The following is a 46298-nucleotide window of genomic DNA, read 5'->3' on the forward strand; positions in this document are numbered from 1 at the left end:
GGTCGCAGATGCTGCAGGTCGCGCCGCTGCTGTTCGCCGCCACCGCGGTGTCGACGCTGGTGCGGCTGGCCGCCGGCGACGGCTTCGCCGGCTGGAGCCTGTTCGCCGCGCCGCTGATCGAGACGGCGCTGTGGCCGCTGGCGAGCTGGGTGCTGCTGGCCCCGCAGCGCCGACCGCCCGATCCGGACGAAAATCGGCCCCTGTGACCGACGCGCCGTCGCCGCATGGCTGAGCTGAAGAACGTCGAGCTCGAGCTCGACCGCTTCCGCCACCGCGTGTTCGCCGCGGTCGCCTTCGTGCTGCTGGGCTTCTCGCTGCTCGTCGCACGCATGGTCCACCTGCAGGTGATCCGGCACGACGAGCTGTCCACGCGCGCCGAGAGCAACCGCATCGCGGTGCTGCCGGTGGTGCCCGACCGCGGGCTGATCGTCGACCGCCACGGCGTGGTGCTGGCGAGCAACTACTCGGCCTACACGCTGGAGATCACGCCGTCGAAGGTCGACGACGTCGACGCGACGATCGACGCGCTGGCCGAGCTGGTCGAGATCCGCACCAGCGACCGGCGGCGCTTCAAGCGCCTGCGCGAGGAGGGCAAGAGCTTCGACTCGATCCCGATCCGCACCAAGCTCAGCGACGAGGAGGTCGCGCGTTTCGTCGCGCAGCGCTGGCGCTTCCCCGGCGTCGAGGTCAACGCGCGGCTGTTCCGCCACTACCCGCTCGGCGAGGTGGGTTCGCACCTGATCGGCTACATCGGCCGCATCAACGCCGCCGAGAAGAAGGCGATGGAGGACTGGGACGACGAGGTGCAGGCCAACTACCGCGGCACCGAGCACATCGGCAAGCTCGGCCTCGAGCAGAGCTACGAGGCGGTGCTGCACGGCGTCACCGGCTTCGCCGAGGTCGAGACCACCGCCGGCGGGCGCGCGGTGCGCCAGTTGCGCGCGACGCCGGCGACGCCGGGCCACACGCTGGCGCTGTCGGTGGACATCAAGCTGCAGGCGCTGGTCGAGCAGCTGTACGGCGACCGGCGCGGCGCGCTGGTCGCGCTCGACCCGCGCAACGGCGAGGTGCTGGCCTTCGTCAGCAAGCCCACGTTCGACCCGAACCTGTTCGTCGACGGCATCGACCACGACTCGTGGCGCGAGCTCAACGAGAGCATCGACAAGCCGCTGCTCAACCGCGCGCTGCGCGGCACCTACCCGCCGGGCTCGACGTTCAAGCCGTTCATGGCGATGGCCGCGCTGAACAGCGGCAAGCGCAGCGCCGACGTGGTCGTGCACGACGGCGGCAGCTTCATGTTCGGCAACCACCGCTTCCGCAGCCACGGCGACAAGGGGCTGGGTCCGGTGGACATGCGCCGCTCGATCGTCAAGTCGAGCAACGTCTACTACTACTCGCTGGCCAACGAGATGGGCGTCGACCTGATGCACCGCGAGCTGTCGCCGTTCGGCTTCGGCGCGCGCACCGAGATCGACCTGGTCGGCGAGGCCACCGGCGTGCTGCCGTCGACCGAGTGGAAGCGGCGCGCCTACCGGCGCCCCGAGCAGCAGAAGTGGTACGCCGGCGAGACGATCTCGCTGGGCATCGGCCAGGGCTACAACAACTTCACGGTGCTGCAGCTGGCCAAGGCCACGGCGACGCTGGTCTCGGGCGGCCAGCGTTTCCGCCCGCGCCTGGTGCGCGAGATCGAGAACGTGGTCGACGGCAGCCGGCGCACCGTGGCCGGCGACGCGCTCGAGCCGCTGCCGCTGGCGCCCGAGCACGTGCGACTGATCCGCGACGCGATGCACGACGTGACGCAGGAGGGCACGTCGACGCGCGTGTTCGCCGGCGCGCCGTACGCGAGCGGCGGCAAGACCGGCACCGCGCAGGCGGTGGGCGTGCGCCAGAACGAGAAGTACAACGCCGCCAAGCTCGCCGAGCATCAGCGCGACCACTCGCTGTACGTGGCGTTCGCGCCGGTCGACGCGCCGACCATCGCGCTGGCGGTGGTGGTCGAGAACGCCGGCTTCGGCGCCGCCGCGGCGGCGCCGATCGCGCGCCGCGTGTTCGACTACTGGCTCGCGGGCCTGTACCCGAGCGAGGAGGACATCGCGCTGACGCGCGAGGGCCGAAGCGCCGCGCCGGTCGGCACGCCGCGCCGCGCCGCCGACGTGCCGCTGCCGGGCGGCGCGACCGCCGCGGCGGCGCAGCTCGCGATGCAGGGGTCGTCTCGATGAACGCGCGCAGGGTCGTGCCGTGAACGCGGTCATCGAGCGGCCGTCGCCCTGGCAGCGCCTGCAGCCGGTGCTGCTGGCCTTCGACCCGTGGCTGCTGCTCGCAGTGGCGCTGCTGGCCGCCGCCGGGCTGGTGGCGATGTACTCGGCGGGCTTCGACCACGGCGCGCGGTTTTCCGGGCACCTGCGCAACATGGGCGTCGGCCTGGCGGTGCTGCTGGTCGTCTCGCAGGTGCCGCCGCAGCGGCTGATGGCGCTGTCCGTGCCGCTGTACGCGGTCGGTGTCGCGCTGCTGGTGGCCACGCTGCTGTTCGGCATCACGAAGAAGGGCGCGACGCGCTGGCTCGACGTGGGCATCGTGATCCAGCCCAGCGAGCTGATGAAGCTCGCGGTGCCGCTGATCCTGGCGTGGTGGTTCGACAAGCGCGAGGGCCAGATGCGCGCCGCCGACTTCGTCGTCGCCACGGGGTTGCTGCTGCTGCCGTTCGCGCTGATCGTCAAGCAGCCGGACCTCGGCACGTCGCTGCTGGTGCTGTCGGCCGGGCTGTTCGTGCTCTTCTTTGCCGGCCTGCCGTGGCGGCTGATCGTGCCGGTGCTGGCGCTGGGCGCGGCGGGCATCGTCGCGCTGGTGGTCTTCGGCGACACGATGTGCCAGCCCGAGGTCGACTGGAAGGTGCTGCGCGAATACCAGAAGCACCGCGTGTGCACGCTGCTCGACCCGGCGTCCGACCCGCTGGGCAAGGGCTTCCACGTGATCCAGGGGATGATCGCGATCGGCTCGGGCGGGCTGTGGGGCAAGGGCTTCATGAACGGCACGCAGACGCACCTGGAGTTCATCCCCGAACGCACCAGCGACTTCATCTTCGCCGCGGTGGCCGAGGAGTTCGGCCTGGCCGGCGTGGTCGCGCTGCTGCTGGGCTTCGGCTTCCTCATCGTGCGCGGGCTGGCGATCGCCGCCGAGGCGCCGACGGTGTTCTCGCGCCTGCTCGCCGGCGCGGTGTCGCTGACCTTCTTCACCTACGTGTTCGTCAACATCGGCATGGTCAGCGGCATCCTGCCGGTGGTCGGCGTGCCGTTGCCCTTCGTCAGCTACGGCGGGACCGCGATGGTCACGCTCGGCTTCGGCCTGGGTATCCTGCTGTCGATCGCGAGGAGCCGGCGGCTGATGCAGAGCTGAGCCGCCGCGGCGCGCACCTCAGGTCACCGCGCCGGCCGCGCCTTCGTCGCCGACCACCGGGAAGCGCACCGTGAACCGCGTGCCCGGGCCGTGCGGCGCCGACCCGCGCGGCTGCGTGTCCTCGACGGTCAGCGTGGCGCCGTGCTGCGCGGCGATCTCGCGCACGATCGCCAGCCCGAGCCCGCTGCCGTCGACGTTCGTGCCCAGCGCGCGGTAGAAGGGCTGGAACACCAGCTCGCGCTCGCCCTCGGGGATGCCGGGGCCGGTGTCCTCGACCTGCAGCACCGCGACCTGGCCGAACGGGTCGGCGAGCACGCGCACCGTCACGGTGCCGCCGGCGGGCGTGTACTGCAGCGCGTTGTCGACCAGGTTGCGGATCAACTCGCGCACCAGCACCGGCTGGCCACGCATCATCGGCACGCCCTCCGCCGGCGCCGGCCCCTCGTAGCCCAGGTCGATGCGCTTCTCGATCGCCTTGGGCACGAAGTCCTCGACGGTCTCGACGGCCAGCTGCGCGAGGTTGAAGCGCTGCTGGCGCAGCGCCTGCTCGCGGTCCTCGGCGCGCGCCATCGCCAGCAGCTGATTGACCATGTGCGCGGCGCGCTGGCTCGACAGCGCGATCTGCTGCAGCGAACGCTTGACCGACTGCGCGTTGCCGCCGGCGTCGATCTCGCGCTGCGCCAGTTCGGCCTGCGTGCGCAGCCCGGCCAGCGGCGTCTTCAGCTGGTGCGCCGCGTCGGCCAGGAAGTGCTTCTGCGCGCCGATCGAGTGGTCCAGCCGTGCCAGCAGGTCGTTGATCGCGCGCACCAGCGGCGTCACCTCCTCGGGCGCCTCGCGCTCCTCGATCGGGCTGAGGTCGTGCGCCTCGCGCTGGCGGATGCGCTGCTGCAGCGCGTTCAGCGGCGCCAGCCCGCGCCCCAGCGCCAGCCACACCAGCACCACCGCGACCGGCAGGATCACGAACTGCGGCAGGATCACGCCCTTGATGATCTCGGTGGCCAGCCGCGAGCGCCGGTCCAGCGTCTCGGCCACCTGCACCAGCGGCGGCTGTTCGGCCCCTTCGAGCGGCAGCGTGACCCACAGGTAGGCCACGCGCACCGACTCGTCCTGCACGACGTCGTCGCGGAACTTCAGCGCGCCCGGCTCGACCGGCACGCCCACCGGCACCGGCAGCACGCGGTCGCCGGCCACCAGCTCGCCGCGCAGGCCGAGCACCTGATAGTAGATGGCGCCGCCCTCCTCGCCGCGCAGCACGTCGGCCACGGTCGACGTCAACCCTGGCGGCAGCCGGATCTCGCGCGGCGCCTCGGCCTTCAGCACGATGCGCTGCGCGATGTGGCGCGCCAGTTCGCCCAGGTCGCGGTCGTACGGGCGGTTGGCGATGCCCTGCGCGACGACCCAGGTCACGCCCATGCTCATCGGCCACAGCAGCAGCAGCGGCGCGAGCATCCAGTCGAGGATCTCGCCGAGCAGCGAGCGCTGCTCGGGCAGTCGGGTGGCCATCGTGCGAGCGAGGATAGCCGCGGCGCCGGGCGTCGATTCAGCCGGGGATCTTCTCGAGGCAGTAGCCCAGCCCGCGCACGGTGGCGATGCGGATCGGCCCCTGCTCGATCTTCTTGCGCAGGCGGTGGATGTAGACCTCGATCGCGTTGTTGCTGACTTCCTCGCCCCACTCGCACAGCCGCTCGACGAGCTGGTCCTTGCTGACCAGCCGCCCCGAGCGCTGCAGCAGCACCTCGAGCAGGCTCAGCTCGCGCGCCGACAGCTCGATCATCTGGTCGTTGATGTAGGCCACCCGGCCGGTGGCGTCGAAGCTCAGCGGGCCGTGCTTGATGATGCTCGACGCGGTGCCCAGGCCACGGCGCGTCAGCGCGCGCACGCGCGCCTCGAGCTCGGCCAGCGAGAACGGCTTGGCCATGTAGTCGTCGGCGCCCAGGTCGAGCCCCTTGACACGCTGCTCGACGCTGTCGGCCGCGGTCAGGATCAGCACCGGCACGCTGCTGCCTCGCGCGCGCAGCTTGCGCAACACCTCGAGGCCGTGCAGCTTCGGCAAGCCCAGGTCGAGGATCACGCAATCGAACTCGTGCGACGCGAGCGCCGCGTCGGCCTCGCTGCCGCTGCTGACCTGATCGACGGCGTAGCCGGCGCTGCGCAGCGAGCGCAGCAACCCGTCGGCGAGCACCTGGTCGTCCTCGGCAATCAGTATGCGCATCGCGTCGTCTCCCCCGCGGTCGCGTCGCAATGCGCGCCCTGCGCACCCATTCTAGGGATTCGCCCGCGTTGACGCACACCCGATACTGTACGAACATCCAGTTGTGCCACAATCGCGACGATGAAACCGGAGAAGACCATGGATGCCCCCGTCAAGGCGCTGAACACCGAGAAGGCCAAGGCCCTGCAGGCCGCGCTGGCGCAAATCGAGAAGCAGTTCGGCAAGGGTTCGATCATGCGCCTGGGCGAGGGCGAGAAGATCGAGGACATCCAGGTCGTGTCCACCGGCTCGCTGGGGCTGGACATCGCGCTGGGCGTCGGCGGGCTGCCGCGCGGACGCGTGATCGAGATCTACGGCCCCGAAAGCTCGGGCAAGACGACGCTGACGCTGCAGGTCATCGCCGAGATGCAGAAGCAGGCCGGGGTGTGCGCCTTCATCGACGCCGAGCACGCCCTCGACGTGCAGTACGCGCAGAGGCTCGGTGTGAACCTTCAAGACCTGCTGATCAGCCAGCCGGACACCGGCGAGCAGGCGCTGGAGATCGTCGACGCGCTGGTGCGCTCGGGCTCGGTCGACCTGATCGTCATCGACTCGGTGGCCGCGCTGACGCCCAAGGCCGAACTCGAGGGCGAGATGGGCGACAGCCTGCCCGGCCTGCAGGCGCGGCTGATGAGCCAGGCACTGCGCAAGCTGACCGCGACGATCAAGAAGACCAACTGCATGGTCATCTTCATCAACCAGATCCGCATGAAGATCGGCGTCATGTTCGGCAACCCCGAGACGACCACCGGCGGCAACGCGCTGAAGTTCTACGCCTCGGTGCGGCTGGACATCCGGCGCACCGGCAGCATCAAGCGCGGCGACGAGGTGATCGGCAGCGAAACCAAGGTCAAGGTCGTGAAGAACAAGGTCGCCCCGCCGTTCAAGACCGCCGAGTTCGACATCCTCTACGGCGAGGGCATCAGCCGCGAGGGCGAGATCGTCGACATGGGGGTGGCGGCCAAGGTGCTCGACAAGAGCGGTGCCTGGTACGCCTACAACGGCGAGAAGATCGGTCAGGGCAAGGACAACGCGCGCGAGTTCCTGCGCGAGAACGCCGACCTGGCGTACGAGATCGAGAACAAGGTGCGCGAGGCGATGGGCATCCCGCTGCTGCCCGCCGCCACCGCCGGGTAGGCCCGCGCGCTCGGCGCGCGCCGCCGCGATGCCCGCGCTGTCGCTGAAGGCACGCGCGCTGCAATGGCTGGCGCAGCGTGACCATAGCCGCAGCGAATTGCGCGGCAAGCTGCTGCGCCTTGCCGCGGCGGCGCGGCGCGCCGGCAGCCCGCCCGACGACGACGACCCGGCGGCCCGGGCCGCCGAGGTCGACGCCTTGCTCGACGAGCTGCAGCGCCAGGGCTGGCTCGACGAGCGGCGCTTCGTCGAGTCGCGCGTCAACACCCGCGCGCCGCGCTTCGGCAACGTGCGCATCCGCAGCGAACTGTCCCGCCTGGGCGTGAGCCTCGACGCCGACGCCGACGCGGCGCTGCGCGCCAGCGAGGTCGAGCGCGCGCGCGCGGTGTGGGCGCGCAAGTACCAGGCGCGCGCGCCGGCCGACGCCGCCGAACGGGCGCGCCAGATGCGCTTTCTCGCCGGGCGCGGGTTCTCGGCCGAGGTGATCCGCCGCGTCGTTCCGACCCTCGGCGCCGACGACGACTGACACCACCGCGCCCACCGGGCGGCCCAGGGGCGCGTGCTACATTTCGGCGCGTTTTCCGCCCGCGCCGGCCCTTCGCCTGCAGTCCGAAGGCCTCTCGGCGCGCCGCGTCCGCCATGCCGCTGCCTCCCGCCTGCCCGTCGCGCCAGCCCAAGCACCGCCGTTCGATCGACGTGCAGGTGTTCGCCCGCGACGACGGCCTGTGGGAGGTGGACGCGACGCTCATCGACACGAAAACGCGCGACGTGCCGCTCGGTGGCGGCGTGCGCCGCGCCGGCGAGCCGATCCACGACATGCTGCTACGGCTCGTCGTCGACCGCGCGCTCAACGTCGTCGCCGCCGGCTCGCACACGCAGGGCATGCCCTACGCCGGCGAATGCGACCGCCACGACGACGCCTACGCCCGGCTGGTCGGCCTGAACCTCGGCCGCGGCTTCCGCCGCGCGCTGCTCGAGCGCGTCGGCGGCGTGCGCGGCTGCACCCACCTGACCGAGTTGGCGCAGGTGCTGCCCACCGCGGTGATCCAGGCCTTCGCCGGCGACGTCATCGACACCCGCGCCGACCGGCCCGGCGACCCGCGCCCGTTCCAGATCGACCGCTGCCACGCGCTGCGCGAGTCGGGCGACGTGGTGCGCGTGCATTTCCCGCGCTGGTACCGTCAGCCTGACGCCAAGAACGACGCCGACAATGCGCCGTCGATGCCGGCCACCACGCCGGCCTGACGCGGCCGCCGCCCCTTTCGTCCCTCCACTGCCCAGCCCGCCCATGAAGATCCACGAATACCAAGGCAAGGACATCCTGCGCCAGTTCACCGTGCCGGTGCCGCGCGGCGTGCCCGCTTTCACGGTGCAGGAAGCGGTCGAGGCCGCACAGAAGCTCGGCGGCAGCGTGTGGGTGGTCAAGGCGCAGATCCACGCGGGCGGCCGCGGCAAGGGCGGCGGCGTCAAGCTCGCGCGCTCGGTCGACGAGGTGAAGGCGCTGGCCGGGCAGATTCTGGGCATGCAGCTGGTCACGCACCAGACCGGCCCCGGCGGCCAGAAGGTGCGCCGGCTGCTGATCGAGGAAGGCGCCGACATCAAGAAGGAGTACTACGTCGCCGCGCTGACCGACCGCGCCACGCAGAAGGTCGCGATGATGGCCAGCAGCGAGGGGGGCATGGACATCGAGGAGGTCGCGCACCGCACGCCGGAGAAGATCATCAAGGTCTTCGCCGACCCGCTGACCGGGCTGACCGACGCGCAGGCGCTGGAGCTGGCGCGCGGCATCGGCGTGCCCGAGGCGAGCCAGGCCGAGGCGGTGACGCTGTTCAAGAACCTGTACCGCTGCTACATGGACACCGACGCGTCGCTGGCCGAGATCAACCCGCTGATCCTCGAGGGCAACGGCCACCTGAAGGCGCTCGACGCGAAGTTCAACTTCGACAGCAACGCGCTGTTCCGCCACCCCGAGATCGTCGCCATGCGCGACCTCGACGAGGAGGACCCGGCCGAGATCGAGGCGAGCAAGTTCGACCTCAGCTACATCAGCCTCGACGGCAACATCGGCTGCCTGGTCAACGGCGCGGGCCTGGCGATGGCGACGATGGACACCATCAAGCTGTTCGGCGGCGAGCCGGCGAACTTCCTCGACGTCGGCGGTGGCGCCACGGCCGAGAAGGTCACCGAGGCGTTCAAGATCATGCTGCGCAACCCGAACGTCAAGGGCATCCTGGTCAACATCTTCGGCGGCATCATGCGCTGCGACACCATCGCCGAAGGCGTGATCGCGGCGTGCAAGGCGGTGCACCTGTCGATTCCGCTGGTCGTGCGCATGAAGGGCACGAACGAGGACCTGGGCAAGAAGATGCTGGCCGACTCGGGCCTGCCGATCATCAGCGCCGACACGATGGCCGAGGCCGCGACGAAGATCGTCGAGTCCGTGTCCCTCCCCCGGAGCGCCTGACGGCGCTCCCCCTCAAGGGGGCGCCGCCAGCGGCCCGGCCAAGCCGGTTCCGCGGCGTCCGCTTGGATCGAAATCCGACTTCGAGGTCCGTATGAGCATCCTGATCAACAAGGACACCCGCGTCATCACGCAGGGCATCACCGGCAAGACCGGGCAGTTCCACACCCGCATGTGCCGCGACTACGCGAACGGCAGGAACTGCTTCGTCGCCGGCGTCAACCCGAAGAAGGCCGGCGAGGACTTCGAGGGCATCCCGATCTATGCCAGCGTCAAGGACGCCAAGGCGTCCACCGGCGCCACCGTCAGCGTGATCTACGTGCCACCTGCGGGCGCCGCGGCGGCGATCTGGGAGGCGGTCGAAGCCGACCTGGACCTGGCGATCTGCATCACCGAGGGCATCCCGATCCGCGACATGCTCGAGGTGCGCAACCGCATGAAGGCCAAGGAGGCCGCCGGCGGCAAGCGCACGCTGCTGCTCGGGCCGAACTGCCCGGGCACGATCACGCCCGAGGAGATCAAGATCGGGATCATGCCCGGCCACATCCACCGCAAGGGCCGCATCGGCGTGGTCAGCCGCTCGGGCACGCTGACCTACGAGGCCGTGGCCCAGCTCACCGAGATCGGCCTCGGCCAGAGCAGCGCGGTGGGCATCGGCGGCGACCCGATCAACGGGTTGAAGCACATCGACGTGATGCAGATGTTCAACGACGACCCCGACACCGACGCGGTGATCATGATCGGCGAGATCGGTGGCCCCGACGAGGCCGAGGCGGCGCGCTGGTGCAAGGCGAACATGCGCAAGCCGGTGGTGGGCTTCATCGCCGGCGTCACCGCGCCACCGGGCAAGCGCATGGGCCACGCCGGCGCGCTGATCTCGGGCGGTGCCGACACCGCCGACGCCAAGCTCGCGATCATGGAGGAGTGCGGCTTCAAGGTCACGCGCAACCCGTCGGAGATGGGCCGGCTGCTGAAGTCGCTGATCTGAGCGCACACCGCGCCTCGCGCGACGGGCCGTCTGCGGGCGGCCCGTCGCGTTGCGGCGCCGCCGCTCTGTAGTTTTACGCACCGCCAGGCGGTACCGCGGCCCCTACACTGGCGGCCGAGTCTTCGGAGATCCCGGATGGAAGAGTTCTTGACCCCCGCGTTCTGGGTCGCGGTCGGGCAGATCATCATGATCGACATCCTGCTCGGTGGCGACAATGCGGTCGTCATTGCGCTGGCGTGTCGCCGGCTGCCGGCCAGGCAGCGCACCGCCGGCATCCTGTGGGGCACGGCGGGCGCGATCGGGCTGCGCGTGATCCTGATCTTCTTCGCGCTGACGCTGCTGGCGATTCCGTTCCTGAAGCTGGTCGGCGCCGCGCTGCTGGTGTGGATCGGCATCAAGCTGCTGGTGCCCGAGCACGAAGACGCCCACGGCAGCATCGAGGCCAGCGACAAGCTGTGGGCCGCGGTGAAGACGGTGATCGTCGCCGACCTCGTGATGAGCGTCGACAACGTCATCGCGATCGCCGGCGCCGCGCAGGGCGCCGGCGAGGGCCACCAGATGCCGCTGGTGATCTTCGGCCTGCTGGTCAGCATCCCGATCATCGTCTGGGGCAGCCAGCTGGTGATCAAGCTGATGGACCGCTTCCCGATCATCATCACGCTCGGCGGCATGCTGCTGGGCTGGATCGCCGGCACGATGGCGGTGTCCGACCCTGCGGTGGTCAGCCCCGACGCCTGGACCTGGGTGCCCAAGGTTCCGCAGACCGACGTCGTGAAGTACGCCGCCGGCGTCGCCGGTGCGCTGCTCGTGCTCGGCTGGGGCAAGTGGATCGCGTCGCGCCGGCCCGAACCGGCCTCCGACGCGACGGCCTGAGCGCGCCGGGTCGCCGCCACGCCGCCGCGTGAGCCCGCGCGACCGTCTGCTTGCCGCCGGATCGACGTTCGCGGGCCTGCGCGTCGCGCGCGTGCTCGCCCGCGGTGCCACCGGGGTGCTGTACCTGGCGGTCGACGCGGACTCGCGCGCGCTGGCACTGAAGGTGCTCACGCCGCACACCGCCGGTGACGACGACGCGACCGCGCTCGCCGAACGCTTTGCCCGCGAGGCCGAGGTGCTTCGCCGGCTGCGCCACCCGGCGATCGTCGAGGTCCACGCAGCCGGCGTGGAGCAGCAGCGCGCGTACCTGGCGATGACGCTGTTGCCCGGCGGCGACTTGCGCCGCCACGCCCGTGCGGCGCGGCTGCTGCCCGAGGCACTGGTGCTGCGGCTGGGCGCCGAGGTCGCCGACGCGCTGGCGCACGCCCACGCGCAGGGTGTCGTGCACCGCGACCTGAAGCCGGCCAACCTGGTGTTCGACGCCGCGTCGCGGCGCGTGTGGGTCACCGACTTCGGCGTCGCTCGCATGCTCGACGCCCATCGCACGCGCAGCGGCGTGCTGCTGGGCACGCCGGCGTTCATGCCGCCCGAGCAGCTCGCCGGCGCGGCGGCCGGCCCGGCCGGCGACGTCTACGCGCTCGGCGTCACGCTGTTCCAACTGCTCAGCGGCGAGCTGCCGCACGACGGCGCGACGCTCGGTGCCCTGCTGCAGGCGGTGGCGCGCGGGGCGCCGCGCTCGCTGGGCAAGCTGCGCCCCGACCTGCCGGCGGCGCTGGCCGCCTTCGTGGCCGAACTGACGCACCCCGACCCGGCGTCGCGCCCCGGCGCGACCGCGGCGGCCGAGCGGCTCGCGTCGCTGCAGGCGCTGGTGCGCTGAGGCCGCCGCGTCGACCGCCCCGGCAAACCCGGGGGGCGTCCGGTCGGCCGGACGCGGCACAATCGCGCTCCTCGGCGCTGCCAGCGCCACCGTCGCCGTGCCCCGCCGTGCCCCCATGAACGTCGAGTTCTTCGCCGCCATCGACAAGGGGCGCCAGCGCGACAACAACGAGGACGCGGTCGCGCTCGACGAGGACAACGCGCTCGCGGTGCTCGCCGACGGCATGGGCGGCTACAACGCCGGCGAGGTGGCCAGCGGCATGGCGACCTCGTTCATCCGCAGCGAGCTCGGGCGTTGGCTGCACGATGCCGGCGCGGCCGCCGACGCCGACGTGCGCCGCGCGATGGACATCTGCGTGGACAACGCCAACCGCGCGATCTTCAACGCCGCCAACGCCAACCCGCACTACGCCGGCATGGGCACCACGCTGGTGGTCGCGGTGTTCCGCGGCCCCCGCCTGCTGGTCGGCCACGTCGGCGACTCGCGCGCCTACCGGCTGCGCGGCGGCCGCCTGCAGCAGATCACGCGCGACCACTCGCTGCTGCAGGAACAGATCGACGCCGGCGTGATCTCGCCAGAGCAGGCGGCCTTTTCGGCGCAGCGCAACCTGGTCACGCGCGCGGTGGGTATCGAGGACACCGTGCTGCTCGAGACCCACCTGCACGAGGTGCTGCCGGGCGACCTGTACCTGCTGTGCTCCGACGGGCTGTCGGACATGCTCGACGACGCGACGCTCGTGCAACTGTTGAGATCGCACGAATTGCTCGCCGACGCGGGGCGCGCACTGATCGACGCGGCCAACGACGCCGGTGGAAAGGATAATATTTCGCTGGTTCTGGCCCGGGTGGCCGGCCAGCCGCAGGTGGGTCGTTCGTCGTGGTGGCCGTTCAGGCGCTGAACGCGCGATCGACGCCGCGCGCCGTTGGGAAGTGCTGGAAGATCCGCTACGACAAGAGGTCATGCGCATGGGCAAGCTGGTCGTCTCCCTCGACGGTGTCGTGATCAAGGAAGTGCAGATCACGAAGGACAAGACCACCCTCGGCCGGCGCCCGTACAACGACATCGTCATCGACAACCTCGCCGTCAGCGGCGAGCATGCGGTGCTGCAGATGGCCGGGCCCGACGTGTTCATCGAGGACCTGAACTCGACGAACGGCACCTACATCAACGGCAAGGCGGTCAAGAAGCAGCTGCTGGCGCACAACGACACGATCGAGATCGGCAAGTACAAGATCAAGTACCTGGTCGACAACGGCACCGACTACGAGCACACGATGGTCATCCGCCCCGGCGCCGCGCCGGGGCCGGCGTTCGCCGCGTCGCGCCCGGCCGGCGGCTCGGGGTTCGGGTCGCTCGCCGCGCCGGTGGGCCCGGCGTCGATCCGCGTGCTCAACGGTGCCGCCGCCGGGCGCGAGGTGGCGCTGACCAAGGTCGTGACCACGGTGGGCAAGCCCGGCGTGCAGGTCGCGTCGATCACCAAGCGGCCGGTCGGCTACGTGCTGGCGCACGTCGAGGGCAGCTCGCGCCCCAGCATCAACGGCGCCGCGCTGGCCGGCGACTCGGTGCAGCTGAAAAACGGCGACGTCATCGAACTGGCCGGCACGCAGATGCAGTTCGTTCAGGCCTGAACGCCCGCCGGGCGCGACGTGAACATCTCACGGCGGCGCCGGCGCGGTGATCGGCGGGCGACGAGCCGCGTGGCGCATGCACGCCGGCCTCTTGTGCACCCGAGGCCGGCGTCGCAACATCGCCCGATGCCTGCCCTGTTCTCGCCGCGCGCGCCCGCAGAGGTCCGGCCGCGGGACCGCGACCTGCCGGGCGCGGGCGCGGGCGCCGCGCAGGACATGACGATCCGCGTCCTCGGCTGCTCCGGCTCGATCGCCGCGGGCAGCCGCACCACCGCCTTCCTCGTCGACGACGATCTGCTCGTCGACGCCGGTACCGGTGTGGGCGACCTCACGCTCGACGAACTGCTGCGCATCGACCACATCGTCGTCAGCCACTCGCACCTCGACCACGTGCTGTCGATCGGCCTGCTCGCCGACACGGTGTCGCGCCGTCGCCGCGCCGCCGATCGCGCGCCGATCGAGGTGCACGCGCTGCCCGCGACGATCGCGGCGCTGCGCACCCACGTGTTCAACGGCGTGATCTGGCCCGACTTCAGCCGGCTGCCCAACCCCGAACGGCCGGTGCTGCGCTTCGTGCCGTTCGACGTCGGTGAGGTGCTGCGCTTCGGCGCGCGCCGCGTCGAGGTGCTCGGCGCAGCGCACACCGTTCCGGCGGTCGGCTTCGCGATCGCGCCGGCCGAAGGCGCGCCGGCATGGGTGTTCAGCGGCGACACCGGGCCGAACCCGGCGCTGTGGCAGCGGCTGCGCCAGATGTCGGTGGCACACCTCGTGATCGAGACCGCGTTCGGCGACGAGGACGCTGCGCTGGCCGAGATCAGCGGCCACCTCAGCCCGCGCACGCTGGCCGGCGAGCTGGCGCAGCTCGGCGCGCCGACCGACGTGCACATCACGCACATCAAGCCCGGCGAAGTCGACACCGTGATGGCGCAGGTCGCGGCGCTGGGGCTGCCGCACCGCGTGCACGCGCTGGCCAGCGGGCAGCGCCTGACGCTGCGCTGAACCTCAGCCCGCGTCGGGTCGCGCGCGCGGGCGCGCCGAGCCGGCCACCATGTCGAAGCGGAACAGCCGGCACTCGATCGGGCCGTTCCACATCGGCACGCGGCGCGTCGCCTTCAGCCGCATCAGCCCCGGCAGCTGCAGCTCGGGGCTGAGCACCCAGGCGGTCCAGCCCGCGTAGTGGCGCTTCCAGTGCGCCGCCAGCGCGGCGAAGAACTCGCCCGCCGACGCCGCCCGCTCGAAGCCTTCGCGCGCGCTGCCGCGGCCCTTGGGGGCGATGCGCTCGCCGTACGGCGGGTTGAGCATCAGCACGCCGGCGTCGGCCGGCGCCGGGCGCTGCAGCGCGTCGGCGGCCTTGAAGGCGATTGCCTCGCCGACGCCGGCGCGGCGCGCGTTGCGCGCGGCGAAGTCGGTCATGCGAAACGACACGTCGCCGGCGTGCACCGCCACCGCGGGCGCGTGCACGCGCTCGCGCGCGGCGCGGCGCATCGCCTGCCACGCCGCGGCGTGCGCGCGAAACGGCGCCAGGCGCTCGAACGCGAAGTGCCGCTGCAGGCCGGGCGCGATGCCGCACGCCAGCTGCGCGGCCTCGATCGCGATCGTGCCGGCGCCGCAGCACGGGTCGAACAGCGGCGGGTCGTCGGCGCGCCCGTGCCAGCCGGCGGCGGCGAGCATCGCGGCGGCCAGCGTCTCCTTCAGCGGCGCCTCGCCCTTGACCTCCTGGCCGGCGGCGCCGGCGTCGCGCCAGCCGCGCTTGAACAGCGCCTCGCCCGAGGTGTCGACGTACAGCGTGGCTTGGCGCTCGCCCAGGTGCAGCAGCAGCGGCAGGTCGGGCGCGCGCGTGTCGACGCCGGGTCGCGCGCCGGTGGCCTCGCGCAGCGCGTCGCACACCGCGTCCTTGATGCGCAGCGCCGCGAAGTGCAGGCTGCGCAGTGGCGCGGCGCGCGCGCTGGTGTCCACACGCAGCGTGTGCTGGGGCCCGATCCAGTCGGCCCAGCGCACGCGCCGTGCCAGCGCGTACAGGTCGTCCTCGTCGCGGTAGTCGCCGGCGGCCAGCGGCCACAGCACGCGTTGCGCGAGTCGGCTGCCCAGGTTCAGGCGCATCGCCGCCGATTCGTCGCCGTGCACGGTGACCCCGCCGCGGCCGGGCTCGACCGCCGCGTCGGCACCGAGCAGCCGGTGGCACTCGTCGACGAGCAGCGCCTCGGTGCCGCCGGCGCAGGGCAGGAACAGCGCGGCGCCGGTGCGCGCGGGGTTCACAGCGCCTTGCGCAGGTTGGCCGGCGCGATCTTCAGCGCCTCGCGGTACTTGGCCACCGTGCGCCGCGCCACCTGGATGCCCTGCTCCTCGAGCATCTTGCCGAGCTGGCTGTCCGACAGCGGGCGCGCGGCGTCCTCGGCAGCGACGAACTGCTTGATCAGCGCGCGCACCGCGGTGCTCGACGCGTTGCCGCCCGCGTCGGTGGCCAGCGACGAACCGAAGAAGTACTTCAGCTCGAAGGTGCCGAACGGGGTGGCCATGTACTTGGCGGTGGTCACGCGCGAGATCGTGCTCTCGTGCAGGCCGAGCTCGTCGGCGATCTCGCGCAGCACCAGCGGCTTCATCGCGATCGCGCCGTGGCTGAAGAAGTTCTTCTGCCGCTCGACGATCGCGCTGGACACGCGCAGGATGGTGTCGAAGCGCTGCTGCACGTTCTTCATGAACCAGCGCGCCTCCTGCAGCCGCGTCGACAGCCCGGCGCCGGTGCCGTTGCGCTGGCCGCGAATCGCCTGCGCGTAGAGGTCGTTGATGCGCAGGCGCGGCATCACGTCGGGGTTGAGCACGCACTTCCAGCCGCGCCCGCTCCTCACGACGATCACGTCGGGCACCACGATGTTCGCCTCGGCGCGGGAGAACGGCCGCCCGGGCTTGGGTTCGCACGCCACGATCAGCGACTGCGCCTGCCGGATCAGCTCGTCGTCGGCACCGGTCACGGCCATCAGCCGCCTGACGTCGCGCCGCGCCAGCAGCTCGAGGTGCTGCTCGCAGATCGCCAGCGCGACCGCGCGCGCCGGCGTGTCGGGCCGCTCGCGCAGCTGCAGCTGCAGGCACTCGCGCAGGTCGCGTGCGCCGACGCCGCAGGGCTCCATCGCCTGCAGCCAGTGCAGCGCGCAGCGCAGCCGCGCCAGCAGCTCGTCGCGGACCTCGTCGTCGTCGCCGGCGAGCTGCCGCGCGATGTCGTCGAGCGCGTCGGCAAGGTAGCCGTCGTCGTCGAGCGAGTCGATGAGCGCCTCGACCGCCGCCGCGTCCTCGGCCGACAGCCGCATGCCCGCGAGCTGGCGGCGCAGGTGGGCGGCCAGCGTGTCGCCGCCGCCGCCTTGCTGCGGCTCGAAGTCGGCGTCGTCGCCGGCGCCCGGCGGCGTCTCGCGGATGCCGTCGAAGTCGTCGCCCTCGGTGCCGTTGGCCCAGTCCTCGCGTTCGGTCGCGCCGGCCTCGTCGCGGTCGATGCCGGCCGGCTCGTCGTTGTCGACGCGGCCGTCGGTGTCGTCGCGCTCGGCGGCGGGCGTGGGCACCGCGGCGGCGGTGTCGAGCGAGGCCTCGAACGGCGTCGGCACCTCGTCGTCGAGCTCGATGAACGGGTTGGCCTCGAGCATCTGCTCGACTTCCTGGTGCAGCTCGAGCGTCGACAGCTGCAGCAGCCGGATCGACTGCTGCAGCTGCGGCGTCAGCGCCAGGTGTTGCGACAGCCGGACCTGCAGTGACGGCTTCATGCTCATGGCGACGGCGCGGCCCTACATGCGGAAGTGCTCGCCGAGGTACACCTTGCGAACGTCGGGGTCGTCGACGATGTCCGCCGGGGTGCCTTCGGCGAGCACCTGCCCGTCGCTGATGATGTAGGCGCGGTCGCAGATGCCCAGCGTCTCGCGCACGTTGTGGTCGGTGATCAGCACGCCGATGCCGCGTGCCTTCAGGAAGCCGATGATGCGCTGGATCTCGATCACCGCGATCGGGTCGACGCCGGCGAACGGCTCGTCGAGCAGGATGAAGCGCGGCTGCGTGGCCAGCGCGCGCGCGATCTCGACGCGCCGGCGCTCGCCGCCCGACAGCGCCGGCGCGGGGCTGGCGCGCAGCTTGTCGATGCTCAGGTCGAGCAGCAGGTCCTCGAGCTGGCGCTCGATCTCGGCCGGCCGCAGCGGCCGGCCGTCGGCGCCGCGCTGCAGCTCGAGCACGGCGCGGATGTTCTCCTCGACCGTGAGCTTGCGGAAGATCGACGCCTCCTGCGGCAGGTAGCTCAGCCCCAGGCGCGAGCGCTCGTGGATCGGGCGGTGGTGCACCGGCTCGCCGTCGATCAGGATCTCGCCGGCGTCGGCGCGCACCAGCCCGACGACCATGTAGAAGATCGTCGTCTTGCCCGCGCCGTTGGGCCCGAGTAGGCCGACCACCTCGCCGGCGCTGACCGCCAGCGCGACGTCCCTGACGACCACGCGCGCGCCGTAGCGCTTGTGCAGACCCTGGGCCTCGAGTCGGCTGACCGCCGTCGACGCCAGCGTCGACGCGGCGTCGAGCGGCGCCTTCAACGCGGCGTCCCCGCCGGCGGCGCCGAGGCCGCCGCCTCGCGCGGGGTCAGCACCGCGCGCACGCGCCCGCCGCCGTCGCCGCCGACGCTGAACACCTCGTTGACGTTGTCGTAGGTGATCAGGTCCCCGCTCACCTCGTCGGCCGGCGTACTGCCGCGCAGTCGCCGCAGCGTCGCGTTGCCGCGCAGCCGCACCGTGTCGGCACGGCTGTCGTACTCGATGCGCTCGGCACGGCCGTCGATGAACTCGTCGAGGCCGTCGCGCTTCTGGCGGAACGTCGCCGGTTGCCCTGGCTGCCCGGTCGCGACGGCGCTGCGCCAGCCCTCCGGGGTCTCGCGCACCTCGACGCGCTCGGCGGTGATGCGCATCGTGCCCTGCGTGATGACGACCTTGCCGTTGAAGACGACCACCTGCCGGGCCAGGTCGACCGTGCTCTGCTTGTCGGCCTCGATGGTCAGCGGCAGGCTGCGGTCGCCGCGCTCGGCCCGCACCTGCGCCGGCGCCGCGGCGAACAGCAGGGCCAGCAGCGACAGGGCGGCAAGAGGTGCGATCGGCATGGCGGCACAGAACTTGCAGAGCATTCTAGCCATGCCGCTGCGCCGCACCGCGGCGGCGCGCAGAAAAATGTCACGCCGGCATCGCGCCGATGCACGGCGCCGGCGTCAGCCGCCGCGGCGCACGGTCTGCACGAGGAAGTCGGTCACCTGCAGCGAACGCTCGTTGCTGCCGGCCAGGCTGCCCGAGGTGAAGAAGCGTCCGTGCACGCCCATCGACGGCGTGCCGTCGATCTTGTAGGCCTCGGCCAGCGCCTTGGCCTGGCGCGCCTTGGTCGACACGCCGAACGAGCGCAGCGCGTCGACGAACTTGTCGCGGTCCAGCCCCTGCTCGGCGGCGAACGCGGCGATGTCGGACTCCTTGTCGAGGCGGCGGCGCTGCACGTGCATCGCGGCGAACACACGCCGGTGCAGCTTGTCGACCTCACCCAGCGCCTCGAGCGCATAGAACAGCCTGGCGTGCGTCTCGTGCATCGCGCTGAAGCCCACCGGCACGCGGCGGAACGCCACGTCGCCGGGCAGGCGCGCCGACCAGGTCTCGACCGCCGGCTGGAACGCGTTGCAGTGCGGGCAGCCGTACCAGAAGAACTCGAGCACGTCGATCTTGCCCGGTGTCGAGGTCGGCGCCGGTTGCGCCAGGCGGATGTAGTCGCGGCCTTCGACGAACGGCGCCTGCTGCGCCAGCGAGTGGCCCGCGAACGGCAGCGCGACGCCGGCGGCGGCGAGTTGCAGGGAGAAGCGGCGGCGGTTCATCGGCAGAGTCCTTCGTTGCACGGCCGCCGCGGTGTCGCGCGACGGCCCGGAGGTTCAAGGGCAGGGTACGGCGGCCACGCCGGACCCCGGTCGGCATACATGCTTCAACGCTCGACGCGCACCAGCGCTGACTCGACCGCGTTGCTCTTCAGCCGTTCCTGCGCGGCGTCGGCCTGGTCCTTCAGCTCGAACGGGCCCAGGCGCACGCGGTAGACGGTGCGCCCGGCCTGCTGGCGCTCGCTGATGCGCGCGGCGAATCCGAGCATTGCCAGGCGCGCGCGCTGCTGTTCGGCATCCTCGGAGCGAGAGTAAGCGCCAACCTGCACGAAATAGCGGAAGGCGTCGGTGCCCGGCACGGTGGCCGGCGCGGCCGGCGACGGCGCCACCCCCGCGAGGATCGCCGCCGGATCGCGCGTGCGTGGGGCGGCCGGCGCGCTCGCGGACGTCACCGGGGCGGCGGACCGCGGAGGCGCTTCCGGGGACGGCTGCGATGCCGGCGCCTCGGCACGCTGCGCCGGTTTTCCGGCCAGCGGGCCGTTGGGATCCCAGCGCTTGAGCCGTTCGGCCTCGGCGGCGTCGATCTCGCTGCTGCGCTGCGGCACCTTGTCGACGAAGGGCACCGGCACCTTGGTCACGTACAGCGCCACCGCCAGCGCCAGCGCCAGGCCGACCAGCAGCCCGACGACCATCCCGAGCACGAAGCCGCCGCGCTGCGTCGAGGCCGTCATGCCGCCTCCGTGACCACGTCTTCGGCGCGCGCCATCGCCTCGGGCGCCGATACCCCGAGCAGCGCCAGCGCGTTGCGCAGCACCTGCCGCACCGCGGCCAGCAGCGCGACGCGCGCGCGCGCCAGCTCGCCGTCGTCGACGAGGAATCGCTCGGCGGCGTAGTAGGCGTGGAACGCCGCGGCGAGGTCGCGCAGGAAGAACGCGACGTCGTGCGGCGCCAGCTCGGCGGCGGCACGCTCGAGCATCGCCGGGTAGTCGGCGAGCTTGAGCATCAGCGCGGCCTCGGTCGGCGCGGTCAGTCGGGACAGGTCGGCGCCAGGCAGCGTCGACTCGTCGCCGCCGTGCTGCTGCACCCACTGCGCGATCACCGAGCAGATGCGTGCATGCGCGTACTGCACGTAGAACACCGGGTTCTCGTCGTTGCGCTTGAGCGCGAGGTCGACGTCGAACACGAACTCGGTGTCGGCCTTGCGGCTGATCAGGAAGAAGCGCACGGCGTCGCGGCTGGTCCAGTCGATCAGGTCGCGCAGCGTCACGTAGCTGCCGGCGCGCTTGGAGATCTTCACCTCCTGGCCGCCGCGCATCACGGTGACCATCTTGTGCAGCACGTAGTCGGGGTAGCCGGCGGGGATGCCGGCGCCGGCGGCCTGCAGCCCGGCGCGCACCCGCGCGATCGTGCCGTGGTGGTCGCTGCCCTGGATGTTGACCGCCTTCGTGAAGCCGCGCTCGAACTTGGCGATGTGGTAGGCGACGTCGGGCACGAAGTAGGTGTAGCTGCCGTCGGACTTGCGCATCACGCGGTCCTTGTCGTCGCCGTACTCGGTGCTGCGCAGCCACAGCGCGCCGCCGTCCTCGAAGGTCTTGCCGGCGGCGACCAGGCGCTGCACCGTGGCGTCGACGCGGCCGTCGGCGTACAGGCTCGACTCGAGGTAGTAGTGGTCGAAGCGCACGCCGAAGGCCTTCAGGTCCAGGTCCTGCTCGTGGCGCAGGTAGGCCACGGCGAACTGGCGGATGCCGTCGAGGTCGTCGGGGTCGCCGCTGGCGCTGAAGGCGCGGTCGTCGGCGCGCACCGTCTTGCGCGCCGCGAAGTCGAGCGCGATGTCGGCGATGTAGTCGCCGTTGTACGCCGCCTCGGGCCAGCCGGCGTCGCCGGGCTTCAGCCCGCGCAGCCGCGCCTGCACCGACAGCGCGAGGTTGCCGATCTGCACGCCGGCGTCGTTGTAATAGAACTCGCGCGTGACCTGCCAGCCCTGCGTGGCCAGCAGGTGGCAGATCGAGTCGCCGAGCGCCGCCTGCCGGCCGTGGCCGACGTGCAGCGGACCGGTGGGGTTCGCGGAGACGAACTCGACGAGCACGCGCCGCCCGTCGCACGCGCGTCGCCCGAACGCATCGCCGGCGGCGAGCACCTCGCCGACCACCGACTGGCGCGCCGCGTCGGTCAGCCGCAGGTTGACGAAGCCGGGTCCGGCGATCTCGATGCCGGCCACCCAACGCTGCACCGCCGGCTGCCGCCGCAGCGCGTCGACCAGCGCCTGCGCGAGCTCGCGCGGGTTCTTCTTCAGCACTCGCGCCAACGCCATCGCCGCGGTGATCGCGAGGTCGCCGTGCGCTGCCTGCCGCGGCAGCTCGAAGGCCAGTGCCACCGGCGGCTCGGTGCCGAGTTCGGCGACGGCCTGACGCAGCGCCGCGAGCAGCTCGGTCTTGGCTTGGATCATGCAAGCGATTCTACGGGCGCCCCCTGCGCGCGATCCCGCGTCCGCGGGTGCGTCGCCCGACGCGCCGATCAGCGCGCCGAACGCGGCGTTGTTCGGCCCACCGCAGCGCACCGGCGGCGGCGACGATGCGCGCAGCGCGGCGGTGACCGCCGCGTGCTGCCGCCCATGTCGACCGTCGCCTTCCCGCCTGCCGACCACCCGTTCGTCACCGACCCGGCGCTGCCGCCGCGCATCGGCAAGTACCGCGTGCTCAAGCGGCTCGGCGAGGGCGCGACCAGCGAGGTGTACCTCGCGCACGACGACTTCCACGACCGGCCGGTGGCGATCAAGCAGGTGCGCCCGCCCGCCGGGCACGACGCTCACGAGCCGCAGATCTACCAGCGCTTCTTCGCCGCCGAGGCGGCGCTCGTGGGCCGGCTGCAGCACCCCAACGTGGTGCAGCTGTACGACGCGGTGGACGACCCGCAGTCACCGTACCTGGTGATGGAGTACGTCGACGGCGTCACGCTGCGCCGCTTCTGCCGTCCCGACGCGCTGCTGTCGCTCGAGCAGATCGTCGAGATCGGCTTCAAGTGCGCGATGGCGCTGGGCTACATGGCGCGCCAGGGGCTGATCCACCGCGACGTCAAACCGGCCAACCTGCTCGCCGTCGTCGAACACGACCACGTCGTCGACGTCAAGGTCACCGACTTCGGCAGCGTGCTCAACCTGGGGTCGGAGCGCACGCAGATCTTCCGCGTCGGCTCGCTGGCCTACATCTCGCCCGAGCAGCTCGACGGCGCCGAGGTCGACGCGCGCGCCGACATCTACTCGCTCGCCGCGGTGCTGTACCACCTGATCGCCGGGCGCGCGCCGTTCGACGCGCCGACGCAGGCGGCGATGATGGGCCAGATCTTCACCGCCGAGCCGACGCCGCTGACCGAGCTGCGCGCCAACGTGCCGGCGTCGCTCGACGCGCTGGTGCGCGGCGCGCTGGCCAAGCGGCCAGGGCAGCGGCCGGCCGACTGGGACACGTTCGCGCAGGCGCTGTCGGGCCTGATCGCGCGGCGCGAGATCCCGCGCGGACGGCTGCAGGGCGTGCTTGACTCGGAGCGCTTCAACATGCTGCGCGGGCTCGAGTTCTTCGCCGGCTTCGGCGACGTCGAGCTGTGGGAGGTGGTGCACCGCGCGAAGTGGCAGCGTCTGAAGGCCGGTCACGCGCTGTACCGCAAGGGCGAGCAGGGACAGACCTTCCACATCATCGCGCAGGGCGAGATCGAGGTCTGGCGCGACGGCACGAAGGTCGCGTCGCTGGGCCGCGGCACCTCGGTCGGCGAGATGGCCTACCTCGCGCCGAGCGAGGAACTGCGCACGCACCGCGCCGACGTCACCGTCACGCATTCGTGCGTGACGGTGTCGTTCACGCCGCACACCTACATGCAGCTCTCGCTGGGCACGCGCCACCTGTTCGACCAGGCCTTCATCGGCGTGCTGGTGCGCCGGCTGCACGCGGCGCACGAGGCGCTGCACCACCCGCGGCGCATCCTCTGACCGGCCGGTGCGTTTGCGCGCCGCGACCGGCTCTGCTCCAATCGCGCCGGCGCCGACACCGCGCCGCAGGAGGAGACCGAGATGCATTGCCCCGTCTGGCTGGCCGCCGCGCTGCTGGCCGCCGCGACCCTGGCCCACGCCGACGACAAGAGGCCGCTGACCGAGCAGCAAAGCCGCATGGCCACGTGCAACCGCGATGCCGGCGACCTGAAGGGCGACGAGCGGCGCGCCTTCATGTCGCAGTGCCTGTCGGGCAAGGCGAAGATGACGCCGCAGCAGCGCATGACCCACTGCAACCGCGAGGCCGGCGATCGCAAGGGCGACGAGCGCCGCCGCTTCATCGGCGACTGCCTGAAGCAGTGAGGCCGCGATGCACCCGGGCCGCGCGCGTCAGCCCGGCGGCGGGTCGCCCTTCCAGTACGCGGCGTCGCCGTAGGTGTGCTTGAGGAAGTCGATCCACAGCCTCACGCGCAGCGGCAGGTGCTTGCGCTGCGGGAACACCGCGTAGATGCCGTTCGGCGGCGCGGCGAAATCGTCGAGCACGCTGACGAGCACGCCCGCGGCGATCTCCTGCTCGACCTCCCAGGTGCTGCGCCACGCGATGCCCATGCCCTGCAGGCACCAGTCGTGCAGCACCTGGCCGTCGCTGCAGTCGAGCCGGCCGCTGGAGCGCAGGTGCGTGACCTGGCCATCGATCGTGAACGCCCAGCCGCGCGTCTGGCTGGCGTCGGAAGACAGCGTCAGGCACTCGTGGCGGTGCAGGTCGCCCGGGTGCTGCGGCGCGCCGGCGCGCTGCAGGTACGCCGGCGCGGCCACGCACAGCCGCCGGTTGTCGGCCAGCCGCACGCTGACCAGGCTCGAGTCGGGCAGGTCGCCGACGCGCACCGCGCAGTCGACGCCCTCGTTGACGATGTCGACGACGCGGTCGCTGAGGTTCAGCGACAGGCTCACGTCGGGGTGCTGCGCGAGGAATCGGGGCACCAGCGGCGCGACGTGGCGGCGCCCGAACCCGGCCGGCGCGGTGACGCGCAGGTGGCCGCTGGCCTTGACGCCGCCGGCGCTGACGCTGGCCTCGGCGTTGGCCAGGTCGGCGAGGAGGCGCTGGCAGTCCTCGAGGAACGCGCTGCCCTCGTGGGTCAGCGTGATGCGCCGCGTCGTGCGCACGAGCAGCTTGACGCCCAGGCGCTCCTCGAGCGCGTCGATGCGCCGGCCGATCACCGCCGGGGCGACCCCCTCGGCGTGCGCCGCGGCGGTCAGGCTGCCCTTGGTCGCGACGCCGACGAACGACTCGATCTGTTTCAGGCGGTCCATCGGGCGAGAATACGCGCACCGACAGTTCTGATCAACCCGAATCGAAGCTGGATAAGTGAAGTTCAGGTTCTGAATCGGACACCGGCTTCGCCACCGCCGCTCGGGACGGCGCCGGCGTCGACGCCGGCGGCAGCGCGTCGAGCACCGCGCAGGCGTGGCGGTAACCCTGCTCGGCGATGCGCTCGAAGCGGTGCCAGTCGAGCAGGCCGACGCGGTCCAGCCGGGGGTTGAAGCACAGGTCGGCCAGCGTCTGCGCGTGGCGCTGGCGCGAGGTGCTGCACAGGATGGTGACGCGACGCAGGTACGCCGCCAGCGTCGGCACGCGCGCGTGCCGCTGCCGCGCACGCGGGCGCAGGCGGTCGCGCAGCAGCGCCCAGACCCCCGGCAGTTCGTCGCCGTCGAGCCGGCACTCGTCGCGGCGGTCGAGATCGACGCCGATCACGCGCCCGACGCCGCGCATGCCCTGCATCACGTCGACCGGGAAGTTGTTGAAGGTGCCGCCGTCGCACAGCAGGTCGCCGTCGGCGACCACCGGCGGCAGCGCGCCGGGGATCGCGATGCTCGCCAGCAGCGCGCGCACCAGGTTGCCGCGGCGCAGCACCTGCTCGCGCGCCCGCGAGACGTTGGTCGCGACGCTGTAGTGGTTCTTCCACAGGTCCTCGACGTCGGCGTCAAAGCCCAGCAGATCCTCGATTGCGCTGGCCAGCGTGGCGCGCAGCCGGCGGCCGCGGAACAGCGAGATCAACGGCAGCCAGCTGACGTCGCCGGTCGGGCTGCGCGCGAAGGCGCGCCGCACGTTGGCCTCGATCGCGTCGAGCGGCCGGTCCGACGCGACGTAGGTCGCCATCACCGCGCCGATGCTAGTGCCGCCGACCACGTCGACCTCGACGCCGCGCTCGCGCAGCGCCCGGTACACGCCCAGGTGCGCGAAGCCGCGCGCACCGCCGCCGGCCAGCACCAGGCCGACGGCGGTGCGGCTCTGCAGCCGCGCCAGCCGCGCCATGTCGCGCTGCAGCGCCGGACGCACGTGCACGTGGTCGGCCACCGGCCGGCGGTCGAGCCAGGCACGCGTGCCGCGCGGCGACTGCCGCGTCGCCGGGTGCAGCAGCACCAGTACTTCACGCCGGCCTGCGGCGTGCGTCGATGCGAGCAGACACTCCTGCTCGGTGGCGTGCAGGCGCGGCGGTTGGTCGGCGTCGGCGAGCAGCAGGATCTCGTCGGCGTGGCGGCAGCAGCGTCGGGTCCACGGGGTCGGTGCAGGATCGCCGAGCAGCAGCACGAAATCGTGCGCGGCCTCGATGTCGTCGAGCCGCAGCGCGATGCGGCGCTGCAACAGCGCGTCGCCGTCGCTGCGCGCCGCACCGCGCTGGCCGAGGTCGGCGTCGATGCGGCCCGGCCCGACCACCGCGACGCGCCCGAACGTGCGCAGCGCCGACGCCAGCCGGCGCGCAAAGGCCTCGTCGTCGACGCCGTCGCTGATCGGCAGCAGCGCCATCGTCACCGGCCGATCGGCGCCCGGGCGGCGCGGCTGCAGCCGCGCGACCGCACGACGGCCCAGCGCCAGCGCCAGCCGGGGGTGGTCGGCCAGCAGCGCGAACCAGTCGTCGCGGTCGAGCCGCGCGAGCACGGCGTCGCGCAGCGCGGTGACGGTGGCCGACCGCGGCACGCCGCCGATCAGGCTGAGCTCGCCGACCACGTCGCCGCGCGCCAGGTCGCCGACCGGGCGCGGCGGCGCGCCGTCGTCGGCGGCTTCGGCGCGCAGCCGACCGCTGAGCACCAGGTACATCGCGTCGCCGGGCTCGCCCTGGCGCATCAGCGTCTGACCGCCGGCGACCTCGACCCAACGCAGCCGCTCGCGCAGTGCCGGTGCAGCCGCAGCCGCCTCGGCGCCGAGCAGGGCGTCGAGGTGGCGCGCGATCAGCGCGTCGGGCGGTGGCGGCAGCGCGGTCATGGGTGGGTCGGCGGGTCGGCCTCGACCGGCCCGTGGCGGGTTTTCGTCACCTGCCGCGCCGGGCACAGGGCACAACCCCACGGAAAGCGTGTCGCCGTCAGGGTCGGATCGCGATTCCACCGTTCAGCACAAAGATGACCGCAGGAATCGCCACTCAATGCGCGTCGAGGTTCGCAATAAAGTCTTATACATGAGTGCCCCGGCCACCCCGCGCGCCGTGCTGTTCGACGCCTACGGCACGCTGTTCGACGTCTACAGCGTCTCGCTGCTGGCCGAGCAGTTGTTCCCCGGCCACGGCCAGGCGCTGGCCACGCTGTGGCGCGACAAGCAGATCGAATACACCCGACTGGTGTCGATGGGCGGGCGATACAAGCCGTTCTGGACGTTGACGCTGGCCGGGTTGCGCTTCGCCGCGCAGCGGCTCGCGCTGCCGCTGGACGCAGCCGCCGAGGACCGGCTGATGAACCAGTACCGGCACCTCAGCGCCTTCCCGGAGAACCTCGAGGTGCTGCAGGCGTTGCGCGCGCGCGGCGTGCGTGCCGGCGTCCTGTCCAACGGCGACCCGCAGATGCTCGCGGTGGCGGTGAAGAGCGCCGGCTTCGCCGACCTGCTCGACCCGGTGCTGTCGGTGCACGAGACGCGTCGCTACAAGACCGATCCGGCGTGTTACGCGCTCGGGCCGCAGGCGCTGGACCTGCCGGCGCGGCAGATCCTGTTCGTCTCGAGCAACGGCTGGGACGCGATCGGCGCCACCTGGTACGGTTACACCACGCTGTGGGTCAATCGCGCCGGGCTGCCGCTCGAGCAGCTCGACACCGCGCCGACGCGCACCGGCACCAGCCTGCGCGACGTGCTCGCCTTCTTCGCGCCGCGCTGACCCGCCGGCGCCCCGACACCCGTCCCCCACCCCAGGAGGCCCCATGACCGAACGCATCATCCGCCACCGCCTGCAGGTGGCCACGCCGCTGGCGCGCTTCATCGACGACGAGGTGCTGCCCGGCACCGGCGTCGACCCGGCCGCGTTCTGGGCCGGGTTCGACGCGATCGCGCACGACCTGGCGCCGAAGAACCGCGCGCTGCTCGCCGAGCGCGACCGGTTGCAGGCCGCGCTCGACGACTGGCACCGCGCCCACCCCGGGCCGGTCGCCGACCTGGCCGCGTACCGCGGATTCCTGACCGACATCGGCTATCTCGTCGCGGTGCCGGCGCAGGTCGCCTCGACCACCGCGAACGTCGACGCCGAGCTGGCCCGGCAGGCCGGCCCGCAACTGGTGGTGCCGATCACGAACGCGCGCTACGCGCTCAACGCCGCCAATGCGCGCTGGGGCTCGCTGTACGACGCGCTGTACGGCACCGACGCGATCCCCGAGACCGACGGCGCCCACAGGGGCGGCGGCTACAACCCGGTGCGCGGCGCCAGGGTGATCGACTTCGCGCGCGGCGTGCTCGACCAGGCGGCGGCGCTGGCCACCGGGTCGCATCGCGACGCCACCGGCTACCGCGTCGAAGGCGGCCAGCTGGCGGTGACGCTGAAGGACGGCACCGTCACCGCGCTGGCCGACCCCGCGAAGTTCGTCGGCTGGCAGGGCGACGCCGCGGCGCCGTCGTCGGTGCTGCTGCGCCACCACGGGCTGCACCTGGACGTCCGCATCGACCGCCACCACCCGATCGGCAGGACCGACGCCGCCGGCGTCGCCGACGTCGTGCTCGAGGCCGCGGTGTCGACCATCCTCGACCTCGAGGACTCGGTGGCCGTGGTCGACGGCGACGACAAGGTGCTCGCGTACCGCAACTGGCTCGGCATCCTGCGCGGCACGCTGACCGAGGAGGTCGCCAAGGGCGGCACGACGTTCACCCGCCGCCTCGAGCCCGACCGGGTCTACACCGGCGCCGACGGCCGGCCACTGACGCTGCACGGCCGCTCGCTGCTGTTCGTGCGCAACGTCGGCCACCTGATGACCAACCCGGCGATCCTGCTCGGCGACGGCAGCGAGATTCCCGAAGGCATCCTCGACGCGGTCGTGACGACCGCGATCGCGCTGCACGACCTCAAGCGCCTGGGCACGCCGGGGCTGCACAACACGCGCACCGGCAGCGTCTACATCGTCAAGCCGAAGATGCACGGCCCCGCCGAGGTGGCGTTCGCCGGCGAGCTGTTCGCCCGCGTCGAGGCGCTGCTGGGCCTGAGCGAGCACACCGTCAAGCTCGGCATCATGGACGAGGAGCGGCGCACCAGCGTCAACCTGAAAGCGTGCATCGCCGCCGCGGCGGCGCGCGTGGCCTTCATCAACACCGGCTTCCTCGACCGCACCGGCGACGAGATGCACACCGCGATGCAGGCCGGCCCGATGATCCGCAAGGGCGCGATGAAGGCCAGCGCGTGGATCCAGGCCTACGAGCGCAGCAACGTGCTGGTGGGCCTCGAGTGCGGGCTGCGCGGGCGCGCGCAGATCGGCAAGGGCATGTGGGCGATGCCCGACCTGATGGCCGCGATGCTCGAGCAGAAGGTCGCCCACCCGAAGGCCGGCGCCAACACCGCCTGGGTGCCGAGCCCGACCGCCGCCACGCTGCACGCGCTGCACTACCACCAGGTCGACGTCGCCGCCGTGCAGCAGGCACTGGAGGCGCAGGCCGCCGCGCTCGACGCCAGCGGCGAACGCGCGAGGTTGCTCGACGCGCTGCTGACGATCCCCGTGTCGCCCGACCGGCCGTGGAGCGCCGAGGAGATCCAGCAGGAGCTCGACAACAACGCGCAGGGCATCCTCGGCTACGTCGTGCGCTGGGTCGACCAGGGTGTGGGCTGCTCGAAGGTGCCCGACATCCACGACGTCGGCCTGATGGAGGACCGCGCGACGCTGCGCATCTCGAGCCAGCACATCTGCAACTGGCTGCACCACGGCGTCGTGACGCCCGAGCAAGTGCACGCGACGTTGCGCCGCATGGCCGCGATCGTCGACGCGCAGAACGCCGGCGACCCGCTGTACCGGCCGATGGCCGGGCACTGGGACGACAGCTTCGCCTACCGCGCCGCGCTCGACCTGGTGTTCAAGGGCAAGGAGCAGCCCAGCGGCTACACCGAGCCGCTGCTGCACGCCTGGCGGCTGAAGGTCAAGGCGGCGCGCCCGTCCTGACCGCGGCGCCGCGGGCCGAGCGCCGCGGCGCCCGGCCTCGCGAAGTTCGGCCCCTTCGTGCCGTCCGAGCCCGCCGGCGGGCTCGCAGCCGCGGCGCTCAGCCCAGGTGCGGCGCCAGCGTCGCGGCCAGTTCGCGCAGCCGCCCGATGCCCGGCTCGCGGCGCGGCCAGACCAGCCCGACGCCGTCGTCGTCGTGCCGCGGCAGCACGTGCAGGTGCAGGTGCGGCACGGTCTGCCAGCCGGCCGGCCGGTTGGCCTGCAGCACGGTCACGCCGGCCGGCGCGAACGCGGCCTGCACCGCGATCGCGACCCGACGCGCGACGCGCATCAGCGCCTCGGCCTCGGCCTCGGTCGCGTCCATCAGCGTCTCGCACGGCCGCCGGGTCGCGACGATCACGTGGCCGTCGTTGACCTGGCCGGCGTCCATGAAGGCGAACACCAGGTCGTCCTCGTGGACCTTGGCGCAGGGCAGCTCGCCGGCGAGCAGGCGTTCGAACACGGTGGGCATCGCGGTCCTCGGACGGGTCGGTTGGTGTCGACGATTCTAGGAACGTGGCAAGCCGCGGCGGCGCAGCCGCCGGCGACGCTGCCAGACGATCTTCAGCGCCAGCAGCCAGTTGGCGATCAGGTAGGTGGCCAGCCCGACCGCGCTGGCCATCATCGCCATGCCCAGCAGCAGCGGCTTGCCCAGCGCGGTCACCCGCTCCCAGGCCACCGCGAGCCAGCCGCGCCCGTTGTCCGGCAGCGGCGCCGGCTCGGTGACGGGCGGCGCCTGCGTCTCACCCACCGGCTCGCCGAGGATCGCCTTGCCCAGCCGCCACGCGGCGTAGTACAGCGGACCGTAGGTGGCCGGATTGCTGATCAGCGTGCTCGCCGCGGCGGTGGGCACGTTGGCGCGCAGCAGCACCGCGGCGCCGACCGACAACGGGATCTGCGCGATCGGGATCAGCAGCCCGAAGAACACGCCGATGGCCATGCCCAGCGCGATGCCGCGCCGGCTCATGTGCCACAGCCGCGGGTGGTGCAGCGCCGGGCCGATCCAGCGCAGCCAGCGGTTGCGGCGCAGCGCCTCGGGCGACGGCACCCAACGCTTGAACATGGGGATCATGCGGCAGCAGGTCCTTCGGCGGCGATCTCGGCGTCCAGGCGCGCCGCCTTGGCCGCCTGCTCCAGCGCGCGGCGCAGCCCGCTGGCCGCGCGCAACTGCTGGTCCATCGCCGCCATCGGCATCCGGCCGTCGGCCCCGCAGGCCAGCAGCGCGGACTTCAGCGCCTGGTAGCGCTGCTCGACGGCGTCGAGCTGACCATCGATCCGCGCCGCCGCCGGCGGTTCCGTCGGAGCGTCGATCGCGTCGAGCAGCGCCTGCGCCTCGCGCCGGAACGCCGCGTGCACCGCGGCGACCTCGTCGGGCAGCGCGCTGGCCGCAGCCAACGCGCCGGCCTCGGCCGCCGCCGTAGCGGCCGACGCATGGTAGCGCTCGACGCGCAGCACGCGCGCCAGCCGCGGCCCGCCCGCGCTGGCCATCGGCTGGTCGTGCAGCCGCTCGACGAAGCGCGCGGCGGCTGCGGCCAGCGCCTCGAGCAGCGCGCGCTCGCGCGCCAGCACCGCCGTCGGCGCGGCGTCGAGCGCGTGGCGCACCATGCGGCGCGCGATCGTGCCCTGGCGCTGCACCTCCTGGCGCAGCGCGTCGAGCGCCAGCGCCGGCACCTGCAGCACGTTGTCGTCGAGGTGGCGCGGCCGCGCCTCGTCCTCCTCGATGGTGCGGAAGCGCCGCAGCAGCCAGCGCGTCAGCGCACCGGCCAGCGGCCACATCAGCAGCACGCCCAGCACGTTGAACACGGTGTGGAACAGCGCCAGCGCGGCCGCCGGGTCGCGCGTCATGCCCAGCGCCTCGCGCGCCGCGCCGATCGCCGTCACCAGCCACGGCAGCAGCGCCAGCGCGACGACACCGGTGAGCAGGTTGAACAGCACGTGCGCCGCGGCGGCGCGCTTGGCGTTGGGCGTCGCGCCGACCGCCGCCAGCAGCGCGGTCAGCGTGGTGCCGATGTTCGCGCCGATGACCACCGCCGCGGCGTCCTGCACGTCGATCAGCCCGCTCTGCGCCGCCGCCAGCGCCAGCGTCATCGACGCCGCCGACGCCTGCATCACGACCGTCAGCCCGGCGCCGATGCCCACCAGCGCGAGCACGCCCAGCAGGCCCTCGCCCGAAGGCAGCACCACGCCTTCGGCCAGCCCGCCGAACGACTGCTGCAGCAGCCCGATGCCGAGGAACAGCGCGCCGAAACCGGCCACGGCCTGCCCGGCCGCGGCGACGCCGGGGCGACGGCCGAACACGCGCACCAGCGCGCCGACGCCGACCAGCGGCAGCGCGAAGGCCTCGACATCGACGCGCAGGCCGACCAGCGCGACGATCCAGCCGGTGACCGTGGTGCCGACGTTGCTGCCGAACAGCACCCACAAGGCCTGCGACAGGCTCAGCAGGCCGGCGTTGACGAAGCCGATCGCGGCCATCGTGACCGCGGTCGACGACTGCACCGCCGCGGTGATCAGCACGCCCGACGCGAGCCCGTGCACGCGCGTGCGCGTCGAACGCGCGAGCACCTGCTCGAGCGCCGGCCCGGCGGCGAGCTTCAGGCCGTCGGTCATCAGGCTCATGCCGAGCAGGAACAACCCGACGCCGCCCAGCAGCGGCCCGAGTGCCGCGAGCGCCTGCGTCCAACTCATGCGCGCAGTATCGGCCGCGCCGCGGCGCCAGTCCGGGCGCGCCACGCGGCAACCGTGACGCCGTGCGCAGCCGCCGACGGCCCCGCCGGGCCCGGCGCCGGGTTCAGGTCGGCGTCGGCGTGCCGCTCATGCGGTCGTACTTCAGGAAGTACTGCCGCGCCAGCGCCACCAGCTGACCGTCGCTCGGGTGGTCGACGGTCTCGTAGCCGACGATGTGCTTGGCCGTCTGCGGCCGGTGCTTCTCGACGTAGTGGCGGAAGTCGGCCAGCGCGGTGCGCGAGCCGGCCACCAGCACCTCGGCGATGCCTTCGAGCGCGGTGCAGACCTCGCCGAAGAACTCGTGCTCGCTGCGCACCTGGCTGCGGTGATAGGCCGTCGGGTGGTGGTGCGCCTTGAGCTTTTGCGCCTCGACGTGGTCGGGGTCGAACTGCAGCACCTGCGCTTGCTCGTGATCGATGCGCAGGACGGCGTGGAACAGGCTCATGTCGGTCCTTCTCGGAGGTCTGGAAACGATGTCCCGCAGGCGCGGCTCACGGCATGCGCAGCGCGGCGCCGCGCTCGTGCGCCGAGGCGCAGTCGACGCAGCGCAGCGCCCAGGGCTCGGCGCGCAGCCGGTCGAACGGGATGTCGGTGCCGCAGTCGGCGCAGGTGCCGTAGTCGCCGCGCTCGAGGCGCTGCTGCGCCGCGACCACCGCGTCGAGTTCGCGCCGCTCGTGGTCGGTCAGCGCCGCGGCGATCTCGCGTTCGGGCAGGCGCTGCGGCGCGTCGTCGCCGTCCTGCGTCAGCACGTCGTGCGCGCGGTCGGCACGGCTTTGCCCGTGCAGGTGCTCGGCGAGTTGCTGCTCCAGCGCGCGCCGGCGCAGCGCCAGCTCGCTCTCGAGCTGCGCGCGTTGGCCGGCGGTCAGGGAAATGCTCATCGGAAACCGCTCCTTCTCGTTGCGTCACATGTTCGCAGCGCCCCATTGTCGACGCATTGACCTTGCTCAAGCCGCCGGCCGCCCCCGGGAGCCCTCCCTACAATCGGCCGCCCTGTCGACACCCGCCGATGACCGACGCCGCCCCGCCTGCCACCTGCGACGTGCTGGTGGTCGGCGCCGGGCCCGCGGGCAGCGCCTGCGCGCAGGCGCTGGCGGCCAGCGGCGTCGACGTGGTGCTCGTCGACCAGCACCGCTTCCCGCGCGACAAGGTCTGCGGCGACGGGCTGATCCCCGACGCGCACGCGGCGCTGCAGCGCCTGGGCGTGCACGACGAGGTGATGGCCCGCGCGCGGCGCGTGCGCCATGTCGGCTGCGTCGGGCCGGGCGGCGGGCGTGTCGACGTGCCTGGCCAGCTGGCCGTGCTGCCGCGCCTGGTGCTCGATCACATCCTGGTGCACGCCGCCATGCGCGCCGGCGCGACGCTGGCCACGCCGTGGCGCTTCGACGCGCCGCTGGTCGACGGCGAACGCGTCGTCGGCGCACGGCTGCGCGGCGCCGGCGGCGTGCGCGAGGTGCACGCGCCGTGGGTGGTGCTCGCCACCGGCGCGGTGCCGCAGGCGCTGCTCGCCGCGCAGGTCTGCCGGCGGCGCACGCCCAGCGCGGTGGCGCTGCGCGGCTACGTGAAGCACGACGGCATGGTCGGGCGCATCGACGCGCTCGAGGTGGTGTGGCACCGCCGGCTGGCACGCGGCTACGGCTGGATCTTTCCGGGGCCCGGCGGCGTGTTCAACGTCGGCGTCGGGCTGACGCACAGCCACGCCGCCGGTGCCGACGGCCGCTCGACGATGGCCGACGTCAACCTGCGCGAGATGTTCGCCGCGTTCGCCGAGGTCCACACCCCCGCCGGCGAGTTGCTGGCCGGCGGCGCGCTGCAAGGCGACCTGAAGGGCGCGCCGCTGCGCTGCTCGCTCGACGGCGCCGCGTGGAGCCGCCCCGGCCTGCTGGTCACCGGCGAGGCCGCGGGCAGCACCTACGCGTTCACGGGCGAGGGCATCGGCAAGGCGATGGAGACCGCGCTGCTGGCGGCGCAGGCGCTGCTCGCGCAGCGCCGCGAGCCGCTCGACGACGCGGCCACGCGCGCCACGTACGAACGCTCGCTGCGCGCGCTCAAGCCGCGCTTCGAGATGTACGAGCGCGCCAACCGCGTCAACCACCACCCCTGGCTGGCCGACCTGGTGATCTGGCGCGCGAAGCGCACGCCGGCACTGGTGCGCCGGATGGCCGGCGTGCTCGACGAAACCGCCAACCCCGGGCACCTGGTGTCGGCGCGCGGCATCGCCAAGCTGCTGCTGCCGATGCGTTGAACCGGTCGGCGCGGCCGGTGCCCGCGGCGGGCCTCGCGGCCACGTCGCGGCGCGTCGAAGGCGCTGCGGGGTGGCCCTACTTGCGCAGCTCGCGCCGCAGGATCTTGCCGACGTTGCTCTTCGGCAGGTCGTCGCGGAACTCGATGTACTTCGGCCGCTTGTACGCGGTGAAGTTGTCGCGGCAGTAGCGCGCCACGTCGTCCTCGGACAGCGTCGGGTCGCGCTTGACGACGAACAGCTTGACCGCCTCGCCCGACTTCTCGTCGGGCACGCCCACCGCGGCGCACTCGAGCACGCCGGGCATCAGGCCGACCACCTGCTCGATCTCGTTCGGGTAGACGTTGAAGCCCGACACCAGGATCATGTCCTTCTTGCGGTCGACGATGCGGATGTAGCCGCGCTCGTCCATCACGCCGACGTCGCCGCTCTTGAAGTAGCCGTCGGGCGTCATGACCCTGGCCGTCTCGTCGGGGCGGTTCCAGTAGCCGGCCATCACCTGCGGGCCGCGGATGCAGATCTCGCCGGGCGTGCCGAACGGCAGGTCGCGGCCCTCGTCGTCGCGGATCGCGATGTCGGTCGACGGCACCGGCAGCCCGATGGTGCCGGTGAACTCGCGCTTGTCGAGGCGGTTGCTGGTGGCCACCGGCGAGGTCTCGCTCAGCCCGTAGCCCTCGACCACCGGGCAGCCGGTGACCTTGAGCCACTTCTCGGCGGTGGCCTGCTGCACCGCCATGCCGCCGCCGTTGGAGACGACGAGCTCGCTGAAGTCCAGCCGCGCGAAGTCGGGGTCGTTGGCCAGCGCGTTGAACAGCGTGTTCACCGCCGGGAACATGTTGATCCTGTACTTGGCGAGCGTCTTCACCAGCCCCGGCAGGTCGCGCGGATTGGGAATCAGCACGTTCATCGAGCCGAAGCGTGCGCCCATGAAGTAGCAGATCGTCAGCGCGAAGATGTGGTACAGGGGCAGCGCGCACACCACCGTCAGCTGCTTGTGGCCGACGGTGTCGAGCACGGGCCTGAACCAGGCCTCGGTCTGCACGATGTTGGCCACCACGTTGCGGTGCGTCAGCGTCGCCCCCTTGGACACGCCGGTGGTGCCGCCCGTGTACTGCAGGAACGCGACGTCGTCGGGGGCGGCGTCGGCGCGCCGCAGCGACATGCGCGTGCCTTCGGCCACCGCCATGTTGAAGCGCTTGACGGTGCGCCCGTCGTGCATCGGCAGGCGGAACTCGGGCACCATCTTCTTCAGGTGGCGCACCGCGAAGTTGATGAAGTTGCCCCGCCAGAAGCCGAGCAGGTCACCCATCGCGCACAGCACCACGTGGCGCACCGGCGTGTGCTCGATCACCTCCTCGAGCGTGGCGGCGAAGTTCTCGAGCACGACGATCGCCTGCGCGCCCGAGTCCTCGAGCTGGTGCTCGAGCTCGCGCGGCGTGTACAGCGGGTTGACGTTGACCACCGCGTAGCCGGCGCGCAGCACCGCGGCGATCGCCACCATGTACTGCGGCAGGTTGGGCATCATCAGCGCGACGCGCGCGCCGCGCTCGAGGCCGAGCGACTGCAGGTACGCGCCCAGCGCCTGCGACAGGTCGTCGAGGTCGCGGTAGCGCAGCCGCACGTCCATGCACGCGGCCGCGTCGCGGCTGCCGTACTGGCGGAACGACTGCTCGAGCACGTCGACGAGCGTCGTGCGCGGGTCGATCTCGACCTCGGCCGGCACGCCCGGCGGGTAGCTCTTCAGCCACGGCCGGGGGATGGACGACGCGGCGGCGCTGCGCGGTTCGAGCACGGCTTGCACGGGGGTGGACTCCAGTGGATGCGGTGGGGGCGAAGGCGGAGCTTCGCATGCTCGCCGCCCGGGCGCGGGGGGCGCTACGGTAGTTGCCCCAGCGCCGGGCCGGCTGTCGCGACGGCGACACCGTCGGCGGCGAACAGCCGCTCGGCGAGCTCGGTCTCGCGGTGCACGATGGTCGCCAGGAAGGCCTGCGCGCCGTGCATCGCGCGAAAGGTGTCGAACCCCGACTCGAGGAAGCGCTGCAGCGCGTCGAGCCCGGCCAGCCGCGCGGGCCCGCGCATCATGCGCAGGCTGTGGCGCAGCAGCGGGTTGCGCGTGTAGGCGTCGAGGTCGAGCCCGACGCGGTGTGTCAGCTCGATCTGCGCGCGGCGCTCGGCCGGGCGGCCGGTGGCCTGCCACAGCTCGGCGTAGACGCGGCCGTCGAGCGAGCGCGCGCCGAGCCGGCGCGCCATCGCCGTGTCAAGCTCCTCCGACAGCGCGTGCAGCGCCGCGAGGTGGCGCACCGTGTCGACCACCTCGCGCGGGAACAGCCGCACCATCGCCGGCACGATGCGCGCGAACTGCGCGTCGCGCCGCGTGAAGTCGTGCGGGCCGTACAGCTCCTGCAGGAAGAAGCCGGCGGCGTTGCGGTAGCGCGGGTCGGCCAGCAGGTCGGCGTAGGTGGTCTCGAAGCGCCGCTGCTGGTAGGCCTTCAGGCGGTGCACCGCGTCGGCGAGCGCCGGGTCAGCGGCGCGCGCGCGGCGCTCGGCGTCGACGCGCTTCAAGTCGGCGAGGATGACTTCGGACGCGGATCGGCTGGACATCGGCGGAACCCCGCCCGCTAGTCGCGGGCCTCTACGGGCACGACGCCAATGATGCAACACTCGCCGCGATGCAACGACGCACCCTGCTCAAGCTCGGGCTGGCCGGCGCCGGCGTGCTCGCGGTGGCCGGCGGCGGGCTGGCGCTGCTGCGCCCGGGGCTGGTCGACGGGCGGCTCGCGCCGCCCGGGCGCGAGGTGTTCGGGGCCGTCGCGCGCGCCGTGCTCGACGGCAGCCTGCCGGCCGATGCGGCGACGCAGCGCGACGCGCTCGCGGCGCACCTGAGGCGGGTCGACGACGCCGTCGCCGCACTCCCGCCGGCGGTGCGTGGCGAACTGTCGCAGCTGCTGGCGCTGCTGGGCAGCGCGCCGGGGCGCGTGGCCTTCGCGGGGCTGGTGCCGGCGTGGCGCGACGCGGGCGTCGCCGACCTGCAGGCCGCGCTGCAGGGCATGCGCCTGTCGCGCCTGGCGCTGCGCCGGCAGGCCTACCACGCGCTGCGCGACCTGACCAATGCGGCGTACTACGCCGACCGATCCACCTGGGCCGCGCTGGGCTACCCCGGCCCGACCGACCTGTGAGTCTCCGCATGCCCCACCGTCGCACCCCGGCGGGCGCCGCACCATGAGCCGCCTGCCCGACCCGATCGCCGACGGCCTGGCGCGCGGCTGGCGCGTGCGCGGGGGCCCGCACGGCGAGGCGCCGGGGTCGATCGCCTGCGACGTCGCGATCGTCGGCAGCGGCGCCGGCGCGGGCATCAGCGCGGAGCTGCTCACCGCCGCCGGGCTCGACGTGGTGATCGTCGAAGAAGGCCCGCTGCGCTCGAGCCGCGACTTCCGCCAGCTCGAGAGCGACGCGTACCCGCAGCTGTACCAGGAGAGCGCCGCGCGCAAGACCGCCGACAAGGCGATCACGATCCTGCAGGGCCGCTGCGTCGGCGGCTCGACCACGGTGAACTGGACCAGTTCGTTTCGCACCCCGCCGAAGACGCTGGCGCACTGGCGCGAGCACTTCGGCCTGGCCGAGCTGACCGACGAGGCGATGTCGCCGTGGTTCGCGCAGGCTGAGCGGCGGCTGAGCATCGGCCCGTGGCTGACGCCGCCGAACGAGAACAACGACCTGTTGCTGCGCGGCGCGCGCAGGCTGGGCATCGCCGCGGCGGCGATCCTGCGCAACGTGCAGGGCTGCTGGAACCTCGGCTCGTGCGGGCTGGGCTGCCCGACGAATGCCAAGCAGTCGATGCTGGTGACGACGATCCCCGCCGCGCTCGAGCGCGGCGCGACGCTGCTGGTGCACACGCAGGTCGAGCGCATCGAGATCGAGCGCGGTCGCGCGCAGGCGCTGCACTGCGTGCCGGTGGCACTCAACGGCGACCGCGCGCCCGGGGCCGCGACGCGCATCAGCGCGAGGCACGTGGTCGTCGCCGGCGGCGCGATCAACTCGCCGGCGCTGCTGCTGCGCTCCGAGGCGCCCGACCCGCACGGCCTGCTCGGTCGGCGCACCTTCCTGCACCCGGTGGTGATCTCGGCGGCGCGGTTCGACCAGCGTGTCGCCGGCTGGCAGGGCGCACCGCAGACGATCTACAGCGATCACTTCCTCGACGAGCACGCCGTCGACGGGCCGATCGGCTACAAGCTCGAGGCGCCGCCGATCCACCCGGTGATCTTCGGCACCACGCTGCCCGGCTTCGGGCCCGACCAGGCGCAGGCGATGGCCGCTCTCGCGCACTGGCACGCGCAACTCGCGCTGCTGCGCGACGGCTTCCACCCGCAGTCGCCGGGCGGGCGCGTGACGCTGCGCGACGACGGCAGCGCGCTGCTCGACTACCCGCTGACGCCGTTCGTGATGGACGGCGCGCGGCGAGCGCTGCTGAGCATGGCCGAACTGCAGTTCGCCGCCGGCGCGCGCGCCGTGCACGTGGCGCACGAGATGGCGCGGGCGTGGACGAGCTGGGCCGACGCGAAGCCGGCGATCGAGGCGCTGCCGATGCAGCCGCTGCTGGTGCGCGTGTTCAGCGCCCACGTGATGGGCGGCTGCGGCATGGCCGGCGACGCCGGGCGCGGCGTCGTGCGCCCCGACGGCGTGCACTGGCAGGTCGAGAACCTGTCGGTGCACGACGGCTCGCTGTTTCCGACCAGCATCGGCGCGAACCCGCAGCTGTCGGTCTACGGCCTGGTCAACAAGCTCGCGACGCAGCTCGCGCGCCGGCTGGCCGGGCGCGACGTCGCGCTGGCATGACCGCCGCGCGCCTGCAGCGCGCGCTGGTGTTCGCGCTGCTGGCCATCGCGGCGCTGTGGGTCGACGCCGCGCTGGCGCGAGGTCGCCCTGACTGGGCGCTGCTGGGCGTGCTGGTGCCGATGTTCGGCCACGGCGCGCTGCTCGGCGTCGAGTTCGTGCTGCTCGCGCGCATCAACCGCGACGACCCGGCACCGCGGGCGCGCGCGCTCGAGCTGGTGCGCGCCTGGCTCGGCGAGACCTGGACCGCGCTGGTGGTGTTCGGCTGGCGCCAGCCGTTTCGCGCCGACGCCGTGCCCGACCACCTCGGCGCCGACGCGCGCGGCCGGCGCGGCGTGCTGCTGGTGCACGGCTTCCTGTGCAACCGCGGGCTGTGGAACCCCTGGCTGCGCCGGCTGCGCGCCGCCGGCGTGCCTTGCGTGGCGGTCGACCTGCACCCGGTGTTCGGCCGCATCGAGCAGTACGCGGCGATCGTCGACGCCGGCGTCCAGCGCCTGCGCGACGCCACCGGCGAGGCGCCGCTGGTCGTCGCGCACAGCATGGGCGGACTCGCGGTACGCGAGTGGCTGGCCCAGGGCGGCGGCGGCATCCACGCGCTGATCACCGTCGGCACGCCGCACCGGGGCACCTGGCTCGCGCGCTTCGCCTACAGCCCGAACGCGCGGCAGATGCGCCTGCGCGGCGACTGGCTGCACGGCCTCGCACGGCGCGAAGCGCCCGCCGACACCCGCGTGCCGACGATCTGTTTCTACGGTCATTGCGACAACATCGTGTTCCCGGCCAGCACCGCCACGCTGCCCGGCGCCGACAACCGCCACCTGCGCGGCGTCGCCCACGTGCACATGGCCTACCACCGCGAGGTGTTCGACGCAGCGATGCGGCAGCTCGGCGCGCCGGCCCCCCCGCCAGCCTGAAACGCGTCGCGGCAGGCGGCACCCGTTGCCGTCCCGTTGCCGGTGTGCGAAGCCACAAACGCACTCGCCGTGGCAGCGCCGACCGGCGCCGACCACGGCTCAGGGCGCACGCCGCCGTCGGGGCCGGGCAGGCACGGCCGCCCCGAAGCCCGACGATCGGACCCGGTCGGAGCTTCGTGTCACTGGCCGGCGTCGCCGGCCTTGAGCACGCCGCGGCGCATCTGGTCGAGCTCGAGGCTCTCGAACAGCGCCTTGAAGTTGCCCTCGCCGAAACCCTGGTCGCCCTTGCGCTGGATGAACTCGAAGAAGATCGGGCCGAGCTGGTTCTCGCTGAAGATCTGCAGCAGCAGCGCGCCGGCCTTGCCGTCGACGAGGATGCGACGCTGGCGCAGCGCCTCGACGTCCTCGCCGTGGCCGGGGATGCGGCGGTCGATCAGCTCGTAGTAGGTGTCGGGCGTGTCGAGCAGCTTGACGCCGGCCGCGCGCAGCGCGTCGACGCTGCGCGGCAGATCCGACGATGCGAGCGCGATGTGCTGGATGCCCTCGCCGTGGTACTTGTCGAGGTACTCCTGGATCTGCCCGGCCTGCTCGTTGCCTTCCTCGTTGATCGGGATGCGGATCTTGCCGCACGGGCTGGTCATCGCCTTGCTCTTCACGCCGGTGACCTGGCCCTCGATGTCGAAGTAGCGGATCTCGCGGAAGCCGAACAAGCGCTCGTAGAACTCGGCCCACTCGCCCATGCGGCCGCGGTGCACGTTGTGCGTCAGGTGGTCGATCGTCGTCAGCCCATGCCCGTCGGGGTTCAGTGCGGCGCCCGAGTTCGCGTGCAGCGGCTCGAAGTCGACGTCGTAGAAGCCGATGTTGCCGATGTCGCCCTCGCGTGCGCCGTTCTTGCCGCGCCAGCGGTCGACGAGGTAGATCAGGCTGTCGCCGATGCCCTTGATCGCCGGGATGTTCAGTTCGCCGGGCCCCGCCTGGCCGGCGTAGCCCCAGGCGCCGAGCGACACCGCGCGCTCGTACGCCGCCTTCGCGTCGCGCACGCGGAACGCGATGGCGCAGATGCTCGGCCCGTGCTGGCGCGCGAAGCGCTGCGCGAACGAGTCGGGCTCGGCGTTGACGATGAAGTTGATCTCGCCCTGCCGGTACAGCAGCACGTTCTTGTGGCGGTGGCGCGCGATCGCGCGGAAGCCCATGCGCTCGAACAGCGCGCCCATGGCTTTCGGGTCGGGCGCGGCGTATTCGATGAACTCGAAACCGTCGGTGCCCATCGGGTTGTCCCAGGGGGTGAATGACATCGTTCGCTCCTGTCGGTGGGTGGCCACGCGCCGCCGGCGCGGCGGGTGTCGGGCCGTGGCGCGCACTGTAGGCGCGCCGGGCCCGCGCAGCCAGGCCCGGGCGTGCGCCGCGTCACGCCCGCGGGCACCGGGGTGCGGCCGCGGGGCACCGACAATGCACGCCGATGCTCGAATCCCTGAACCAGTTCGCCGCGTGGATGCAGTCGTGGCTGAGTGCCGAGGCCGGTCTGTGGGGTCTGTTCGGCTCGGCGTTCCTGTCGGCGACCATCCTGCCCGGCTCGAGCGAGGTGGTGCTGATCGCGCTGCTCACCGCGTACCCGTCGCTGGCCTGGCCGGCGTTCGGCGTCGCGCTGCTGGGCAACCTGACCGGCGCGCTGCTGACCTTCGGCATGGGTCACGCGGCGCGCCAGGGTTACCAGCGCTTCCAGCGTGTGCGCTGGAAGCTCGACGAGCGGCAGATGCAGCGCCTGCACCGCTGGGGCCCGCCGGCGCTGTTCCTGTCGTTCGTGCCGCTGGCCGGCGACGCGCTGGTGCTCGCCGCCGGCTGGCTGCGCCTGGACCTGGCGCGCAGCATGGCCTGGATCGCGCTCGGCAAGGCGGCGCGCTACCTGCTCGTCGTGCTCGGCGTGCAGGGGGTGCTGGCGCTGGGCTGACGCCTGCCGGCGTGGCTCGCAGGCGCCGCGCCGCCCGCGGCTCAGGCGTCCAGTGCGACCATGTGGTTGTCCAGCGCCATCGGCGCTGGCCACGGCAGCATCGCCGGCGCCTCGCGCGGGTGCCAGCGCGCCAGCCCGCGCCCGGCGGCGATCAGCACGCCGCCGCCGCCGGCCAGCGCGTAGGCGCGCTGCAGTTGCGCGACCTCGGTCAGGCGCGCGGGCGCCGCCGGGTGCCACCACCACGCGGTGTCGCGCCTGACGTTGGAGATCACGAAGCCGCCACCCGACACGCCGATGATGTCGCCGGCGTAGCCGTCGCCGCCGGGCACCGCGCGCAGCGAGTCGCCGTCCCACACCGCCAGCGCCGGCGCCGCGGCCCGGTCGGCCGCGCGGTCGTGCTCGGCCTGCAGCGCCACGCCGAGCAGGCCGTCCACCCCCCAGGCGAGGTGGCGCACCGACAGCCGCCGGTCGTCCAGCCGCCACTGGCCGAGCAGTGCGCCGCTGCCCCCGTCGACGCGCACCAGCGAGGCGTCCATGCGGTCGAGCTGGATCTTGCGGTCGTCGCGATCGCGCCAGATGCCGCCGTGCACCACCATCACGTGGCCCTCAGGGTCGAGCAGCAGCTGGTGCGGCTCGACGCCGCCGGTGGCCCAGTCGTCGATCTTGCGTAGCGTGCGTGCGTCGCGCACGCCGATGCGCCCGAGGCCGGTGGTGGTGTCGGTCTCGGTGGTGTACAGACGCCGGCCGTCGGCGCTGGCGATCACGTGCCCGGCGAAGCGGCGCGGCAGCGGCTCGTCGGCGATGTCGACGCGCTCGACCGCCCGGGCATCGGCGTCCAGCCGCAGCAACCAGCGCCCCGGGCGCAGCGCGACCGCCAGCAGCCCGCCGCCGGGCTCGGCCAGCAGGCCGTGCGCCCGGCTGGGCACGACCGCGTCGCCGGCCACGTGCAGCGTGCGCGCCGCCCAGTCCACCGCGAGAATGCCCACGCGGTGCGTGCTGTCCTGCGTGGCGCCGCGCCAGGCGATGCCCAGGCGCTGCGGCGCGGCGGCGGCGCGGCTCGGCAGGCCGCCGGCGCAGGCGGCGCCGGCGAGCAGCGACAGCAGGTGTCGGCGTCGCATCGCGATTCAGTGGAAGCGGTAGACCGCGGTGACCTGCAGCGTGCGCGGCTGCGCCGGCACGTAGTGCCCGCGGTAGACGAAGTCGGCGTAGTGCCGGTTCGTGACGTTGGTGAGGTTGGCCTTGAACAGCAGGTCGCCCAGCGCGTACTCGGCCATCAGGTCGGCGGTGACGTAGCTCGGCGCCGTGTTGGGCGAGGTCGCCGCGAGCCCCGTCGGTCGGTCGCTGCTCTTGGCGTTGATGCCGCCGCCGACGCGCCAGCGCGGCGCGAGCTGGTAGGTGGTCCAGATCGTGCCGCTGTGGCGCGGCGTCAGCCCTGACCGCGAGCCCTCGACCTCGGTGCCCGCGGCGCCGCTCGAGCGGTCGACCCGGGCGCTCGGGATCCAGGCGTAGCTGGCGTAGACCTCCCACTGCGGCGTCAGCCGGCCCGAGAAGTCGAGTTCGACGCCGGCGGCGTGGCGCTCGCCCGACAGCACGTAGTTGCAGGCGTCGACCGAGTCGGCGTCGCGGTTGCGCTCGTTGGTCTTGGTGCTGTGGAAGATCGCGCCGCGAGTGCTGAAGCGTCCCTGGGCCCAGTCGAGCTTGGCGCCAAGCTCGACGTTGCGGCTCTTCTCCGGCGCCGTCTGCGCGCTGCCGACGTCGTACTGGTAGGCGTCGCCCGAGGTGTTGAACGAGGTGCCGTACGACAGGTGGTACGACTGCTCGTCGCTCGGCTGGTAGAGCACGCCCAGGCGATGGCTGAACAGCGAGTCGCTGCGCCGGTAGCGGGCGTCGGCCGGGACGGCGCAGGGGTTGGTGGCCGGGTTGCCCTGGCCGGTGATGTGGCGGTAGTCGCCGTCGAAGCGGTCCCAGCGCACGCCGCCCAGCAGCTTCCAGGCGGGTGCGATCTGCAGCAGGTCCTGCACGTAGACGCCGACGGCCTTCGACTCGAACGTGCGGTTGACGCTGGCCACGCGCAGCGACTCGTCGACCGAGGCGCCATCGTCGGGCGTGCCCACGGTGGTGCGCGGTTTGGGCAGCGTGACGCCGTCGGGCAGCGACAGCGCGTAGTTCTCGAAGTCGTCCTTCGTGAGGTCGACGCCGGCGGCGACGCTGTGCATCAGACCGCCCCAGCGGTGCGTGCCGCTGTAGTCGCTCTGCACGACCGCCGTCGTCTGGTCCATCTTCTTGTTGTGGTTGCCGCGGGTGAGCACCGTCTCGCCGCCGAAGGTCGCGCGCGTGACCGCCTGTCCGTCGGGTTGCAGGTCGGCGTTGCCGAAGCGGATCGCGCCCGAGCGCTGGTCGCGCCGGTAGTCGGCCAGCCGCACCTGCGTGCGCAGCTCGGAGCGGTCGGCGAAACGGTGCACGTGGTGGCCGCGAACCTGCGTGGTGCCGGTGGCGTTGTAGTCGCTGGCCATGCCGTAGTAGTTCTTGGGGTCGGTCGGCCACAGGCCGCCCTCCAGCCACGGCAGGCCGTAGTGGATGCCGTTGTCGTTGCGCAGGTAGTACAGGCCGACGCTGAACTCGTCGGCGGTGCCGATGCCCCAGCGCAAGGTCGGCGCGATGCCGCGCTTGTCGATGCCGTTGCCCCAGCGGTCGGCGTGGGTGGCCATGACGTTGACGCGCAGCGCGGCGTCGTCGCCGGTCTTCAGGTTGAAGTCACCGAAGCCCCGAAGGTAGCGGCCGCTGCCGACGGTGGCGCCGACCTCGTGCTGCGTCAGCAGCAGCGGCTGCTTGCTCACCTGGTTGACCGCACCGCCGGTCGAGCCGCGCCCGAACAGCATCGACGCCGAGCCGCGCAGCACCTCGAGGCGGTCCCAGTCGAAACTGTCGCGCTCGTAGAAGGCCGGGTCGCGCATGCCATCGATGAAGATGTCGCCCGAGGCCTGCAGCGAGAAGCCGCGCAGGCGGATGTCCTCCTCGGCGCCCTCGGCGGCCTGGAAGCTGATGCCGGCGGTGTTCTTCAGGCTGTCCTTCAGGGTGTCGAGGTTGCGGTCGTCGATCAGGCGCTCGGTGACCACGCTGACCGACTGCGGGATGTCGCGCAGCTCCTGCTGGCCCTTGCCGATGCGCGTGGTGCTGGCGCGCACGGTGTCCTTGTCGGTCTCGGCGCGCGCGCGCACCGGCACCGGGGCCAGCGTCGGCGCGGAGGCCGCGGCTTCGGGAGCCGGCGCGGTCTGCGCGAGGACGGTGGACGCCGCCAGCGCAGCCGGCAGCAGGGCGAAGGGAACGGCGCGTTGCATCGGTAGGACTCCTCGGGTTGTCGGGGGCGCGGCCCGGCGGCCGCCGGCGCCCGCGCTGCGGTTCGAAAGGAGGGGGAAGGTGGCGTCAGGGCGCATCGGGCTCGCTGACGAAGCCGACCTTGGCCAGGCCGGCCCGGGCCGCGTCGGCCAGCGTGTGCGCCACGAAGCGGTAGGGCACCGCCTGGTCGGCGCGCAGGTGGATTTCCGGCTGCGGCCGGCGCCGACCGGCCTCGGCGAAGCGCTCGGCGGCCACCGCGCGCTCGACCGGCTCGCCGTTCCAGTACAGCGCGCCGGAGGCGTCGATCGCGAAGTCGACCTTGTCCGGCACCGGCGGATTCGCCTGGGAGCTGGCCTGCGGCAGCTCGAGCTTGACGGCGTGCGTGAGCAGCGGCGCGGTGACGATGAAGATCACCAGCAGCACCAGCATCACGTCGA

At 72.7% G+C, this 46298-nt stretch carries 44 protein-coding genes (1 of these 44 cut by a window edge); 22 read left to right on the forward strand and 22 right to left on the reverse strand.

The features are described 5' to 3' along the window. The 3 genes in view from mreD to rodA are tightly spaced (at most 19 nt apart) and all read left to right on the forward strand, a layout consistent with a single transcriptional unit that may run on beyond the window. Positions 1-206: the 3' end of a rod shape-determining protein MreD gene (gene mreD / locus PKC53_RS05655; RefSeq protein WP_324427186.1), read on the forward strand. Its footprint begins 316 nt before the window's first position; 206 of the gene's 522 nt are visible here — the last part of the coding sequence; the start codon falls outside the window, past its left edge; it ends in the stop codon at positions 204-206. An 18-nt stretch (positions 207-224) separates the two neighbouring features. Beyond that, positions 225-2219, forward strand: a complete 1995-nt coding sequence (mrdA, locus tag PKC53_RS05660; RefSeq protein ID WP_324427188.1) for a penicillin-binding protein 2 — start codon at positions 225-227, stop codon at positions 2217-2219. A 19-nt stretch (positions 2220-2238) separates the two neighbouring features. After that, positions 2239-3393 carry a rod shape-determining protein RodA gene (gene rodA / locus PKC53_RS05665; protein WP_324427189.1) on the forward strand — a complete coding sequence of 385 codons (1155 nt, stop codon included), beginning with the start codon at positions 2239-2241 and terminating at the stop codon, positions 3391-3393. An 18-nt stretch (positions 3394-3411) separates the two neighbouring features. Here rodA and PKC53_RS05670 read toward each other — a convergent pair whose 3' ends face one another. Together PKC53_RS05670 and PKC53_RS05675 are read right to left on the reverse strand one after the other, a co-directional pair. After that, complete coding sequence (locus PKC53_RS05670; RefSeq protein WP_324427191.1) at positions 3412-4896, reverse strand: sensor histidine kinase N-terminal domain-containing protein; 1485 nt, start codon at positions 4894-4896, stop codon at positions 3412-3414. Positions 4897-4933: 37 nt separating this feature from the next. Beyond that, on the reverse strand, positions 4934-5605 hold the full coding sequence (locus tag PKC53_RS05675; protein WP_324427193.1) for a response regulator transcription factor: 672 nt from the start codon (positions 5603-5605) through the stop codon (positions 4934-4936). A 138-nt stretch (positions 5606-5743) separates the two neighbouring features. Between PKC53_RS05675 and recA the strand changes: the two genes are divergently transcribed. The 10 genes from recA (at position 5744) to PKC53_RS05725 (ending at position 14604) form a co-directional block, all read left to right on the forward strand. Continuing rightward, entirely contained in the window at positions 5744-6781 is a 1038-nt protein-coding gene (gene recA / locus PKC53_RS05680) for a recombinase RecA (protein WP_324427195.1), read from the forward strand. 28 nt (positions 6782-6809) lie between these two features. Next, positions 6810-7304, forward strand: coding sequence for a regulatory protein RecX (locus PKC53_RS05685; protein ID WP_324427197.1), 495 nt, complete (start codon positions 6810-6812; stop codon positions 7302-7304). 113 nt (positions 7305-7417) lie between these two features. Beyond that, positions 7418-8023 (forward strand): DUF2889 domain-containing protein, encoded by a 606-nt coding sequence (locus PKC53_RS05690; protein WP_324427199.1) that lies wholly within the window; start codon positions 7418-7420, stop codon positions 8021-8023. A gap of 43 nt (positions 8024-8066) precedes the next feature. Continuing rightward, a complete protein-coding gene (gene sucC, locus PKC53_RS05695; RefSeq protein ID WP_324427201.1) occupies positions 8067-9242 on the forward strand; it encodes an ADP-forming succinate--CoA ligase subunit beta in 1176 nt (391 codons plus the stop codon). 91 nt (positions 9243-9333) lie between these two features. Beyond that, on the forward strand, positions 9334-10227 hold the full coding sequence (sucD, locus tag PKC53_RS05700) for a succinate--CoA ligase subunit alpha (protein ID WP_324427203.1): 894 nt from the start codon (positions 9334-9336) through the stop codon (positions 10225-10227). Between the two features lie 135 nt (positions 10228-10362). Further along, positions 10363-11100, forward strand: a complete 738-nt coding sequence (locus PKC53_RS05705) for a TerC family protein (RefSeq protein ID WP_324427205.1) — start codon at positions 10363-10365, stop codon at positions 11098-11100. A gap of 28 nt (positions 11101-11128) precedes the next feature. Then, a complete protein-coding gene (locus tag PKC53_RS05710) occupies positions 11129-11977 on the forward strand; it encodes a serine/threonine-protein kinase (protein ID WP_324427207.1) in 849 nt (282 codons plus the stop codon). Between the two features lie 115 nt (positions 11978-12092). Then, entirely contained in the window at positions 12093-12875 is a 783-nt protein-coding gene (locus PKC53_RS05715; protein WP_324427209.1) for a Stp1/IreP family PP2C-type Ser/Thr phosphatase, read from the forward strand. Positions 12876-12942: 67 nt separating this feature from the next. Next, on the forward strand, positions 12943-13605 hold the full coding sequence (locus tag PKC53_RS05720; protein ID WP_324427266.1) for an FHA domain-containing protein: 663 nt from the start codon (positions 12943-12945) through the stop codon (positions 13603-13605). 216 nt (positions 13606-13821) lie between these two features. Further along, positions 13822-14604, forward strand: coding sequence for a 3',5'-cyclic-nucleotide phosphodiesterase (locus PKC53_RS05725; RefSeq protein ID WP_324427211.1), 783 nt, complete (start codon positions 13822-13824; stop codon positions 14602-14604). 3 nt (positions 14605-14607) lie between these two features. Here PKC53_RS05725 and PKC53_RS05730 read toward each other — a convergent pair whose 3' ends face one another. From PKC53_RS05730 to argS, 7 genes are all read right to left on the reverse strand, one after another. After that, the gene (locus PKC53_RS05730) at positions 14608-15861 is read right to left on the reverse strand and encodes a THUMP domain-containing protein (protein ID WP_324427213.1); all 1254 of its coding nucleotides are present in this window, start codon (positions 15859-15861) and stop codon (positions 14608-14610) included. Next, positions 15858-17351, reverse strand: a complete 1494-nt coding sequence (locus tag PKC53_RS05735; RefSeq protein WP_324427215.1) for an RNA polymerase factor sigma-54 — start codon at positions 17349-17351, stop codon at positions 15858-15860. The genes PKC53_RS05730 and PKC53_RS05735 overlap by 4 nt, the downstream gene beginning before the upstream one ends. A 21-nt stretch (positions 17352-17372) precedes the next feature. Beyond that, positions 17373-18158, reverse strand: coding sequence for an LPS export ABC transporter ATP-binding protein (lptB, locus tag PKC53_RS05740; RefSeq protein WP_324427217.1), 786 nt, complete (start codon positions 18156-18158; stop codon positions 17373-17375). Beyond that, complete coding sequence (lptA, locus tag PKC53_RS05745; protein WP_324427219.1) at positions 18155-18715, reverse strand: lipopolysaccharide transport periplasmic protein LptA; 561 nt, start codon at positions 18713-18715, stop codon at positions 18155-18157. Before lptA ends, lptB begins: the two co-directional genes overlap by 4 nt. A gap of 105 nt (positions 18716-18820) precedes the next feature. Beyond that, on the reverse strand, positions 18821-19465 hold the full coding sequence (locus PKC53_RS05750; RefSeq protein ID WP_324427221.1) for a thiol:disulfide interchange protein DsbA/DsbL: 645 nt from the start codon (positions 19463-19465) through the stop codon (positions 18821-18823). Positions 19466-19569: 104 nt separating this feature from the next. Next, a complete protein-coding gene (locus PKC53_RS05755) occupies positions 19570-20193 on the reverse strand; it encodes an SPOR domain-containing protein (protein WP_324427223.1) in 624 nt (207 codons plus the stop codon). Then, positions 20190-21908, reverse strand: coding sequence for an arginine--tRNA ligase (gene argS, locus PKC53_RS05760; protein WP_324427225.1), 1719 nt, complete (start codon positions 21906-21908; stop codon positions 20190-20192). The genes PKC53_RS05755 and argS overlap by 4 nt, the downstream gene beginning before the upstream one ends. A gap of 165 nt (positions 21909-22073) precedes the next feature. Here argS and PKC53_RS05765 point away from each other — a divergent pair, with 165 nt between their 5' ends. Next, complete coding sequence (locus PKC53_RS05765) at positions 22074-23438, forward strand: serine/threonine-protein kinase (RefSeq protein WP_324427227.1); 1365 nt, start codon at positions 22074-22076, stop codon at positions 23436-23438. 81 nt (positions 23439-23519) lie between these two features. Next, complete coding sequence (locus PKC53_RS05770) at positions 23520-23801, forward strand: PsiF family protein (RefSeq protein ID WP_324427229.1); 282 nt, start codon at positions 23520-23522, stop codon at positions 23799-23801. Positions 23802-23828: 27 nt separating this feature from the next. Here the strand turns inward: PKC53_RS05770 and PKC53_RS05775 are convergent, their stop codons facing one another. After that, positions 23829-24749, reverse strand: a complete 921-nt coding sequence (locus PKC53_RS05775; RefSeq protein WP_324427231.1) for a LysR family transcriptional regulator — start codon at positions 24747-24749, stop codon at positions 23829-23831. Positions 24750-24780: 31 nt separating this feature from the next. After that, entirely contained in the window at positions 24781-26700 is a 1920-nt protein-coding gene (locus PKC53_RS05780; protein WP_324427233.1) for a patatin-like phospholipase family protein, read from the reverse strand. A 190-nt stretch (positions 26701-26890) separates the two neighbouring features. Here PKC53_RS05780 and PKC53_RS05785 point away from each other — a divergent pair, with 190 nt between their 5' ends. Continuing rightward, positions 26891-27577 (forward strand): haloacid dehalogenase type II, encoded by a 687-nt coding sequence (locus PKC53_RS05785; RefSeq protein WP_324427235.1) that lies wholly within the window; start codon positions 26891-26893, stop codon positions 27575-27577. A 43-nt stretch (positions 27578-27620) separates the two neighbouring features. Continuing rightward, a complete protein-coding gene (locus tag PKC53_RS05790) occupies positions 27621-29831 on the forward strand; it encodes a malate synthase G (protein WP_324427237.1) in 2211 nt (736 codons plus the stop codon). A 97-nt stretch (positions 29832-29928) separates the two neighbouring features. Here PKC53_RS05790 and PKC53_RS05795 read toward each other — a convergent pair whose 3' ends face one another. From PKC53_RS05795 to PKC53_RS05815, 5 genes are all read right to left on the reverse strand, one after another. Then, complete coding sequence (locus PKC53_RS05795) at positions 29929-30339, reverse strand: HIT family protein (protein ID WP_324427239.1); 411 nt, start codon at positions 30337-30339, stop codon at positions 29929-29931. Positions 30340-30375: 36 nt separating this feature from the next. Next, positions 30376-30939, reverse strand: a complete 564-nt coding sequence (locus PKC53_RS05800) for a DUF2062 domain-containing protein (protein WP_324427241.1) — start codon at positions 30937-30939, stop codon at positions 30376-30378. After that, positions 30936-32555, reverse strand: coding sequence for a Na/Pi symporter (locus PKC53_RS05805; RefSeq protein ID WP_324427243.1), 1620 nt, complete (start codon positions 32553-32555; stop codon positions 30936-30938). Before PKC53_RS05805 ends, PKC53_RS05800 begins: the two co-directional genes overlap by 4 nt. A gap of 103 nt (positions 32556-32658) precedes the next feature. Next, the gene (locus PKC53_RS05810) at positions 32659-33039 is read right to left on the reverse strand and encodes a hypothetical protein (protein WP_324427245.1); all 381 of its coding nucleotides are present in this window, start codon (positions 33037-33039) and stop codon (positions 32659-32661) included. Between the two features lie 46 nt (positions 33040-33085). Continuing rightward, positions 33086-33472 (reverse strand): TraR/DksA C4-type zinc finger protein, encoded by a 387-nt coding sequence (locus PKC53_RS05815; RefSeq protein WP_324427247.1) that lies wholly within the window; start codon positions 33470-33472, stop codon positions 33086-33088. 128 nt (positions 33473-33600) lie between these two features. Here PKC53_RS05815 and PKC53_RS05820 point away from each other — a divergent pair, with 128 nt between their 5' ends. Beyond that, entirely contained in the window at positions 33601-34836 is a 1236-nt protein-coding gene (locus tag PKC53_RS05820; RefSeq protein WP_324427249.1) for a geranylgeranyl reductase family protein, read from the forward strand. Positions 34837-34912: 76 nt separating this feature from the next. On the opposite strand, the gene PKC53_RS05825 is transcribed toward PKC53_RS05820, so the two are convergent. Together PKC53_RS05825 and PKC53_RS05830 are read right to left on the reverse strand one after the other, a co-directional pair. After that, entirely contained in the window at positions 34913-36592 is a 1680-nt protein-coding gene (locus PKC53_RS05825) for a long-chain-fatty-acid--CoA ligase (RefSeq protein ID WP_324427268.1), read from the reverse strand. A gap of 116 nt (positions 36593-36708) precedes the next feature. Beyond that, positions 36709-37434, reverse strand: coding sequence for a hypothetical protein (locus tag PKC53_RS05830; RefSeq protein ID WP_324427251.1), 726 nt, complete (start codon positions 37432-37434; stop codon positions 36709-36711). Between the two features lie 68 nt (positions 37435-37502). Between PKC53_RS05830 and PKC53_RS05835 the strand changes: the two genes are divergently transcribed. Genes PKC53_RS05835 through PKC53_RS05845 form a run of 3 tightly spaced genes read left to right on the forward strand, consistent with a single transcriptional unit; the run spans position 37503 to position 40577 of the window. After that, positions 37503-38009 (forward strand): hypothetical protein, encoded by a 507-nt coding sequence (locus PKC53_RS05835; RefSeq protein WP_324427253.1) that lies wholly within the window; start codon positions 37503-37505, stop codon positions 38007-38009. Positions 38010-38052: 43 nt separating this feature from the next. Then, positions 38053-39666: a GMC family oxidoreductase gene (locus PKC53_RS05840; protein WP_324427255.1), complete on the forward strand. Its 1614-nt coding sequence runs from the start codon at positions 38053-38055 to the stop codon at positions 39664-39666. Then, positions 39663-40577: a permease gene (locus PKC53_RS05845; protein ID WP_324427256.1), complete on the forward strand. Its 915-nt coding sequence runs from the start codon at positions 39663-39665 to the stop codon at positions 40575-40577. The genes PKC53_RS05840 and PKC53_RS05845 overlap by 4 nt, the downstream gene beginning before the upstream one ends. A 179-nt stretch (positions 40578-40756) precedes the next feature. Here the strand turns inward: PKC53_RS05845 and hppD are convergent, their stop codons facing one another. Next, complete coding sequence (hppD, locus tag PKC53_RS05850; protein WP_324427258.1) at positions 40757-41872, reverse strand: 4-hydroxyphenylpyruvate dioxygenase; 1116 nt, start codon at positions 41870-41872, stop codon at positions 40757-40759. 164 nt (positions 41873-42036) lie between these two features. On the opposite strand from hppD, the gene PKC53_RS05855 reads away from it, so the two are divergent. After that, the gene (locus PKC53_RS05855) at positions 42037-42525 is read left to right on the forward strand and encodes a VTT domain-containing protein (RefSeq protein WP_324427260.1); all 489 of its coding nucleotides are present in this window, start codon (positions 42037-42039) and stop codon (positions 42523-42525) included. Positions 42526-42566: 41 nt separating this feature from the next. Here PKC53_RS05855 and PKC53_RS05860 read toward each other — a convergent pair whose 3' ends face one another. The 3 genes from PKC53_RS05860 to PKC53_RS05870 all read right to left on the reverse strand — a co-directional run. Beyond that, positions 42567-43643, reverse strand: coding sequence for a DUF1513 domain-containing protein (locus tag PKC53_RS05860; protein ID WP_324427261.1), 1077 nt, complete (start codon positions 43641-43643; stop codon positions 42567-42569). A 6-nt stretch (positions 43644-43649) separates the two neighbouring features. Next, positions 43650-45863, reverse strand: a complete 2214-nt coding sequence (locus PKC53_RS05865) for a TonB-dependent siderophore receptor (protein ID WP_324427262.1) — start codon at positions 45861-45863, stop codon at positions 43650-43652. Positions 45864-45948: 85 nt separating this feature from the next. After that, positions 45949-46298, reverse strand: a 350-nt coding sequence (locus tag PKC53_RS05870; RefSeq protein WP_324427263.1) for a biopolymer transporter ExbD, incomplete at its 5' end; no start/stop codon positions are given.

Origin of the sequence: Azohydromonas sp. (assembly GCF_035325925.1) — a bacterium.
Taxonomy (GTDB): domain Bacteria; phylum Pseudomonadota; class Gammaproteobacteria; order Burkholderiales; family Burkholderiaceae_C; genus Calidifontimicrobium.

Excerpts from the sequence above, each read along its gene's own strand:
- PKC53_RS05860 (WP_324427261.1), bottom strand. The coding sequence starts at position 43,643 with ATGCGACGCCGACACCTGCTGTCGCTGCTCGCCGGCGCCGCCTGCGCC.
- PKC53_RS05725 (WP_324427211.1), top strand. The coding sequence starts at position 13,822 with ATGACGATCCGCGTCCTCGGCTGCTCCGGCTCGATCGCCGCGGGCAGC.
- lptA (WP_324427219.1), bottom strand. The coding sequence starts at position 18,715 with ATGCCGATCGCACCTCTTGCCGCCCTGTCGCTGCTGGCCCTGCTGTTC.
- hppD (WP_324427258.1), bottom strand. The coding sequence starts at position 41,872 with ATGTCATTCACCCCCTGGGACAACCCGATGGGCACCGACGGTTTCGAG.
- PKC53_RS05715 (WP_324427209.1), top strand. The coding sequence starts at position 12,093 with ATGAACGTCGAGTTCTTCGCCGCCATCGACAAGGGGCGCCAGCGCGAC.
- argS (WP_324427225.1), bottom strand. The coding sequence starts at position 21,908 with ATGATCCAAGCCAAGACCGAGCTGCTCGCGGCGCTGCGTCAGGCCGTC.
- PKC53_RS05750 (WP_324427221.1), bottom strand. The coding sequence starts at position 19,465 with ATGAACCGCCGCCGCTTCTCCCTGCAACTCGCCGCCGCCGGCGTCGCG.
- PKC53_RS05790 (WP_324427237.1), top strand. The coding sequence starts at position 27,621 with ATGACCGAACGCATCATCCGCCACCGCCTGCAGGTGGCCACGCCGCTG.
- PKC53_RS05820 (WP_324427249.1), top strand. The coding sequence starts at position 33,601 with ATGACCGACGCCGCCCCGCCTGCCACCTGCGACGTGCTGGTGGTCGGC.
- PKC53_RS05845 (WP_324427256.1), top strand. The coding sequence starts at position 39,663 with ATGACCGCCGCGCGCCTGCAGCGCGCGCTGGTGTTCGCGCTGCTGGCC.
- PKC53_RS05805 (WP_324427243.1), bottom strand. The coding sequence starts at position 32,555 with ATGAGTTGGACGCAGGCGCTCGCGGCACTCGGGCCGCTGCTGGGCGGC.
- PKC53_RS05705 (WP_324427205.1), top strand. The coding sequence starts at position 10,363 with ATGGAAGAGTTCTTGACCCCCGCGTTCTGGGTCGCGGTCGGGCAGATC.
- PKC53_RS05800 (WP_324427241.1), bottom strand. The coding sequence starts at position 30,939 with ATGATCCCCATGTTCAAGCGTTGGGTGCCGTCGCCCGAGGCGCTGCGC.
- sucC (WP_324427201.1), top strand. The coding sequence starts at position 8,067 with ATGAAGATCCACGAATACCAAGGCAAGGACATCCTGCGCCAGTTCACC.
- PKC53_RS05685 (WP_324427197.1), top strand. The coding sequence starts at position 6,810 with ATGCCCGCGCTGTCGCTGAAGGCACGCGCGCTGCAATGGCTGGCGCAG.
- PKC53_RS05830 (WP_324427251.1), bottom strand. The coding sequence starts at position 37,434 with ATGTCCAGCCGATCCGCGTCCGAAGTCATCCTCGCCGACTTGAAGCGC.
- PKC53_RS05835 (WP_324427253.1), top strand. The coding sequence starts at position 37,503 with ATGCAACGACGCACCCTGCTCAAGCTCGGGCTGGCCGGCGCCGGCGTG.
- PKC53_RS05840 (WP_324427255.1), top strand. The coding sequence starts at position 38,053 with ATGAGCCGCCTGCCCGACCCGATCGCCGACGGCCTGGCGCGCGGCTGG.
- PKC53_RS05795 (WP_324427239.1), bottom strand. The coding sequence starts at position 30,339 with ATGCCCACCGTGTTCGAACGCCTGCTCGCCGGCGAGCTGCCCTGCGCC.
- PKC53_RS05675 (WP_324427193.1), bottom strand. The coding sequence starts at position 5,605 with ATGCGCATACTGATTGCCGAGGACGACCAGGTGCTCGCCGACGGGTTG.
- PKC53_RS05755 (WP_324427223.1), bottom strand. The coding sequence starts at position 20,193 with ATGACGGCCTCGACGCAGCGCGGCGGCTTCGTGCTCGGGATGGTCGTC.
- PKC53_RS05775 (WP_324427231.1), bottom strand. The coding sequence starts at position 24,749 with ATGGACCGCCTGAAACAGATCGAGTCGTTCGTCGGCGTCGCGACCAAG.
- PKC53_RS05780 (WP_324427233.1), bottom strand. The coding sequence starts at position 26,700 with ATGACCGCGCTGCCGCCACCGCCCGACGCGCTGATCGCGCGCCACCTC.
- PKC53_RS05670 (WP_324427191.1), bottom strand. The coding sequence starts at position 4,896 with ATGGCCACCCGACTGCCCGAGCAGCGCTCGCTGCTCGGCGAGATCCTC.
- PKC53_RS05865 (WP_324427262.1), bottom strand. The coding sequence starts at position 45,863 with ATGCAACGCGCCGTTCCCTTCGCCCTGCTGCCGGCTGCGCTGGCGGCG.
- recA (WP_324427195.1), top strand. The coding sequence starts at position 5,744 with ATGGATGCCCCCGTCAAGGCGCTGAACACCGAGAAGGCCAAGGCCCTG.
- PKC53_RS05810 (WP_324427245.1), bottom strand. The coding sequence starts at position 33,039 with ATGAGCCTGTTCCACGCCGTCCTGCGCATCGATCACGAGCAAGCGCAG.
- PKC53_RS05690 (WP_324427199.1), top strand. The coding sequence starts at position 7,418 with ATGCCGCTGCCTCCCGCCTGCCCGTCGCGCCAGCCCAAGCACCGCCGT.
- PKC53_RS05815 (WP_324427247.1), bottom strand. The coding sequence starts at position 33,472 with ATGAGCATTTCCCTGACCGCCGGCCAACGCGCGCAGCTCGAGAGCGAG.
- PKC53_RS05735 (WP_324427215.1), bottom strand. The coding sequence starts at position 17,351 with ATGAAGCCGTCACTGCAGGTCCGGCTGTCGCAACACCTGGCGCTGACG.
- sucD (WP_324427203.1), top strand. The coding sequence starts at position 9,334 with ATGAGCATCCTGATCAACAAGGACACCCGCGTCATCACGCAGGGCATC.
- PKC53_RS05720 (WP_324427266.1), top strand. The coding sequence starts at position 12,943 with ATGGGCAAGCTGGTCGTCTCCCTCGACGGTGTCGTGATCAAGGAAGTG.
- PKC53_RS05770 (WP_324427229.1), top strand. The coding sequence starts at position 23,520 with ATGCATTGCCCCGTCTGGCTGGCCGCCGCGCTGCTGGCCGCCGCGACC.
- PKC53_RS05855 (WP_324427260.1), top strand. The coding sequence starts at position 42,037 with ATGCTCGAATCCCTGAACCAGTTCGCCGCGTGGATGCAGTCGTGGCTG.
- mrdA (WP_324427188.1), top strand. The coding sequence starts at position 225 with ATGGCTGAGCTGAAGAACGTCGAGCTCGAGCTCGACCGCTTCCGCCAC.
- PKC53_RS05765 (WP_324427227.1), top strand. The coding sequence starts at position 22,074 with ATGTCGACCGTCGCCTTCCCGCCTGCCGACCACCCGTTCGTCACCGAC.
- PKC53_RS05785 (WP_324427235.1), top strand. The coding sequence starts at position 26,891 with ATGAGTGCCCCGGCCACCCCGCGCGCCGTGCTGTTCGACGCCTACGGC.